The organism is Terrabacter terrae, from assembly GCF_039529575.1.
Lineage (GTDB): Bacteria > Actinomycetota > Actinomycetes > Actinomycetales > Dermatophilaceae > Terrabacter > Terrabacter terrae.
On sequence record NZ_BAAANB010000021.1, the window covers coordinates 1,238,128 to 1,293,460 of the forward strand.

56 protein-coding genes and 4 pseudogenes (1 of these 60 cut by a window edge) are annotated in these 55,333 nt (G+C 70.4%); 27 read left to right on the forward strand and 33 right to left on the reverse strand.

The window, feature by feature from the left end:
* Positions 1–312: 312 nt before the first annotated feature.
* The gene (locus ABD194_RS15950) at positions 313–1,335 is read left to right on the forward strand and encodes an IS110 family RNA-guided transposase (protein ID WP_425580019.1); all 1,023 of its coding nucleotides are present in this window, start codon (positions 313–315) and stop codon (positions 1,333–1,335) included.
* Between the two features lie 57 nt (positions 1,336–1,392).
* Here ABD194_RS15950 and ABD194_RS15955 read toward each other — a convergent pair whose 3' ends face one another.
* Entirely contained in the window at positions 1,393–2,316 is a 924-nt protein-coding gene (locus ABD194_RS15955; RefSeq protein WP_343994183.1) for a threonine/serine dehydratase, read from the reverse strand.
* 157 nt (positions 2,317–2,473) lie between these two features.
* Here ABD194_RS15955 and ABD194_RS15960 point away from each other — a divergent pair, with 157 nt between their 5' ends.
* The 3 genes from ABD194_RS15960 to ABD194_RS15970 all read left to right on the forward strand — a co-directional run bounded on the left by ABD194_RS15960 (position 2,474) and on the right by ABD194_RS15970 (position 5,370).
* The gene (locus ABD194_RS15960; protein ID WP_343993116.1) at positions 2,474–2,713 is read left to right on the forward strand and encodes a hypothetical protein; all 240 of its coding nucleotides are present in this window, start codon (positions 2,474–2,476) and stop codon (positions 2,711–2,713) included.
* A 282-nt stretch (positions 2,714–2,995) separates the two neighbouring features.
* Entirely contained in the window at positions 2,996–3,790 is a 795-nt protein-coding gene (locus ABD194_RS15965; RefSeq protein WP_343993118.1) for a DinB family protein, read from the forward strand.
* 434 nt (positions 3,791–4,224) lie between these two features.
* Positions 4,225–5,370, forward strand: coding sequence for an IS110 family RNA-guided transposase (locus ABD194_RS15970; protein WP_486388610.1), 1,146 nt, complete (start codon positions 4,225–4,227; stop codon positions 5,368–5,370).
* 41 nt (positions 5,371–5,411) lie between these two features.
* On the opposite strand, the gene ABD194_RS15975 is transcribed toward ABD194_RS15970, so the two are convergent.
* The 3 genes from ABD194_RS15975 to ABD194_RS15985 all read right to left on the reverse strand — a co-directional run bounded on the left by ABD194_RS15975 (position 5,412) and on the right by ABD194_RS15985 (position 7,335).
* Positions 5,412–5,990, reverse strand: a complete 579-nt coding sequence (locus ABD194_RS15975; RefSeq protein WP_343993122.1) for a GNAT family N-acetyltransferase — start codon at positions 5,988–5,990, stop codon at positions 5,412–5,414.
* A gap of 116 nt (positions 5,991–6,106) precedes the next feature.
* Positions 6,107–6,814, reverse strand: coding sequence for a tyrosine-type recombinase/integrase (locus ABD194_RS15980; protein ID WP_343993124.1), 708 nt, complete (start codon positions 6,812–6,814; stop codon positions 6,107–6,109).
* 314 nt (positions 6,815–7,128) lie between these two features.
* Positions 7,129–7,335, reverse strand: a complete 207-nt coding sequence (locus ABD194_RS15985; RefSeq protein WP_343993126.1) for a hypothetical protein — start codon at positions 7,333–7,335, stop codon at positions 7,129–7,131.
* Between the two features lie 319 nt (positions 7,336–7,654).
* Here ABD194_RS15985 and ABD194_RS15990 point away from each other — a divergent pair, with 319 nt between their 5' ends.
* Entirely contained in the window at positions 7,655–8,545 is an 891-nt protein-coding gene (locus ABD194_RS15990) for an SDR family oxidoreductase (RefSeq protein WP_343993128.1), read from the forward strand.
* Positions 8,546–9,037: 492 nt separating this feature from the next.
* On the opposite strand, the gene ABD194_RS15995 is transcribed toward ABD194_RS15990, so the two are convergent.
* Positions 9,038–9,241 (reverse strand): hypothetical protein, encoded by a 204-nt coding sequence (locus ABD194_RS15995; RefSeq protein ID WP_425580020.1) that lies wholly within the window; start codon positions 9,239–9,241, stop codon positions 9,038–9,040.
* A 795-nt stretch (positions 9,242–10,036) separates the two neighbouring features.
* Here ABD194_RS15995 and ABD194_RS16000 point away from each other — a divergent pair.
* The 3 genes and pseudogenes from ABD194_RS16000 to ABD194_RS16010 all read left to right on the forward strand — a co-directional run.
* Positions 10,037–10,396 (forward strand): flavodoxin, encoded by a 360-nt coding sequence (locus ABD194_RS16000; protein ID WP_343993130.1) that lies wholly within the window; start codon positions 10,037–10,039, stop codon positions 10,394–10,396.
* A 47-nt stretch (positions 10,397–10,443) separates the two neighbouring features.
* A pseudogene (locus tag ABD194_RS16005) lies at positions 10,444–10,611 on the forward strand (aldo/keto reductase); the annotation flags it as partial.
* A gap of 179 nt (positions 10,612–10,790) precedes the next feature.
* Positions 10,791–10,925 (forward strand): annotated as a pseudogene (locus ABD194_RS16010) (IS5-like element ISMt1 family transposase); the annotation flags it as partial.
* 113 nt (positions 10,926–11,038) lie between these two features.
* Here the strand turns inward: ABD194_RS16010 and ABD194_RS16015 are convergent.
* The 4 genes from ABD194_RS16015 to ABD194_RS16030 form a co-directional block, all read right to left on the reverse strand.
* Positions 11,039–11,758, reverse strand: coding sequence for an endonuclease/exonuclease/phosphatase family protein (locus ABD194_RS16015; protein WP_343993132.1), 720 nt, complete (start codon positions 11,756–11,758; stop codon positions 11,039–11,041).
* Between the two features lie 382 nt (positions 11,759–12,140).
* Positions 12,141–12,380, reverse strand: a complete 240-nt coding sequence (locus tag ABD194_RS16020) for an anti-sigma factor (protein ID WP_343993134.1) — start codon at positions 12,378–12,380, stop codon at positions 12,141–12,143.
* The gene (locus ABD194_RS16025) at positions 12,377–13,129 is read right to left on the reverse strand and encodes an RNA polymerase sigma factor (RefSeq protein WP_343993136.1); all 753 of its coding nucleotides are present in this window, start codon (positions 13,127–13,129) and stop codon (positions 12,377–12,379) included. The genes ABD194_RS16020 and ABD194_RS16025 overlap by 4 nt, the downstream gene beginning before the upstream one ends.
* On the reverse strand, positions 13,129–13,392 hold the full coding sequence (locus ABD194_RS16030; RefSeq protein WP_343993138.1) for a hypothetical protein: 264 nt from the start codon (positions 13,390–13,392) through the stop codon (positions 13,129–13,131). Before ABD194_RS16030 ends, ABD194_RS16025 begins: the two co-directional genes overlap by 1 nt.
* A 181-nt stretch (positions 13,393–13,573) precedes the next feature.
* Here ABD194_RS16030 and ABD194_RS16035 point away from each other — a divergent pair, with 181 nt between their 5' ends.
* The 3 genes from ABD194_RS16035 to folE are packed head-to-tail and all read left to right on the forward strand — an operon-like array spanning position 13,574 to position 15,617.
* Positions 13,574–14,038 carry a hypothetical protein gene (locus ABD194_RS16035; RefSeq protein WP_343993140.1) on the forward strand — a complete coding sequence of 155 codons (465 nt, stop codon included), beginning with the start codon at positions 13,574–13,576 and terminating at the stop codon, positions 14,036–14,038.
* Entirely contained in the window at positions 14,038–14,979 is a 942-nt protein-coding gene (locus ABD194_RS16040; protein WP_343993142.1) for a patatin-like phospholipase family protein, read from the forward strand. The genes ABD194_RS16035 and ABD194_RS16040 overlap by 1 nt, the downstream gene beginning before the upstream one ends.
* The gene (folE, locus tag ABD194_RS16045; protein WP_425579995.1) at positions 14,976–15,617 is read left to right on the forward strand and encodes a GTP cyclohydrolase I; all 642 of its coding nucleotides are present in this window, start codon (positions 14,976–14,978) and stop codon (positions 15,615–15,617) included. Before ABD194_RS16040 ends, folE begins: the two co-directional genes overlap by 4 nt.
* 137 nt (positions 15,618–15,754) lie before the next feature.
* Here the strand turns inward: folE and ABD194_RS16050 are convergent, their stop codons facing one another.
* The 3 genes from ABD194_RS16050 to ABD194_RS16060 form a co-directional block, all read right to left on the reverse strand.
* Positions 15,755–17,425 carry an alkaline phosphatase family protein gene (locus ABD194_RS16050; protein WP_343993144.1) on the reverse strand — a complete coding sequence of 557 codons (1,671 nt, stop codon included), beginning with the start codon at positions 17,423–17,425 and terminating at the stop codon, positions 15,755–15,757.
* Positions 17,422–18,066, reverse strand: a complete 645-nt coding sequence (locus tag ABD194_RS16055; protein WP_343993146.1) for a CDP-alcohol phosphatidyltransferase family protein — start codon at positions 18,064–18,066, stop codon at positions 17,422–17,424. Before ABD194_RS16055 ends, ABD194_RS16050 begins: the two co-directional genes overlap by 4 nt.
* 386 nt (positions 18,067–18,452) lie before the next feature.
* Positions 18,453–19,079: a TMEM175 family protein gene (locus tag ABD194_RS16060; RefSeq protein WP_343993148.1), complete on the reverse strand. Its 627-nt coding sequence runs from the start codon at positions 19,077–19,079 to the stop codon at positions 18,453–18,455.
* Positions 19,080–19,286: 207 nt separating this feature from the next.
* On the opposite strand from ABD194_RS16060, the gene ABD194_RS16065 reads away from it, so the two are divergent.
* Positions 19,287–20,945: an FAD-dependent oxidoreductase gene (locus ABD194_RS16065; protein ID WP_343993150.1), complete on the forward strand. Its 1,659-nt coding sequence runs from the start codon at positions 19,287–19,289 to the stop codon at positions 20,943–20,945.
* A 24-nt stretch (positions 20,946–20,969) separates the two neighbouring features.
* Positions 20,970–22,370, forward strand: coding sequence for a sensor histidine kinase (locus ABD194_RS16070; protein WP_343993152.1), 1,401 nt, complete (start codon positions 20,970–20,972; stop codon positions 22,368–22,370).
* A gap of 101 nt (positions 22,371–22,471) precedes the next feature.
* Here ABD194_RS16070 and ABD194_RS16075 read toward each other — a convergent pair whose 3' ends face one another.
* The 5 genes and pseudogenes from ABD194_RS16075 to ABD194_RS16095 form a co-directional block, all read right to left on the reverse strand.
* Complete coding sequence (locus ABD194_RS16075) at positions 22,472–22,636, reverse strand: hypothetical protein (RefSeq protein WP_343993154.1); 165 nt, start codon at positions 22,634–22,636, stop codon at positions 22,472–22,474.
* A 154-nt stretch (positions 22,637–22,790) separates the two neighbouring features.
* Entirely contained in the window at positions 22,791–23,450 is a 660-nt protein-coding gene (locus ABD194_RS16080; RefSeq protein WP_343993156.1) for a hypothetical protein, read from the reverse strand.
* 486 nt (positions 23,451–23,936) lie between these two features.
* Positions 23,937–25,082 carry a PP2C family protein-serine/threonine phosphatase gene (locus ABD194_RS16085; RefSeq protein ID WP_343993158.1) on the reverse strand — a complete coding sequence of 382 codons (1,146 nt, stop codon included), beginning with the start codon at positions 25,080–25,082 and terminating at the stop codon, positions 23,937–23,939.
* 220 nt (positions 25,083–25,302) lie between these two features.
* Entirely contained in the window at positions 25,303–25,704 is a 402-nt protein-coding gene (locus ABD194_RS16090) for a hypothetical protein (RefSeq protein ID WP_343993160.1), read from the reverse strand.
* 306 nt (positions 25,705–26,010) lie between these two features.
* A pseudogene (locus ABD194_RS16095) lies at positions 26,011–27,483 on the reverse strand (carboxylesterase/lipase family protein).
* 306 nt (positions 27,484–27,789) lie between these two features.
* On the opposite strand from ABD194_RS16095, the gene ABD194_RS16100 reads away from it, so the two are divergent.
* From ABD194_RS16100 to ABD194_RS16115, 4 genes and pseudogenes are all read left to right on the forward strand, one after another.
* Positions 27,790–29,169, forward strand: coding sequence for an MBL fold metallo-hydrolase (locus ABD194_RS16100; protein WP_343993162.1), 1,380 nt, complete (start codon positions 27,790–27,792; stop codon positions 29,167–29,169).
* Positions 29,170–29,526: 357 nt separating this feature from the next.
* The gene (locus tag ABD194_RS16105; protein ID WP_343993164.1) at positions 29,527–29,694 is read left to right on the forward strand and encodes a hypothetical protein; all 168 of its coding nucleotides are present in this window, start codon (positions 29,527–29,529) and stop codon (positions 29,692–29,694) included.
* 34 nt (positions 29,695–29,728) lie between these two features.
* A complete protein-coding gene (locus ABD194_RS16110) occupies positions 29,729–30,541 on the forward strand; it encodes a sulfite exporter TauE/SafE family protein (protein ID WP_343993166.1) in 813 nt (270 codons plus the stop codon).
* A pseudogene (locus ABD194_RS16115) lies at positions 30,541–31,142 on the forward strand (MFS transporter); the annotation flags it as partial. The gene ABD194_RS16110 and the pseudogene ABD194_RS16115, both read left to right, overlap by 1 nt.
* A 120-nt stretch (positions 31,143–31,262) precedes the next feature.
* On the opposite strand, the gene ABD194_RS16120 reads toward ABD194_RS16115, so the two are convergent.
* The 4 genes from ABD194_RS16120 to ABD194_RS16135 are packed head-to-tail and all read right to left on the reverse strand — an operon-like array spanning position 31,263 to position 33,515.
* Positions 31,263–31,670 (reverse strand): hypothetical protein, encoded by a 408-nt coding sequence (locus tag ABD194_RS16120; RefSeq protein WP_343993168.1) that lies wholly within the window; start codon positions 31,668–31,670, stop codon positions 31,263–31,265.
* Positions 31,655–32,590 (reverse strand): 5-oxoprolinase subunit C family protein, encoded by a 936-nt coding sequence (locus tag ABD194_RS16125; protein WP_343993171.1) that lies wholly within the window; start codon positions 32,588–32,590, stop codon positions 31,655–31,657. Before ABD194_RS16125 ends, ABD194_RS16120 begins: the two co-directional genes overlap by 16 nt.
* Complete coding sequence (locus ABD194_RS16130) at positions 32,587–33,201, reverse strand: 5-oxoprolinase subunit B family protein (protein WP_343993173.1); 615 nt, start codon at positions 33,199–33,201, stop codon at positions 32,587–32,589. The genes ABD194_RS16125 and ABD194_RS16130 overlap by 4 nt, the downstream gene beginning before the upstream one ends.
* Positions 33,201–33,515, reverse strand: a complete 315-nt coding sequence (locus tag ABD194_RS16135; RefSeq protein ID WP_343993175.1) for a LamB/YcsF family protein — start codon at positions 33,513–33,515, stop codon at positions 33,201–33,203. Before ABD194_RS16135 ends, ABD194_RS16130 begins: the two co-directional genes overlap by 1 nt.
* A 200-nt stretch (positions 33,516–33,715) precedes the next feature.
* Here ABD194_RS16135 and ABD194_RS16140 point away from each other — a divergent pair, with 200 nt between their 5' ends.
* Positions 33,716–34,090, forward strand: coding sequence for a hypothetical protein (locus ABD194_RS16140; RefSeq protein WP_343993177.1), 375 nt, complete (start codon positions 33,716–33,718; stop codon positions 34,088–34,090).
* A gap of 83 nt (positions 34,091–34,173) precedes the next feature.
* Positions 34,174–35,355, forward strand: a complete 1,182-nt coding sequence (locus tag ABD194_RS16145; RefSeq protein WP_343993179.1) for a phytanoyl-CoA dioxygenase family protein — start codon at positions 34,174–34,176, stop codon at positions 35,353–35,355.
* A 66-nt stretch (positions 35,356–35,421) separates the two neighbouring features.
* On the opposite strand, the gene ABD194_RS16150 is transcribed toward ABD194_RS16145, so the two are convergent.
* The gene (locus ABD194_RS16150) at positions 35,422–36,234 is read right to left on the reverse strand and encodes a TIM barrel protein (RefSeq protein ID WP_343993180.1); all 813 of its coding nucleotides are present in this window, start codon (positions 36,232–36,234) and stop codon (positions 35,422–35,424) included.
* Complete coding sequence (locus tag ABD194_RS16155) at positions 36,231–37,274, reverse strand: Gfo/Idh/MocA family oxidoreductase (protein WP_343993182.1); 1,044 nt, start codon at positions 37,272–37,274, stop codon at positions 36,231–36,233. The genes ABD194_RS16150 and ABD194_RS16155 overlap by 4 nt, the downstream gene beginning before the upstream one ends.
* 116 nt (positions 37,275–37,390) lie before the next feature.
* Between ABD194_RS16155 and ABD194_RS16160 the strand changes: the two genes are divergently transcribed.
* Positions 37,391–38,398: a LacI family DNA-binding transcriptional regulator gene (locus tag ABD194_RS16160; RefSeq protein ID WP_343993184.1), complete on the forward strand. Its 1,008-nt coding sequence runs from the start codon at positions 37,391–37,393 to the stop codon at positions 38,396–38,398.
* Between the two features lie 24 nt (positions 38,399–38,422).
* The gene (locus ABD194_RS16165) at positions 38,423–38,560 is read left to right on the forward strand and encodes a hypothetical protein (RefSeq protein ID WP_343993186.1); all 138 of its coding nucleotides are present in this window, start codon (positions 38,423–38,425) and stop codon (positions 38,558–38,560) included.
* Positions 38,561–38,679: 119 nt separating this feature from the next.
* Here the strand turns inward: ABD194_RS16165 and ABD194_RS16170 are convergent, their stop codons facing one another.
* The 10 genes from ABD194_RS16170 to ABD194_RS16215 all read right to left on the reverse strand — a co-directional run bounded on the left by ABD194_RS16170 (position 38,680) and on the right by ABD194_RS16215 (position 50,022).
* On the reverse strand, positions 38,680–39,684 hold the full coding sequence (locus ABD194_RS16170) for a Gfo/Idh/MocA family protein (protein ID WP_343993188.1): 1,005 nt from the start codon (positions 39,682–39,684) through the stop codon (positions 38,680–38,682).
* Between the two features lie 28 nt (positions 39,685–39,712).
* Positions 39,713–40,645 (reverse strand): TIM barrel protein, encoded by a 933-nt coding sequence (locus tag ABD194_RS16175; protein ID WP_343993190.1) that lies wholly within the window; start codon positions 40,643–40,645, stop codon positions 39,713–39,715.
* A gap of 45 nt (positions 40,646–40,690) precedes the next feature.
* Positions 40,691–41,659 (reverse strand): Gfo/Idh/MocA family protein, encoded by a 969-nt coding sequence (locus ABD194_RS16180; RefSeq protein WP_343993192.1) that lies wholly within the window; start codon positions 41,657–41,659, stop codon positions 40,691–40,693.
* A 66-nt stretch (positions 41,660–41,725) separates the two neighbouring features.
* Positions 41,726–43,225 (reverse strand): CoA-acylating methylmalonate-semialdehyde dehydrogenase, encoded by a 1,500-nt coding sequence (locus tag ABD194_RS16185; RefSeq protein ID WP_343993194.1) that lies wholly within the window; start codon positions 43,223–43,225, stop codon positions 41,726–41,728.
* Between the two features lie 46 nt (positions 43,226–43,271).
* Positions 43,272–44,153, reverse strand: a complete 882-nt coding sequence (locus ABD194_RS16190) for a sugar phosphate isomerase/epimerase family protein (RefSeq protein ID WP_343993196.1) — start codon at positions 44,151–44,153, stop codon at positions 43,272–43,274.
* Complete coding sequence (gene iolD, locus ABD194_RS16195; RefSeq protein ID WP_343993198.1) at positions 44,150–46,132, reverse strand: 3D-(3,5/4)-trihydroxycyclohexane-1,2-dione acylhydrolase (decyclizing); 1,983 nt, start codon at positions 46,130–46,132, stop codon at positions 44,150–44,152. The genes ABD194_RS16190 and iolD overlap by 4 nt, the downstream gene beginning before the upstream one ends.
* The gene (gene iolB, locus ABD194_RS16200) at positions 46,129–47,034 is read right to left on the reverse strand and encodes a 5-deoxy-glucuronate isomerase (protein WP_343993200.1); all 906 of its coding nucleotides are present in this window, start codon (positions 47,032–47,034) and stop codon (positions 46,129–46,131) included. Before iolB ends, iolD begins: the two co-directional genes overlap by 4 nt.
* Positions 47,031–47,945: a Cgl0159 family (beta/alpha)8-fold protein gene (locus ABD194_RS16205; RefSeq protein ID WP_343993202.1), complete on the reverse strand. Its 915-nt coding sequence runs from the start codon at positions 47,943–47,945 to the stop codon at positions 47,031–47,033. Before ABD194_RS16205 ends, iolB begins: the two co-directional genes overlap by 4 nt.
* Positions 47,942–49,003 carry a 5-dehydro-2-deoxygluconokinase gene (iolC, locus tag ABD194_RS16210; RefSeq protein ID WP_343993204.1) on the reverse strand — a complete coding sequence of 354 codons (1,062 nt, stop codon included), beginning with the start codon at positions 49,001–49,003 and terminating at the stop codon, positions 47,942–47,944. The genes ABD194_RS16205 and iolC overlap by 4 nt, the downstream gene beginning before the upstream one ends.
* Before the next feature lie 14 nt (positions 49,004–49,017).
* On the reverse strand, positions 49,018–50,022 hold the full coding sequence (locus tag ABD194_RS16215; RefSeq protein ID WP_343993206.1) for a Gfo/Idh/MocA family protein: 1,005 nt from the start codon (positions 50,020–50,022) through the stop codon (positions 49,018–49,020).
* A 483-nt stretch (positions 50,023–50,505) separates the two neighbouring features.
* On the opposite strand from ABD194_RS16215, the gene ABD194_RS16220 reads away from it, so the two are divergent.
* The 6 genes from ABD194_RS16220 to ABD194_RS16245 all read left to right on the forward strand — a co-directional run.
* Positions 50,506–51,504, forward strand: a complete 999-nt coding sequence (locus ABD194_RS16220) for a substrate-binding domain-containing protein (RefSeq protein WP_343993208.1) — start codon at positions 50,506–50,508, stop codon at positions 51,502–51,504.
* A 62-nt stretch (positions 51,505–51,566) separates the two neighbouring features.
* On the forward strand, positions 51,567–52,637 hold the full coding sequence (locus tag ABD194_RS16225; protein ID WP_343993210.1) for an ABC transporter permease: 1,071 nt from the start codon (positions 51,567–51,569) through the stop codon (positions 52,635–52,637).
* A gap of 1 nt (position 52,638) precedes the next feature.
* Positions 52,639–53,454 (forward strand): ATP-binding cassette domain-containing protein, encoded by an 816-nt coding sequence (locus ABD194_RS16230; RefSeq protein ID WP_343993212.1) that lies wholly within the window; start codon positions 52,639–52,641, stop codon positions 53,452–53,454.
* A gap of 13 nt (positions 53,455–53,467) precedes the next feature.
* Positions 53,468–53,881, forward strand: coding sequence for a universal stress protein (locus ABD194_RS16235; protein WP_343993216.1), 414 nt, complete (start codon positions 53,468–53,470; stop codon positions 53,879–53,881).
* A 67-nt stretch (positions 53,882–53,948) separates the two neighbouring features.
* Positions 53,949–54,689: a GntR family transcriptional regulator gene (locus ABD194_RS16240; RefSeq protein WP_343993218.1), complete on the forward strand. Its 741-nt coding sequence runs from the start codon at positions 53,949–53,951 to the stop codon at positions 54,687–54,689.
* A 345-nt stretch (positions 54,690–55,034) separates the two neighbouring features.
* Positions 55,035–55,333, forward strand: partial view of an FAD-dependent oxidoreductase gene (locus ABD194_RS16245; RefSeq protein ID WP_343993220.1) — the start only. Its footprint extends 1,081 nt past the window's final position; 299 of the gene's 1,380 nt are visible here — the first part of the coding sequence; the start codon lies at positions 55,035–55,037; the stop codon falls past the right edge of the window.

Consider the following 55,333-nt stretch of genomic DNA (forward strand, 5'->3'; position numbering starts at 1 on the left):
CGTGAAGGCGCCGATCCCCGTAGCTGATGGGAGCAAACGCAACCGGGCCAACTTTCCCTAAGCGGCTACTTAGAGACTGGTTGCAGGATCGGTGTCCGGCCAGACTCGGTCCAGGTGCTCGGCGAAACGCTCTCGTATGCGGCTGCCCACCGGCGTCATTGGTGTGGCTCTCTGATGGCATGCGCGCTCGTCGGGCACCGCGCGAGGAGAGGCTCTAAAGGGGTTTGTTCTGCTCGAAGTAGCGATGCCCTCCCCGCTTCCACATCACCGAGGGAACGAGGAGGTGCAAGGGCGATGGGCGTGATCATCGGGATGGACCCGCACAAGCGCTCGGCCACGATCGAGGTCATCGACCAGACCGGGCGAGTACTGCAGGTCGGGCGGTTCGACACCACCGAGGCCGGCTACGCGGCGATGCTCAACGCGGGTCGAGGGCACGGATCGGCAGGGGAGCGGGTGTGGGCGGTCGAGGGCTGCAACGGCATCGGCCGACACCTCGCGCACCGGCTCGTCCACGACGGGGAGCAGGTGGTGGACGTGCCGACGAAGCTGTCGGCGCAGGTGCGGGTCTTCGCCACCGGTAACGCCCGCAAGGTCGACCCGGTCGATGCGCACTCGGTGGCGCTGGCCGCGCTGTACGCGCCGGCCGAGCCCGGGCTGCGCCGGGTGCTGGTGGAGGATGACCTGGTCGTGTTGGGGATGATGGTCGATCGCCGTGACGAGCTGGGTCGGGCTCGGACGCAGACGGTGAATCGGCTGCATCGGCTTCTGCTGGAGCTGATTCCGGGCGGGGCGAAGACGTTCCTGTCCGCGCCGCAGGCCCGCGCGCTGGTCGCGAAGGTCAAGCCGCGCGACCTCGTCGGCAAGACTCGGCGCCGGCTGGTCGTTGAGCTGATCGGTGAGCTCGAGGTGATCGACCGCAAGGTCAAGATGGCCGAGAAGGAGCTGACCGCGCTGGTGCACGAGCGCGGCTCGACGCTGTTGGAGCTGACCGGGATCGGCCCGACCGGCGCCGCAAGGTTGCTGGCTGACGTCGGGGACATCCACCGGTTCCGGGACAAGGACCGGTTCGCGTCCTGGAACGGCACCGCGCCGCTGGACGCGTCCTCCGGGGCGCAGCAACGGCATCGGCTGTCCCGTGCTGGGAACCGCCGGATCAACCGGACGCTGCACATCATGGCCGTCGTGCAGCTGCGTAACCCGACCCCGGGGCGGGAGTTCTACNNNNCTGACTCCAGCGTGACCGGCTCACAACCCCACACCGGCTCTTCGGAGCAGCCTCTTCCCGGACCCGTCACCACCCAGCGTAGAACCCCGGTCCTCGCCACGTCTTGACCTAAAGGGGTGCCATGAGCGGTAAAGGCCTCACGCTGATGAGCGAGCAGCGGTGTCCTAGACCAGCGTGGACGGGTCCGTGTTGGCGCCGCAGACGATGACCGCAACGCGCTCATCATCGTCCGGCACGTAGCGGCCCGAAAGCAGCGCGGCGTAAGCCGCGGCCGCCCCGGTTTCTGACGGCACCCGGTACTCGCTCCACAGCATCAACCGAGCCTGCAGGATCTGTTCATCCGTGACGAGAACCGAGGCTGGCGGCTCCTTTTCCTGGGCGGCGAAGGCGAGGTCACCCAGACGCCGGGCACCCAGGGAGTCGGATGCCACGCCTGAGACGGCGACATCAACGGGGCGACCTGCCTCCATGGCGCTTCTGAGGGTGGGGCAGCGTTCCGGCTCGACCGCCACGACGCGGGCACGGCCGAGGGTCGAGGCTGCAACTCCTGCGTACAGACCGCCCCCACCGACGGCGACGATGATGGTGTCGATCGACGGCTCGTCCTCCAGGACCTCCTCCGCAACGGTGCCCGCCCCTGCTGCGACCTCGAACTGGTCGTAGGCGTGAGCGAAGGCTGCACCGCTCTGCTCACCGAACACGACGGCGGCTTGGTACGCCTCGGCGTACTCGCTGCCGACGCGCCGCACGTGCGCGCCATAGGCCCGGATGCGTTCGACCTTGACCTCCGGAGCCGTCTGCGGCACGAACACGGTTGCTCGAATGCCCAGCTCCCGGGCGGAGAACGCCTGCGCCAGGCCGGCGTTGCCGCCCGAGGCCACGACGACGCCGGCGTCACCGATCTCGCCCGTCTCCATTCCGGCGAGCTGGCGATTGAACGCACCTCGGGTCTTGAACACGCCGCAGTGCTGAAGGAACTCGCACTTGAGCCACACTGCGTCGCGAGCGGAAGGGCGCATCAAGGGGGTTCGGCGAACACGCCCGGCGATTCGCTCCGCTGCTGCCTGCACGTCACTTCGACCAACCATCACTCCCCGAGTATCGCGGACGGATCGGACCGCTCATCGGCAGAGTTGCCCAGCACACGATCCGCGGCAAATCCGGTAAACGCCTCCCGCTGATGAGCGCGCACTCGAGACACCTGTTCATGCAGACTTCGTACCGTGATCGCCACATGAGGCCGGCGTGCTGAAGCTTCCCCCGTCCATACCTCCGTCCGCCCCATGGTCTCGGACGAAGGTGATCGCGCTGCTCTCCGGCATCCTCGCCGGCCTTGCTGCTGCAGCAGTGGTCATCGTCGCGGCCGGGTTCGCTGAGGGCCGTTGGGAGTCCTACATTGTGGGCACTTCCGGTGTAGCGGGTCTGTGGTCGGGCTACTACACGTACAAGGCGATCACGAGCAGGACGCACGCGCCTGACAAGTGACATGTCTCCGCGGCGGAGGAGCACACAAGCGACCGGAAAGTGTCCGCGCCCAAGATGGCGATCCGCGGCAGAAGCGTGCGTTCGTAGACGTCCGTCGGGACGGTGCCGATGGTCCTCCCCGGGCTGTTGCGTGAACCTCAGCCGAGGACGGTTATTGAGGTGTCGCATGCCGCGCGTGCAACCTCACCGGATTCCGCCTACTCCGGAGTGCAACCTCCGATCCGGAAGCGATCCGTCCGCAATCCCCACTAGTGTCGAACCACGCCCACGAGAGGACTGAGCATGGCGACATTCGGCGATGAAGACCTCAGCGGCTCAACATTCGACTGGACCAACTTGAGTGGGTCGACCTTCCGCGCGGCGTCGCTGAGCAACGTGACCATCCGGGGCACCGACCTGCATCACGTGAAGATGACCGGCGTCGAGTTGATCGACGTCGAAATCAGCGGCGAAATAGAGGGCCTGCGGATAAACGGCGTCGACGTCACGCAGTTCGTCGCCGACGAGATGGACCGACGCAACCCCGACCGGATAAAGATGCGCCCCAACGACCCGGCCGGATTCCGCCAGGCGTGGGATCTGCTGGAGGAGGTGTGGGGCGGCACCGTAGAGCACGCGCGGCGCCTCGACCCCGCGCTGCTGCACCAGCGGGTGGACGGCGAGTGGTCTTTCATCGAGACGCTGCGTCATCTCAACTTCGCGACCGCGGCATGGATCGGGCGGGCGATCGACGGAGATTCTGCGCCTTGGCACCCACTCGACCGTCCCTGGGACGAGGCGCCGACCGACCGGGGCTTCCCCCGCGACCTCGACGCGCGGCCCACGTTGGATGACGTGCTAGAGATACGCCGCGAGCGACAGGCCGCTGTGCGCCGCGTGATCAAGGGCCTCACCGACGAAGCGCTCGCCGCCCCTTTCCGCCCGCCCGCCGACCACGGCTGGCCCACGCCGGCGTACGGGCTGACGGTCAAGGACTGCCTGCGCATCGTGCTCAACGAGGAGTGGGAGCACCGGCAGTACGCCGAGCGCGACCTCGCGCAGTTGCAGCAGCAAGCGTCCGGAGGGGACCTGGGATGAGCCTGGCCAGGTCATACACGGTGGTCCCCGCTTAGCTCAGGTCCCTTGATCGGGCGGTGAAGCCGCACGCCAGCGATGCGGAAGCGCGGACATCCGGACGCCACAGATCGCGCGCTCCCGCGCACACTAAGCGGCAGGGTCGGCGGTCGTCCCCTCCTCTGCGCGGCAGTAGCGGCTACTTGTTTCATTGACGTAGGACCGGTGCCTGCGCAGGCTCGGTTCAGGTGCCCGGGATCGTCGCTCGAAATAGCGGCTGCCCACGCCTTGTCGTGTGGCTCTCACATGGGTTGCGCCGCCCGGGCACCGCCGGGCAGGAGAGGCTCAAGAAGGGATTGCTCTGCTCTAAGTAGCGGTGCCCTCCACGCCCAACCAGTGACAGGTTCGAGGCAACGGAGGACGCGGTGAATCAAGACGTCTCGCGGGTCGTGATCGGGATGGACCCGCACAAGCGCAGCGTGACGATCGAGGTCATGACGGCCGACGAAACCGTCGTCGGAGGCGGCCGGTTCGACACGACCGTCGAGGGCTACCAGTTGATGCTCGAACACGTCGCGGCGTGGCCGGAGCGGGTCTGGGCCATCGAGGGCTGCGAGGGCATCGGACGGCACATCGCGCACCGGCTCCTCGCCGACGGCCAGGACGTGGTCGACGTGCCGGCGAAGCTGTCCGCCCGGGCCCGGGTGTTCGCCACCGGCCAGGGCCGCAAGACCGACGCGACCGACGCGCACTCCGTCGCCCTCGTCGGTACGAGGATGGCAGGGCTGCACCCGGTCGTGTCCGATGCGCAGCTCGAGGTGCTGCAGCTGCTGGTCGACCGTCGCCGCTGGATCGGCGACGAGCACACCCGCAAGATCAGCCAGCTGCACCGAATCCTGTTGGAACTGCTGCCTGGTGGGGCGAAGAAGTACCTCTCCGCCGCCCAGGCCAAGGCCCTCCTGTCCACCGTCAGGCCGCGGGACGCGGTCGGCAAGACCCGCAAACGCGTCGCCGCGGAGCTGGTGGCCGACCTGGAGCGGATCTACGCCCGGAAGAAGGCCGCCGACAAGGAGCTCAAGGAGCTCGTCGCCGCAACCGGCACCTCCCTGCTCGGGTTGCACGGCATCGGCCCGTCGGGTGCGGCGCGGCTGCTCGTCGAGGTCGGGGACCTGTCCCGGTTCCCGGACCGCAACCACTTCGCCTCCTGGACCGGGACGGCCCCGATCGACGCGTCCTCCGGCGACCACGTGCGCCACCGCCTCTCTCGTGGCGGGAACCGTCAGATCAACCGGGTGCTGCTCATCATGGCCACCGTCCAGCTGCGCACCCCGACCGAGGGACGGGCCTACTTCGACCGGAAGAAGGCCGCCGGTAAGAGCTCGATGGAAGCGATGCGCTGCCTCAAACGGCGGCTGTCCGACCTCGTCTTCCGCACCATGCTCAGCGACTACGTCGCCGGCAAAGTGACGGGCCCGGGAGGGCACCGGGGCAACGTCTCTGACTCCAGCGCGACCGGCTCACAACCCCACACCAGTTCTTCGGAGAAGCCACTTCCCGGACCCGTCACGACCCAGCGTAGAACGAGGCTCCCGGCGGCGTCTTGACACAGAAGGGAGCCATGAGCGTGCGCCTGCTGAGCCAGGACTCAGCGAGTGTGAACCGGCTCGGAGGTCGGCTGCCACTCCCGCCTGAGCAACCCGAAGACCCAGGAATCAGAGACCTCGCCATCCACGACGCAGTCTTCACGCAACGTCCCTTCGCGCACGAACCCGAGCTTCTCAAGCACACGGGCGGATGCGATATTGCGCGTATCTGCCGCAGCCTGGACACGATTCAGATCCAGCGTGTCGAACGCCCATCGAAGCAGAGCACCCGCGGCCTCCGTCGCGTAGCCGTGGCCCCACGACGCCTCGGTGAGGCAATAGCCCAGTGAGGCGCTCCGGTAGTCCGGATCCCACTTGCTCAGGTGGCACCACCCGATGAAGGCTCCGTCAGAGTCGCGGTCCACGGCTACCCGCGCCCCAGTACCCTCTTCGGCCATCTGCCGGCAAGCCTTGATGAAACGCTCGCAGCGCCCGCGATCGCTCCAGGGCGGCGAGTCCCAGTAGCGCAGCACAAACGCATTGCTCTGCAACTCGAAGAGGTCGTTGGCATCCGTGTCGTCGAAGGGACGCAGTCGAAGGCGACGAGTCAGCAGCGTGGGGGTCGGCAACATTTGCGTCATTTCCCTCTCCGGTCGTTGGCCAGTCAACCCAACATCTCGTGATGCCCGTTCGCAACGCATTTCCTCGGCCCAGGAGCAAAACAACGAGAGCGGTCATCGGACATGACGGACTTGGTTCAGGTGCCGGAGGCCATGTAGGCGGCGAGGATGTAGTTGGGGTGGCGGTCGAGGTTTTTGCGGGCCCGGTCGTAGCGCATGGTGGTGCGTGGGTCGGCGTGGCGGGCCGCGATCTGGACGTCGCGGAGGTCGATGCCGGCGTCGAGCATGGTGGTGACGAACGGGTGTCGCAGCATGTGCGGGTGCATCCTGGCGCTGTGGACGCCACCGGCTTCGGCGAGGTGGTGCAGGCGGCGGGTGGCGCAGTGCCGGTCCATCCGCGTGCCGCGGCTGCTGCGCAGGACGGGTCCGCTACCGCGGCCGTCAACGGCGCGGTCGATGGCCCGGGCGACGGTGGGCGGCAGCGGGGTCAGGACGACCTTGCCGCCCTTGCCGAACACGCGCAGGACGCGGTGGCCGTGCTCCTCGCCGAGGTCCTCGATGCTGGCACCACAGGCTTCGAAGATCCGCAGCCCGAGCAGGCCGAGCATCACCACCAAGGCGAAGTCGTTGCTGTTGGTGGAGGTGCGGGCGGTGGCGAGCATCGCCTCGAACTGCAGGTGAGTCAGCCCGAGCGTGGGGGACTCGACGGGCACGTTCGGGCGTCGGACGTGCTCGGCTGGCGAGTGTGTGAGGACGGCGTCGATGACGCAGGTGCGGTAGAACCCGGCGACGATGGCGATGCGTCGGCTGACGGTCGAGGGCTTGTAGCGGCGGCTCTCTTGCATCCACCGGATGTAGAGCTGACGTGGGGCCGCTGGGCGGTCAATGGGTCCAAGCCTTGGCCGCTGCACCAGATGAGGAAGGCGCGCAGGTCGGACTCGGTGTGCACCCGGGACTGGCCCCTGAAGCGGGCGAGGTAGGCCGCGACCGCCCGTCGGAGCGTGTCGGATTGCGGCGGTAGAGGGATCGGGACCAAGACGTTCTCATACGTAGTCATCCTCGCAGGGTGACCCCAGCTGGCAGACGGCGACAACGCCGCACCCTTCCCGTGGCACCCGCCACGCGGAGCTCGTGCGGCGGGCCGCTCGCGCGCGCTCGATCAGCGTCGCCGAGGTGCTCCGCGCTCCCACCACTGGTTCGGTGCCCGCTCGCGGATGTCGGCCGCCACCCACTCGACGTCCGCGCCATTGCAGAACTTCCAGAGCTCCTTCGCCGCGCGGGAGTACTGGAACAGGGCTTGGTCTGCCTCGAACGCATCGACCTCACCGGCGCGGAACCGCTCGATCTCGACCCCGACTCGCTCCAACAGAAGACCCAGTTGAGCTTCGTGATAGGCACCGACGGTCTCCCACGCCGCCCGCCGCTCAGAACTTGGGGCCATGCACGTCAGGTTAGTCGGGCGCCGGCTGATGGGTGTCGGCCTAGGCCGACACCTCAACCAGACGCGGTCGACCGTTTACCCGAGAGCGGCATGAACGCGCAGTTGGGGCCTGCCTGCGCCAGGAGCTCGACGCTTGCGCCTGGTGCTCGGCGCTTCGGCCAGACTGAGCGAGTCGTAGTCCCGGTTCGGACGATAGTCTGTTCGGGTTCGAGTTGGATTCCGCGCGGGCCGAGGAGTGGTCCAGGTGTTCCTTGTCGTGGGTGCTACGGGAGAGCTGGGTGGACGGATCGTCCGCCTGCTGCGCGCCGACGGACACGACGTTCGGTGCCTTGTCCGGGCGAGCAGCGACGACGGCGGGCTGCGTGAGGTCGGAGCAACGGTGGTCCGCGGCGACCTCACCGATCCGCCCAGCCTGCGTGTCGCCTGCGAAGGAGTAGATACGGTCATCGCGACGGCGGCCGCCATCGCCCGCATCCTGGCGGGGGCGCGGACTCCGACCATCCGGGAGATCGATGAGATCGGCATGCTCGCGCTGGTCGACTCGGCCGAGTCGGCGGGGGTCCAGCGGTTCGTCTACATCTCGGGCCCCGACCTAGACGCGAGCCTAGGGCCGATGGATCGTGCCAAGCTGGCGGTCGAGAAGCGTCTGGGAACGTCACGAATGCGGACCGTGATCATACGGTCAGACGCCTTCCAGGAAATCCACCTGGCACCCGTTGGTCGCTTTGACATGGCGGCTGGCAAGGTGTCGGTGATCGGCCACGGAGACAACCCGCGACGCTGGATCGCCACCGACGACGTCGCGGCGCTGATGGCGGCGGTCGCGGTCGAACCCGACCCCCCGGCGATGCTCACCATCGGGGGTCCCGAGGCGATGACCAAGAAGGAAGCCATCGCACTCGCCGAGCAACTCACCCAACGGAAGATGAAGGTTCAGCGCATGCCCCGACCGGTCGCCCGCCTTGCGATCCGGGTCCTGGCCAGACGTTACGACGCACTCGCCACCGCCTTCGGAGCTGGCCTCCACCAGGACACAGTGGAAGCTACCTGGGACGACGGGCCACTGCGCGAACGAGGAATCACCCCCCGACCGGCCAGCGATTTCATCCGCGAGCAAGCCCGCGACTTGGTGTGAGCAACGCCCGACGCCGGGCGATGATGGTTTCGGCCAGACCTCCAGTGGCGTGGCCAACCCTCGGGTGGCGTGGGTAACGCCCGCTTATCGGCATGTCCGGACGTCTGGACACCATCAAGGAAGATCGCCACCCCGACCACGGCCCGATCCCTTTTAAGGGGTCGCGGTCGCGGTCGCCGTCGTCGGGAGTCCCCTGGGTCAAGGGCGTGACGTCGCGTGCGAGGCCGACCCGATCCGGGTCTGCGCAGCACCCCACGGCGCTGGCCCCAGGCGATTCCGGTTCCTCAGCCTGCCTCTAGGCGTCTCGCAGCTGGGCCTTCATGGTCGGCAGTCGAAGCGCCTACGCGGCTTGCCCCGGCTCAGATTCCGCAAGGTCGAACTGCACATCGCACAGTCGACACCGCCACCAACCCGGCTCCGCCCGTCCCGAGGACGAGAGGAGCCGTCCAGCGCTGGTCATGGGGGTTCCCTACGGTTCGGCTGGGCCACGGCTCAATACACCGACGCCCGACTGACGCCGACCACCCGAGCGATGGAGGCGATGTCATGCTCACGGCCGGCATACATGGTGCGAGCAACCCTGAGCTTCTCTGGCGTCCAGACGGACGACCGGCCACCGCGACGCCCACGAGCGCGGGCCGCCGCAAGGCCGGCCACGGTCCGTTCGCGGATCAGGTCACGCTCTGACTCAGCCAGGGCGCCGAAGACGTGGAGGCTGAGCTTCCCGCCAGTAGCGTCGCCGCTGCGACCACATCACAACACCGCCGCGCCAGGCCCGCCACGCCACCAAAGGTGCCGCCATCAGCATTCGCTCACCTCGTGGGCGAAGGCACCTTCACTTGTCCGATCTGTGAGGAACCAGACAAGACATCGCATTTCGGAGACGCGGCTCTCCGGGGTCCGACAGCATGGCGCGGGTGCACCCGGCAGGACCCCCATCGGCCGGGCATCCACGATGCCCAGACCCCCAACTGGGTATGGCGCTGCCGTCGCCCTCCCACTCCGCGACGGCAGCGCCCTTCGCCTACACGGCCATGGCACCCGGGCCTCACTTTCGGGACGCGAGCTGTCGGCGGTGACGCCGTTCTCCCGAGGGGAATGTGTGTAGCGCGGCGACGCCCGATGTGTGTCGCGTCCGGCGGGTAGGCGATGGTCAGTGCCACCGCTCGGAGAACCCTCCCATCACCTCCCATCCGAGCGGTGGCGCCCTGCTGCCCGGCGGGCCGACACGCGAGCCATGAACGACCGAAAGACCGAGCGACCGAGCGACCGAGCGACCGAACGACCGACCGAACGACCGGCATGCTCCAGCTCGACCAGCGGCTCGACTGCGGGGTCATCGCGGCCGACGAGCACCGCGGGGACGGTGCCCGGTAGCCAGAGCGCCGTCGGGTCATCCGCACCCGCGAGCCGCCCCACACGCCGGGTGCTCGTCACGTACTTCTCCCGGCGGGCGAGAACTACTACTACGGCGGCCGCCGGGACCTCCCGGTGGGAAACACCGAGGTCCTCGCCCGGATGATCGCCCAACGCCTGAGCTGCGACATCCACCGCATCGAGGCGCTCGACCCGTACCCCCGCGGCTACGACCAGACGGTCGCCCGCAACGTCCGCGAGCAGGACGCTGACGCCCGGCCCGGCATCGCCAACCGGCTGGCGTCCGTCTGGGACTACGACGACGTCCTGCTCGGCAGCCCGATCTGGAACGCGCGGCCCCCGATGAGGTCGGCGACGCAGACCAGGCCGTCACCGCGTGGCTCACCCGCATCGAGTTTCAGACAGGAACCCCGTCATGACCGACACCCGCGAGACTGCCCACCAGCGCCACCGCCGACTCGACGAGGGGGGTAACACCAGCCCCCTCCCAGCGGGACAGCTGCGCGCCTACGGTCGAGGACATGACGACATTGCAGATGAACAACCAGGTCGAGATGCCCGCCATCGGACTCGGAGTCTTCCAGACCCCACCGGAGGAGACCCGCGCCGCCGTCGAGGCGGCCCTGGCGACCGGCTACCGCCACATCGACACGGCCGCGGCATACGGCAACGAGCGCGAGGTCGGTGAGGCCCGCCCGCTACCCCGAGGCCATGCAGAAGATGATCGACCGCTAACCCGCCCGGCGCGGGAGACTGCTGAAGCGGCGCGCGGAGCTATCAGAGCTCCGCCAGCGGCAGCAGTCTCCGCGTGTGCCGGGAAATGGACCGGGCGCTGCCGGGTGTGTACGAAGGAAGGACGCGCTCAATGCCACCGAGGTTCGACGTGGAGGCGTACATGGGCCGCAACGTCAACGAGCGCTCCTTGCACGTCCTCAAGCAGTGGCGCGGGCCGGCGACCAGGTACGACAAGCTCGCCCTGACCTACCGCGGCGGCGTCGTCCTCGGCCGATCATCACCCGGCTCCGCGAACTGGGAGACACGCCCTAGTGCGCACAAAGTTCGAGAACCGCGGCTCGCGCCCGGCTGGCCCTTTTTCGGTCAGGATCTCGGCTGCCCTCAGCGATGGGGAAGGACAAGGTCGACCAGCAGGCCGGGGTGATCCGTGGTTCCCTGCATGTCCATGGCCAAGTGGGAGCCCACCCGGACACCAGGACTCACCATGACATCCTGAAGAGCGGCGTCGTCGAGCCGCTGGTAGCCGCTCGGCAGGCATGACTGTGAGCTGGGCGAACCGCGAGCTGCCAGGTTCAGATCTGCGCTGACGATGATCGGGTCGGACGCGTGGGCACGACTGATCCTCGACGTCACCGAGCCCAGCAGGTAACGGCACTGCTCGAGCGCCACTGTCCTGTTGGTGCTGGACGTGTGAGTCGTGCAAGCGGAGAAACGTCTGGCCACATCGATGCAGACCCAGACGCGCTCCTCCGTGTCGCCGGCATCTTGAACAGGGTAGACGCCGCTGTAACTGCGGGAGCCAACCGCGGGGGAGGGAACCACAACCAGCAGGCCGTCGCCGAACTCCTGGCCGTCCTTACACCGGACTGGTGTCTGGCTCTGGCGATCTCTCGCGGGCGCGAACGCGGAGGCAACCGTGCCGGCGGGGAAGGTGGGCGACATGGCCCCCTCGAGGACGCCCAGGTCATCGCGGCATACCTCGTTGACGCTGATCATCTGCGGCCGATGCTGCCGGACCAGTGCCACCGCCATGCTCACGGCACGGCCGGTGTAGCACGCAGCGCGACCGCTGTTGCAGAGGTTCATCTGCAGCACGCGCATCGTGGCCTCGACCGGACCGGTCGATGGCTGGCTCCTGCTCGTTGTGTCGCTCGCCGCGTGACCAGCCGCGCAGCTCCCGAGAGAGCCGACCAAGAGCGCCATCAAACACGCGACGGCGGCAGCTCCGAGATGGCCGCGGTCGAGCCCAAGCCGCATACCCACCATCGAACCTGCCTTCTGTGGGGTGTGCAACGAACGCCGCCCAACGGTCACTGGCATGGGAGCCAGCGACGACAGCACCGCCGACGTGACCGCGACTTTCCACGGATTCGCCTCAGGTGCGGGGCCGGTGCCCGCGCAGACCTGACGCAGGTGCCGGCTCGATGGTCGCGCGGCAGTTGGTGTAGCTGTCGAATCGACTGCGCCGCCGGTCGCCTGACGACTACAAGCCCCTGAGCAGGTCGACGAGGGACTGCGCTTCCTCGTGGCATGCGGCGCACGCCCGCAGGTGCGTGGCCATCGCCTCGTCCTGCTGCGGGGAACGGTGGACCGCAGCCTCGACGTATGCGTCCATGCGCTCGAAGCACTCCTCGCAGGAAAGCCAGGGCGTGGTGTCCTGCAGCAGGGCGTCCACCGAGGACCCGTCCAGCGCGGCTGGGCCTGGCAGGGGTGGCTGGTTCATCGGGTGCCTCCCGTGGGAGTGCGGGACCCGCCGGGGGACTGCGCGGTGGGGCGCGGCGCTGGTTTTCCATGCGCCCCAAGCAGATACCCCTGGGCTGTGAGCTCGTGGCGCAGCCGTACGCGAACGTCGTGGAGGGTCTTGTAGAGGGCGCCGCGACTCGTCCCCAGCCGGTCAGCGAGCACGTCGATCGGAACGGCATCGACGAGGAGTGCCACGGCGATGCGCCGTTGGTAGGCAGTGAGCACGTGGTGCATCGCGTCCGCGAGGGCGAGGGCGAGATCGCGGGCCTCGGCGCACAGCTCGGGGCTGTCGTGTCCGGCGGCCGGCGGCAGCTCGAGGTCGCGCAGGCAGACCTCGCGATGCTGCCACTGCAGCCGTCGGACCTCGGTGGCGGCCTGCAGGATCGCGAACTTGAACGCCCACGTGGTGAAGCGGCTGCGCCCCTGGAACGTGTGCAGCTTGCCCAGAAGTGCAGCCATGGCCTCATCGGCCGCCTGGTTGACGATCAGGTCGACGGCACCGGGGGAGGCGTCCGGTAGGGCCGCGCGCATCCGCCACACCTGGTGCCCGGCTGCCCGGACCATCAGAGTGTGAAGGCTGCGCAGCGCCGCTGTCTGCTCCGGGCCGTCGCCGCGGAGCGCCGCCACCCAGTCGGTCGGGCTCTCCAGGGCGAAGGAGCCCGCGGGGCGGGCGTCTGCAGGTGACGTGGCGGTGTCAGCGCTGACGCCGTCTCTTCTGACTGCGGTCATCATCCCGCCCTCGGAGGCTCGGTGACCACGATGTCGTCCAGCGGCGAGAGGATACGAGCGGCGAGCTCCGGCGGACATCCGGTGTCGACGAGCTCCAGCAGGCCATGCAGGTCGACGCCCTGGCGGGCCAGCGACTCGGCCAGGCCAGGAGGAAAGCCGGCCTCACGCAGCCGGCACAGGCGCCACTCCACGACGTCCAGCGGGGGCCCGGGTGACCGGCACGGCGTGGGTCGAGCGTGGGTCCGGGACTGGTGCGTGATCATGCCTGTTTGCTGCTCCGGTCGAGCCAGGTCTTACCGGCGGAGCACCGGTTCGTGCGAGCGCCGAGAAGCTCGGTAAGACCCGCGACTGCTGACCGCGCTAACACTCCATCAGCGTCCCACCTGAACGCCTGCCTGTCCGGCGGCGGAGGGTCGGACTCTCGGTCACGTCCAAGGAGCACACATGGTCACCATCGGCAATCACCGCTCGCTCGTGGAGGGGCAGCGCTCGGCACGAGCGCAGAGGAGCGACGCGGCATACCAGGCATTCGCCATACTGCGCACCGCCTTCACCGTCGCGCCGATCATCTTCGGCCTCGACAAGTTCACCAACGTCCTCGTGCAGTGGGACCACTACCTCGCGCCGGTGCTGTCCCGTCCCCTGCCGGTCACGCCACACCAGGCGATGTACGCCGTCGGCGTGATCGAGGTGGTCGCCGGCCTCATCGTCGCCCTCCACCCACGCCTCGGGGCCCTCGTGGTGGCCGTCTGGCTCGGCGGCATCATCGTGAACCTGCTGCTCATCCCCGGCTTCTACGACGTCGCGCTGCGGGACTTCGGGCTGCTGCTCGCGGCGGCGGCCCTGCAGCGGCTGGCGAGCCGCTACGACCCCCGGCCTACGTTCTGGCCGCTGCGGCGTCGGGACTGATGGTGACCACGGCGTTCGTGCTCACCGGCGGTGGAAGCCTCGGAGCCGTCCAGGTCGGCATGCTGACCGCCCTGCACGACGCCGGGGTCGAGCCCGACCTGCTGGTGGGCACCTCCGTGGGGGCAGTCAACGCCGCATACCTCGCCGGGCCGGCCAGGGGGAGCGGCGTCAGCACGACGGACCGGCTTGAGTCCTTGACGGCGCTGTGGCACGGCCTGCGGCGCCACGACGTCTTCGCGCTCGAGCCGAAGCGATGGTGGGGAGCGGCCCGAGGCGGCCAGCCATCCATGTTCTCCGGTGGCGGCCTGCAGCGGCTGCTCGAGCGACATCTGGGCTACGACTTCCTCCAGGACGCTCGCATCCCCGTCGAGGTGACCGTCACCGACCTGGTCACCGGTGTCGGGCAGGTGCTCGACACCGGGCCCGTGGTCAGCGCCGTCCGGGCCAGCGCGGCCGTTCCCGGCGTGCTGCCACCGGTGGTCCGCGAGGGCGCCACGCTGGTCGACGGCGCCATCGGCGAGCTCGACGTGCTCGGCCACACCGCAGGACGCGGGGTGGCGGACATCTACCTGCTGCCCGCCGGCTACCCCTGTGCCGGGCCGCCGCCGGCGACGGCTCTCGGTATAGCACTGAGCTCACTCAGCCTCCTGCTGCACCGCCAGCTGATGGCACAGATCCGGGGCTACGCCGGGGCAGCACAGCTCCGGGTGATCCCGCCGCTGTGTCCTCTCTCGGTCTCACCGGCCGACTTCGGCCAGACGTCGGCACTGGTGCGCCGGGCGCACCGCAGCACGCGCGACTGGCTGGAGGCGGGCGGTCGCCCCCAGGACCCCAGCGTGCTCGCGCTGCACACACACCATCCGCGACCCGAACGCCGCCGCGAGGCGGCGTACGCACCCGACACCGCAACACCTCAACCGCAGGAAGGACTGACCCGGTGAACAGGTCGACCGCACAGGCAGAAGCTCAGCCCCATCCTCATCACCGGGACCGCCCGGCGTGGACAGGGACGGGCGCCGTCACCAGCCCGGACCTGGGCCGCGCAACCGCAGGAGCGCGGATCCTGCTGGAGGCGCTCGGCGTCGACCTGGACAACGAATCCCTGGCGCGCACCCCGGAGCGCATGGCCGCGTCCCTGGCCGAGCTGATGAGCCCACGGCCGTTCCAGATGACGACGTTTGCCAACGACGGCGGCTACGACGAGCTGATCCTCGCGCGCAGCATCCCGTTGCGATCGTTGTGCGAGCACCACATGCTGCCGTTCGTGGGAGTCGCCCACATCGGCTACCTCCCTGGCGCGCGCATCCTGGGGCTGTCGAAGCTGGCCCGGGTGCTTGAGCACTTCGCCTCCAGACCACAGGTCCAGGAGCGGTTGACCACGCAGGTGGCCGGCTGGCTGAGCGCGCAGCTCTCGCCGGTCGGGGTCGGAGTGGTCGTCGAGGCCGAGCACCTGTGCATGACCCTTCGAGGCGTCCAGGTGCCTGGGACGACCACGATCACCTCCAGCCTGCTCGGCACCCTGCGCGACGACCCCCGCTCCCGGTCGGAGTTCCTCGCGTTGACCCGCCCTGTCGCCTGACGGGCCCTGTCGGCTGAAGTGTGACAGCTGCAGACCCAAGCACTCGGCTGCCGAGCGGCCCCCTCGCTTCCATCCCGAGGGACTGCGCGCACGTCGCCTCATGGTGGCCCTCCTCGTGCCGGGTCGCGTCGCGTGGTTCAGCCACCGTTGTCCGGGCTGTACGCGCTCAGGAAGCGGTCGCGGAAGCGGTCCATCGGCCAGACGGGGGCAGCGGGACCTGGCCGGAGCCCGGCCTGCCAATCCCAGCCGGCGATGTGTTCGAGCACGGCCGGGTCTCGTGCGATCACGCTGACCGGCACGTCGTGGTCGGCGTGGTCGCCCGAGACGATGCTGACCGGCTGGTGGTCTCCGAGCATGACGACGACGAGGTTGCGGTCGTGGGTGGAGCGCAGGAACGACACGATGCTGTCGAGGGAGTACGCGACGCTCTGGCCGTATGCCGTTCGCACCCCCCGCGGACTGGCCCACACCGTGTCCGGGGTCGTCGCCTTCGCCGCCTGGGCGGCGTAGATGGAGCCGTCGCCGACGGCGGGCCAGTCGACGACGTGCGGCAGGGGTGCCCACGGGACGTGGCTCGTGACGAGGTCCATCTCTGCCATGACGGGCTGGCGTGCGCGCCCTGGTCGGCGTTCGAGCTCGAGGCGGTCGAACGCCGAGAGCGTGTACTGGTCGGGCATCGGCGCGTAGCCGAAGTCGGGCCCCGCATAACCGAGATTCCGCGCGTCGTAGACCTGCTCGTAGCCGTAGAACGCCTTGCCCTCGGGCCAGTCTCGGTGGTTCGCGGGGATGACATCGACGGTGCGCCAGCCAGCCCCGGAAAAGGCGCGGGCCAGCGTCAGGCGCGGACGGTCCGAGGAACCGGTCGCGAGCAGCTGGTCGTAGCGCTGCGGGCTGCTCACCCAGAGGCCCGACTCCAGCGTCGAGTGCGCCAGCCAGCTGATCCCGCCGAAGGTGGGCGACGTGAGCCAGGCACTGCGACTGGTGTAGCCGGCGGAGCGCAATCCGCTCGCACCGGCCGTGAGCGCCCCGGCGACCTCAGGGCTCTCCTCGACGGCCACCCTGCCGTAGCTCTCGACGAAGACGACGAGGACGTCCTTGCCACGCAACGCGCCCAACAGGTCACCGGGTGGGACGTGCCCGTACGAGTCGACGGGGATCTGCGCCGCGAAGGCCTCCATGTCACGCAGGCCCTCCCGAACTGACGTGACCTCGCGTGCAGCAAGGCCAGCGGTGCTCGATGACGCCACGGCCAGGTCAGAAGACGTGTGGAGGCCCGAGGACGCGCAGAGCACCCACGCCACGGAGGCGACCACCACGGCGCGCAGGGCTGGTCTTCGGTGCCGATCGACGACCCGAGCGACACGTCCGACCGCCAACGGCGTCAGGACGAGCAGCCCCGTCAGCGACAGGCCTGCCACCACGACTGCCAGCACCGCGGTCAGGGCCCCGCTCGACTCGCCGAGGGACTCGGCGGCGGAACCCACGTATCGCCAGTCCGTCAGGGGGTTGAACGGGCGGTAGAACGCCGCGAGCAACGCCACATCGAGGAGCCGTACGGTGAGCAGAACCCCCAGGGGGAGTCCGACGGCCACCGGGAACCAGCGGGGGACCCCGCGGCGCAGGGCGAGCAGCACCGCGACGAACACGATCCCCTCTGCCGGGAGCCGAAGCAGTTGGAGCGGCGCCGGAGACCACCCGCGGACGGGGGCGGGCGCCACGAGCGCCACCCAGGCGAGCAGGACCGCCAGGGCCGTGACCGCGTGGCTGGCGGCTCGGCGTCTCGACGTCCGGGGCCGGTACCTGCTCACGGCAACGCGCCCGCCTCGAGGCCGGCGGGCGGCAGGTCCCGGCACGCTGGAGCGGCGTCCCTGTCCGGGTCGGCAGGAGCCGAGAGGGCACGCAGCGTCCGCACCTCGGTCCCGAACGAGACGGCGAGCAGGGCCAGCCCCAGAGCAACGAGGACGCCGCCGATGTAGGTGGGCAGGATGTGGGCTGCCGCCATCGTGAGAGCGACGCCTTGGTATGCCGCGACGACCTTGCGCCAGCGACGGGCTGGGACCTGCCCGCGAAGCCAGGGTGCCCAGCGGCCGGCGAGCACGACCAGTAGAAGGAGGTAGCGGGCGCCCCCGACGCCGAGGACCCACCAGCCGAGGTCAGGAGCGACGTCCACTGCGAGCACGAGGATGAGGAAGGCATCGGTCTCCATGTCGAAGCGTGCGCCCAGCGGATGCACCGTTCCGGTCCGGCGCGCGACTCGACCGTCCACCGCGTCGAGGAGGAGCGCGACGGATGCCAGTGCGACGAGAGGGCTCGATCCTTCCCGCCCGCTGGAGGCGCCGAGGAGCTGACCGCCGACAAGGGCCGCCACGCCACAGGTCGCTACGGCCCGCGTCAGTGTGACGCGGTCCGCAGGTAGCAGGCGACGTCGCGACGCCCGTGCGAGGCCCATGCTGAGCAGTGCAGTCACCCCGGCTCCGGACCCGAGACCGACAGCCCACCCGGCGGCACCGGGATCGAGGGCGGTGATCAGGGCCAGCACACCAGCGAACCCGACGAGCGGGCCGGGAGGGAAACCGTGTCGCACTGCGCCTCCGCCTGCAGGAAGGGGGTTTACCGCAGAAGACGCCGTGATCGCGGCGAGAGTTCATCGTGGGCTCCAGTCTGCTCGCGCGCCCATCGATGCAGCGCCGTTCCGGGTCGTCGAGCCGCGACTGCCCCTCGGCTTGGCTGATCTGGGGCAGCACCCGCCCAGCGTGCATCCCTCTCCCAGGTCCGTGGCGTCTGCCGAAGGGAATCGGTTGCTGTGTGTTGCCGGGCTCACACGCCGGCCCAGCGTCAGACGGCCTGGTCACCTCGGGGCGGCCCCTCGCCCAGGATGGGGGTCTGCTCGAAGACGTAGTACGCGGTGAGCGCGGCATAGAGCAGCAGCATCGCCGGTGCGCTGACGAGCCCTACGAGAGTCACCAGTGGATAGAGCAGGGTGCCGACACCGAAGCGCACGACAGCCCGGTTGGCCTGCTGTCGCGTGACCGGCCTCGTCGTGAGCCCGGCCCGAGTCATGTGCCACAGCATGAGCGTGAACGACACCGCCATGCCCTCGGTGCTGACGCCGTAGAGCAGCGCGGCGAGGCTCGTGCTCGAACCGTGGGAGGGGTAGAGGTACTCGGCGAGGGTGGAGGTGGTGAACGGGATGGTCGTGACGAAGAAGAGCAGCAACAGGTTGTAGAACAGCAGCCGGCGGTCGACGCGCGCGACGAGGTTCACCACCGCGTGGTGGTTGATCCACACGACCCCGATGACGAAGAAGCTCACGGCATACGCCGCGAAGGAGGGCCACCCCTGTTCGAGCTGGGTCGCCAAGGGCTCCGGCTCGGCGGCGGAGGCGTGCAGGTCGAGGACCAGGATGGTGATCGCGACGGCGAGCACCCCGTCGCTGAACGCCTCCATGCGTCCACGCTCCACGTCCTCATGATGGACCAAGTCCGACGAAGCTTCGCGCCTTGGGCGCAATGGCGCTGATCGCATCACGGGCTCGCTCTCGGGCGCGGTGGCCACTGAGATGCTTTGTGCGGTGATGCCCGAAACGGTGCACCGGGCAACAGCCGACAGCCACCTGAACAGTCGCCCGACATGGGTACGCGCTCAGCCGGTCCCTCGTACGCTGAGGCCGTGGCCAGACCGGCGATCATCACGGTGGACGACGACGCACCGGTGTCCGCTGCGATCGCGAGGGACCTTCGAGCCAGGTATGGCGAGGAGTACCGCATCCTGCGCGCCTCCTCGGGCGCCCAGGCGCTCGACCTGCTGTCCCGGCTCGTCCTGCGTTCCCAACCCGTTGCCCTCGTCGCGTCCGACCAGCGCATGCCGGGAATGAGCGGGATAGAGCTCCTGTCCCGAGTGCGCGGCGAGGTGCCCGACGCGAAGCTCCTGCTGCTGACGGCCTATGCCGACACCGACGTCGCGATCTCGGCGATCAACGACATCGGTCTCGACCACTACCTGCTCAAGCCGTGGGACCCACCCGAGGAGCGGCTCTACCCGGTCGTGGACGACCTGCTGTCCGACTGGCACAACGCTCACCCGGAGCAGACGAACGACGTGCGCGTCATCGGTCACCGCTGGTCCCAGGCCACTGATCTCGTCAAGACGTTCCTCGCGAACAACCATGTGCCATACGTATGGCTCGACGTCGAGCGTGACGAGGAGGCCGCCCGCCTGCTGGACCTGGCCGGCGCCCGACCGGATGACCTGCCGCTCGTGCTCGTCCCGGACGGGGAGGCCCTGCGGGCGCCAACGCCACTGGCCGTCGCGACAGCCTTGGGTCTGCGGACCAGCGCCGAGCGTGACCTCTACGACTTGTGCATCGTCGGAGGAGGGCCGGCCGGCCTCGCCGCGGCCGTCTACGCAGCGTCGGAGGGCCTGAGCACGGTCGTTGTCGAACAGGACTCCCCGGGGGGACAGGCGGGTCACAGCGCAGCCATCGAGAACTACCTCGGGTTCCCTCGGGGACTGTCCGGGGCTGACCTCGCACACCGGGCCCTCGCGCAGGCTCGACGCTTCGGCGCCGAGCTCGTCCTGGCCAGGGACGTCGTTGCCCTGGAGTCCCGTGGCCCCGTCCGCGCGGTGCGCCTCGACGGCGTCGACGACATCGAAGCCCGCAGCGTGGTGGTCGCCACCGGGGTGTCGTACCGCCGGCTCGAGGCGCCTGGGATCGACGAGCTGGCCGGTCGCGGCGTCCACTACGGCTCGAACGCAAGCCAGGCGGCCGCCTGCGAAGGTGACGAGGTGTACGTCATCGGCGCCGCCAACTCCGCCGGACAGGCCGCCCTCAACCTCGCTCGCTACGCGGCGCGGGTGACCCTTCTCGTGCGTGGCGACTCTCTGTCGGCGAGCATGTCGCAGTACCTCGTCGAGAGAGTGCGCCTCGAGGAGCGGGTCCGGGTCCTGTGCCGTACCGAGGTCGTGGGCGCCTCGGGTGACGGGCATCTCGAGCGGCTGACGCTCGCCGACCGGCACACGGGCGCCACGACCGAGGTGAAGGCCGCGTGGCTCTTCGTCTACATCGGCGCGTCGCCCCGGACCGACTGGCTCGGCGCGGACGTGGTGCGCGACAGTCACGGCTTCGTGGTCACCGGCCATGACCTCGTCACCGGCCCGGCGGCGCGCGCCTGGCATCTCTCACGGCCGCCGTTCGCCCTGGAGACCAGCCTGCCGGGGGTCTTCGCGGCGGGCGACGTTCGCTCGGACTCGATGAAGCGAGTTGCCTCGGCCGTCGGCGAGGGCTCCATGTCGGTCTACTTCGTCCACCGCTACCTCGCCACGATCTGAGCGAGCCGACAGACGGGACCTGCGATGCTCGAGCTCTCCGACCTCCGAGCGGTGCCGCTCTTCGACGGGCTGCGGGACGACCAGCTGCAGGAGCTGCTGACGGGAGGCGACGAGGTGCCGATCCTCCCTGGGGAGGTGCTCTGGCTCGAGGGGGAGCGCGCGGACTACTGGTGGGTCGTCGTCGACGGATCGCTCGACCTCTCGCGCCGCATCGGCAGGGAGGACGTGGTCGTGGGCCGGATGGACATGCCGGGCCGCTGGGCCGGTGGCTTTCGCGCCTGGGACGAGCACGGCGTCTATCTCGCGTCAGCTCGGGGAGTGGCACCGGGCCGGCTCCTGCGGGTGCCTGCCTCCCGACTGCACGAGCTCGCCGAGGTCTGGTTCCCCTTCGCCGCCCACCTCGTCGCGGGCCTCTACGGCACCGCCCGCTCGATCGAGGCGACTGCCCGCCAGCGCAGCGCGCTCGTGACGCTCGGGACGCTCGCGGCCGGCCTGGCGCACGAGATCAACAACCCGGCAGCCGCGGCCGTCCGCTCGGCGGTGGAGCTCGAGCGGGCCTGCGACGGTCTGCTGGACGCGCTCCGGCAGATGGCCACGAGCGGAGTGACCGCGCCGCAGTTCGCCAGACTCGACTCGCTGAGGCGCGGGCTGAAACCAGCTGCAGCGCCGGCGGACGCGCTCGAGACCGCCGACCGCGAGGAGGAGCTGTACGGGTGGCTCGAGGGTGCAGGCGTCGAGCGTTCGTGGGAGCTCGCCTCGTCGCTCGTCTCCGCGGGCGCGGACGTCGAGTGGCTCCAGCGGGCGGCGGCGACATCGGGTGACCGGCTCGAGCCCTCGCTCGTCTGGGTGGCGCGGACAGTCGATGTCGCCTCGCTCCTCGCGGAGGTGCGTGAGTCGACGAGGCGGGTCTCCGAGCTGGTCGCCGGGATCAAGTCGTACTCCCAGATGGACCGTGCCTCGCACCAGCGGGTGAATGTCCGTGAGGGGCTCGAGAGCACCCTGCTCGTGATGGGCCCGCGGCTGCGCCCGGGCATCACCGTCGTGCGCGACTGGGGCGGCGACGTACCGCTCGTCGACGGAATGCCCGGCGAGCTCAACCAGGTGTGGACCAACCTCATCGACAATGCTGTCGACGCGATGGCGGGCGCTGGCACCCTCACCGTCACCACCCGGCGCACTGGGGACGCTGTCGTCGTGGAAGTAGGAGACACGGGGGCCGGCATGACGCCAGAGGTGCAGCAACGCGCGTTCGAGGCGTTCTACACGACCAAGGACGTCGGACGCGGAACCGGCTTGGGCCTCGACATCGCTCAGCGCATCGTCGTCGACCGCCACGGCGGCTCCATCGAGGTGCAGTCCCGACCCGGGGACACTCGCCTCCGGGTCCGCCTACCGATCCACGCCGGGAGCGCCCCCGCCCGCTGAGTGGGAGTGAGGCATCGGGCAGAGGCGATCCCGTCGCAACAGCCGGCTGGCGACATGGGCCGGGTCGTTGCCGCCCGCTGGGCCCCGCGCCGCTGGGTCGATCAGATCTGCTGTCGCCAGATGTGGGAGACCTCGGACGTGGCAAGGTTTCCGTCGCCGGCACCCGGTTCAGCGCTGACCGTCTGGCAGGCGGCGACGGTCGCGAGCGACAGGACCAGCACGAGCGCCGCTCTTCTTCGTGAGCAACTGAACGCGTCCGCAGTCATGCGGATGAGGCAATGGACCCAGAGACCAGAGCTCCCGCCGCTCGAGCTGAGAGCGGTCGACGGCGAGTACGGCTGGACACCGCGGGGGTCCCATTCCCCCAACGGTTGAGCCGGTGTTGTGGGGGATGGGAAAGGACACTCCCTCGCTGCGGTGTCAGACGCGTATGAACCGCAGCGAGTCGAGAGTGTGCTGCTGGTCCGCGATGACACGAGAGCTCGTGTCCGGGAACCACGACCGCTCGACGACAACCCGCTCGCCGTGCACGACGACGATCCACAGTTCGACGAACTGGTGCTGGGCCGCCATCGGCCGGTAGGTCATCAACCCGTTGTTGTCGCACAACGACGCACTCGGATCATGGAGCTGGGCCACCAGGTGAACGCCGGACCCACCAAACCGCGTGACCGGGACAACAGGCTCGATGATGGTGAACGGGTACCTCGTGAGAATCGAGTGGGCGAGGTCGGCGGGCGTCGGTCCGGGGGCTGCCGGCAGCCGTGCCTGGGCCTGGCAGGGCCCGTACGGGATGACGTCCAGCTCCATGGCGCGGATGCCGGCGTCCTCCCGCAGGTAGGACGGTTGCTGCGTCACCACTCCCTGCTCGAAAAGCCACCAACGGTCGCCGTCCGGTGTGAGCTCCACGGCCAAGTGGGATCGCGGCGCATCGGGATAGAGGTTTCCGGGCATGCGCAGGCGGTAGGTCGCTCCCGGGCGCAGGGCGTCCAGGCTGCGGAAGGCGTACCCATCCCGGTCCACGAGGGACGGCGACTCAGGGATCCGGTAGCTGCGGGGCACGGCCTGTGGCGCAGTCACCTCGACGCTGGTTGCCGCGGTCACCGCTCCGCGGGGCGCCGGCCCGGGCGCCGTTGATGTTCCGCCCCGCGGTCCATCGCAGGCAGCGAGCCCCGCGACGAGCGCCGCGACGAGGGCCACCCTGATGACGCGCGACCGCCCAGTGCCCGAGTGCATGGGCACCGGGCACCCACTGTGTGCGCGACTCGCCGTGGTGGCCACGGCGCCTCCTGCGAAGTCGTACGGACCGATGAACGTGAGGTCCGCTTCCACCCAGTGTCCTCGGGAGCCGTCGGCAGGGACAGTCGTCCGCCGAGCCGGCGCACGATCGGTGCCCGGCGCCGCCAGTCGTTCCCACGAAAGAGGCATCCTGCACCTAGAGCGGTTCCGTCGATTGGCCGTGGGTCGTCACACGACCGCTCCCTGACCGCCACCCACCCAGCGCCTCGCCATCGCGACCGACGCGTCCGGCCGCCGACCAGCCGCGCCACGGCCTGTCACGGCCTGTCACGGCCGGGCATCGGACGTGGCGGGAGGGCTGATCCCGGCGGCGCTCGCGGCGTTGGTCAGCAGGACGAGCGCCAGGTCGTCGGTGAACCGTCCGGCGTGAACCTGCACGCGGTGCAGGAGCTCGTCGAGGCAGGCGTCCGGACTTCCCTCACGCAAAGCGGCCTCGATGCGGGCAGTTGGTAGAAACTCGCCGGCTGTGTTCCGGGCCTCGGTGAGCCCGTCGGTGTAGAGCAGCAGGCGGTCGGATGGGTTCCAGCGGTGCATCGTGACATGGTCCGCCGGGCCGATGCCCAGGGGCAGGCAATGGTGCACCGCGAGCTCGTGCACGCCGTCGGCGGACGCCCGCAGCGGGGCGGGGTGTCCGGCCGCGACGACGGCCACCCTGTCGGGGCCGTTGATCTCGACGAAGACGGCAGTGGCGTAGCGCTCTACGTCCCAGAAAGGGGTGACGTACTCGTGGACGCGGCGGGCCACGGACACCAGATCCTCCTCGCTCGCGCCGTACTGCCGGAAGGCGCGGATGACGCGGGCAGCTTCGGTGACGGCGCCGACGCCCTTGCCACTGACATCACCGAGCAGGAAGCGCAGCCGGTTCCCCTCGGCGACGAAGTCGAAGAAGTCGCCCCCGACCTGCGCGGTGCCGGTCGCCGAGTGGTAGCGAGTCCCGATCCGGACGGGGCCCAGCGACTCGGGTAGCACGGGAAGCAACGCTTCCTGCGCCGCGCCGGCGATGCGGCGCGAGTCGCGCAGATCCGCCTCGCGGCCGGCCCTGATCACACTGACGATCACCGACAACGCACTGACCAAGGCGACGTTCAGGAGGATGACACCGTACTGGACACCGACGTCGTTCCACAGTCCCGAAACGGCCGCCAAAATCACCGCGGCGCCGGCAAACGCTGCAGTCGAGCGTGGCGTCAGCGCGGACGCGGCAAGCAGTGGTCCCAGCCCGAGGAGGCCAGTCAGTACCGCCACCCGAGGGCTGATCACCACGTCGGCCAGCGTCGTCAGCGCCAAGAGGGCGGCACTGGCCCAGCCGATCGTCCAGGACGACTGCCGGACGGTAGGTAGCACGCCCTCGGGCGCGGCGAAGACGGAACGGAGATGCAACCCTCGGCCTTGACCCTCCACGCTCGGGCTCAAGCCCACCATGCTGACAGCGCATTGTTGCGCCCCGCCGTCACCACCGCTGGCGTTTGGCGGAAACCAGTGAGAAGGCTGAGCTGGGCGAACGTCTCCAGCGGGGCATGGTCGGACGTCGTGCGACGAGCGGCATGGTCGGTCGAGCGCAGCCGGCTCACCGTGGCATACGAGCGACCCCAGGCAGAGGCAGGACGCAGCGTGGACAGGGCGCCTACAGGAGTTACCGAGTGGCGGCTCGAATGCCTGCAACAATCGCGGCGACGAGGAGGCCGAGGAGCAGTAACAGCAACACCACCGGGGCAAGCACCAGGACAAGCAGCAGGACCAGCACCGCGACCAACCTGAGCGGGACGCTGGCCCCCCACCACGCGCCCTTCATCGCCGCCCACACCGGGTTCTTTCCCAGCAGGTGAGCCTTCAGGCCCTCGAGGGCAGCTCTCCCGGTCGCGCCCTCGGAGGCCGCGTACTCGTCGACCTTGCGAATCCACTCGTCAACCTTGCGAGACAGTTTGGCAGCCGCGGCCTGCAGTGCTGCTTCCGCCAGGCGTCGCAGAGCGGGGACCACATCAGAGGAGACAGAGGCGCGCTGGACCTTGTCGCCTGCGAACTCTGATGACGTCATGCCGCCGCCCCTCAGCCCAGAGGATCTTGGTGTGATCCGCTGTCCTGGTTCAGGGTATGCCAAGCAGACGTGAAGACGAGGTGAAGGTGAAGCTCCTATCTGCACGGGGGAGCGTTCACGTCGGCACGGGCGCTCGGCGGCAGATGGACGCGTTGCCGTCTCAGGGCTGCGCGGGTTGGGAAAGGAGGCCCAGCGGCGGTGTCACCATCCGCTGGGCGGAGGTGGTGGCCTGATCCGAGGCGCGTATGGCCCGGCGCCGTCAGCCCCGCGGGCCGGGCCCGCGACGCGCTGACGCCGGCGGAGCACTCACGCGAGGTCGAGCACGCTGGGGTCGTCCGTCCAGATCGCCCGGGACACGGCCTCCGGGTATGCCGTCACCGCCGGCTCCACGTCGAAGAGGCGCGTCGTCAGACTGTCGGGGCGAGGGTCGAAGCGAGGCCACCCCGGGTCGCCGCTCGCAGCGAACCCGGTCCACGCCTCGCGCATCTGTTGCGAGACGGTCGTGGCCTCCGGCCCCGGCTCGCCGACGAGCAGCGCCGTCCGGCCGACGGTGAGGTTCCCGAAGACGAGCGGCACGTCGAGGCCATGGCAGGCACCGAGGACGCCACCCATCCCGGGTGCCTCCCAGGTCAGCTCGTAGAGGTGGGCCACCCCACCGGCGGCGTGCTGCGCCTCGGCGAGCCGCAGCGACGGCATACGGAAGAGCCAGTCGGACCGCACGACGTCGTAGAGCTCCTCCGGGTCCACGAAGGCCTCGCGGTAGCGCTGCGGGTCCGGACCGAAGCGGGCCGCGGCCTCGTCGGCCTGGGCCGGCGTGACGTGACCGAGCACCCCGGTCAGGGCGGAGAGCAGCCGCTGCTCGTGCCTCGTGTGCCCGACCAGGAGTGGAACCCTGCCGGTCAGGCCGCGCCACGGTGTCGTCGGGAGGACCTCGCCGTCGACCACTGGTGCGAGAGGGGTTCTCGCGTACGCGGCCAGACCCCACCGGTCGGCATACTGCCCGATCCTGGCCTGCACGGCGTCGACTGCGGCCGGCAGCAGGTGGGGTGGGACGGCGTCCAGCGCGACGGGCTCGACGCCGAGCTCGGCAGCGCAGACGCGGGTGACGTCGGCGGCGAGGGAGGGCGTGAGGTAGGTGCCCGGGACGCTCTGCGCGATGGCGCGCTGGAAGAGCCCCTGCGCCCGCGGCATGGCGAGCAGCGCGGCGACGGACCCGGCGCCCGCGGACTCGCCGAAGACCGTGACCAGCGCGGGGTCGCCGCCGAAGGCCGCGATGTTCTCGCGGACCCACTCGAGGAGGGCCACCTGGTCGAGCAGTCCCCGGTTGGCGGGTCGCCCTTCGACGAGGCCGAAGCCCTCGAAGCCGACCCGGTAGTTGAAGGTCACGAGCACGACACCGTGCGCGGCGAGGACCCTTCCGTCGTACTCCGGCAGGCCCGACGTCCCGAAGAGATAGGCACCGCCCTGGATCCACACCATGACCGGCAGACGCCCCTCGACGTCGGGCGACCAGACGTTGACGGTGAGCCACTCGTCGGGCGCTGCGGCCACGACAGAACCGCCCGCGCCTCATGCAGCGGACTGCGGCGGGGGAGGGCCGAATGCCAAGGCCTCGCGGGCTCCGCTCCACGTCCGCGCGGCCTCTGGCGGGCCGAAGCGCACCGGCAGCGAGGCGAACGGGATCCCGCGGAAGACCGCCGTGCCCGGGGCCCCTGCGGAGTCCCCGTCGTCGACCGTGCCTCGCACGGTCCCGGTGCTCAGGTCCACGTCGACGTGCATCTCTGGAGGGTCCCAAGCCGGCCGACCCGTGCGCCAGCGCTTTCTGTCCAGTCGACAGGCGCCGACACGGCTGCTGCACGCATGAGCGTCTGGCGATGACGCGCCACCGGACGCACCGCGCTGTTTGAGCACATTCGGTGGCGCGCCGCGACACCCCTTACCCAGCGCGCGACAGCACCGCGCCCCTGCCGCGTCCCTGCGTGGAAGACCTCGGACCGCGACCGGGCGAAGGCGGGGCGTAGGGAGTTCCCGTACCCCGGGGGGTATCTGTTAGGGTGTTCCGGACCCGCTCGACCGGAGGACACCGTGATCTTCACCCAGTACTACCTCGACTGCCTCTCCCAGGCGTCCTACCTGATCGCCGACGAAAGCACCGGCCAGGCCGTGGTCGTCGACCCTCGTCGCGATGTCGCGGAGTACCTGGCGGACGCCGAGGCGCGCCGCCTGACGATCGTCGGCATCGTCAACACCCACTTCCACGCCGACTTCGTGTCCGGCCACCTCGAGCTGGCCCGGGCCACCGGTGCGTGGATCGGCTACGGCGAGGGCGCCGTCACCGACTTCCCGGCGCGCTCGCTCGCCGACGGCGAGCGGATCTCGCTCGGCGACGTGACGCTCGAGATCATGACGACGCCCGGGCACACCCCCGAGTCCATCTCGGTCCTCGTCCACGAGCACGCCGACGACGACGTGGCCTACGGCGTCCTCACCGGGGACGCCCTCTTCATCGGGGACGTCGGTCGTCCCGACCTGCTCGCCTCCGTCGGCGTCACCGCCACCGAGCTCGGCCGGATGCTGTACGACTCCGTGCAGCACAAGCTCATGGGCCTGCCGGATGGCGTACGCGTGTTCCCGGCTCACGGCGCCGGCTCGGCCTGCGGCAAGAACCTCTCGACCGAGCGCCAGTCGACCATCGGCGAGCAGCGCCGCTTCAACTACGCCTGTCGACCGATGACCGAGGAGCAGTTCCTGGAGGTCGTCGCCGCCGGTCAGCCCACGGCGCCCGCGTACTTCGCCTACAACGCCACGCTGAACAAGCAGTCGCGTGGGCTGCGGGACCTCGACGCGACCGTGCCGGCACTCAGCGGCGTCGAGGTCGAGGCCGCCTTGGCCTGCGGCGCTCGCATCCACGACGCACGGGAGGTGCAGGAGTTTGCCTCGGCCCATCTACGCGGCTCGGTCAACGTGCCGGTCGACGGCCGGATGGCCGAGACGGTCGGCATGGTCTTCTCGCCCGAGAGCGAGATCGTCGTCATCGCCCCAGAAGGCCAGGAGCAGGAGGTGGCCACCCGCTTGGCCCGCATCGGCTACGACCACGTCGTCGGCTACGTGGCGGACGTCGAGGAGTACCTCCTGACGCACCAGGACCAGGTGACCCGGGCCAGCCGCCTGTCGGTCGCCGAGGTGGACGAGACTGCGGCTCAGGCCGACGTGCAGGTCGTCGACCTCCGCAACGCCGGCGAGCTGGAGGCCGGGATGCTCCCCGGTGCCCGACACATCCCGCTGGCCGAGCTGGGTCGCCGGGCCCACGAGCTCGACGCCGAGGGCCCCGTGGTCGTCTACTGCGCGGGCGGATGGCGCAGCTCGGTCGGCGCGAGCCTGCTGCGTGCCGGCGGCTTCACGGACGTCTCCGACATCCTCGGCGGCTACGGCGCCTGGGAGCTCGCCCACGCCGACGCCTCATGACCCCACTGGCCGCAACCCTCTCCTCGGGAGGGCCTACGCGTCCAGACCCCCTACTCGGGGCGGCTCGCCCAGAGTCGACCGGATGGGCCACGGTCCCGTAGTGAAGGAGCCGTGCATGACCGTGACCGCCACCATCGACGAGCTCGCCTCGGCTTCGATGCCCGCTCCGTCGACGGCGGTACCACGGCCTGGCAGACCTCGGGCCGGCCCGTCGTCACGGGCGCCCACGCGGGCGTCGCCTGACCGGCGTAGCTCGCCGGACGGCATACGCAAGCTTCCCGACACCCCAGCCCGACAGCCGCGCTCGTCCGCGCGGAACCTTCCCGGCACCCGCCGGCCACACCAAGGAGAACCATCATGTGTCGACCCGCCACCTGCCGGACCTGCGGCAAGACGACCTGGGCCGGTTGCGGCCAGCACGTCGACCAGGTCATGCGCAATGTCCCCGCCGCGCAGCGCTGCCCCGGCCACGACAGGAGCGAGTCCGCCTCCGGCGGGTTCCTGTCGCGGCTGTTCAACCGCTGACGCGACCACACACAGGACGAGAGGAGCGGCTCCGATGCTGATCGCCATCCCCCTGGGGATCGCCATCGGGCTGTCCCTCGGGGCGCTGGGCGGCGGCGGCTCGATCCTGACCGTGCCCGCCCTCGTCTACGTCCTCGCGCAGGACGCGCGGACGGCCACGACCAGCTCGCTCGTCATCGTGGGCCTCACCTCGTCGCTGGCCCTGGTGCCGCACGCGCGGGCGGGGCGGGTCCGCTTCACCCAGGGGCTCCTCTTCGGACTGCTCGGCACAGCCGGCTCCCTGGCCGGGTCCGCGTTGTCGGGCTCAGTGCGCCCCAGCAACCTGCTGACCGCCTTCGCGGCGCTCATGCTCCTCGTGGCCGCCCTGATAATCCGACGCGCCCACAGCGCGCGTCGCGACCTGGGACTCGCCATCGACCCCACGGTCGAGCCGATGCTCACCCTCCGGCCCTTCACGTGCGCCTGCCCACGGGTGGCCAAGGTTGTCGTGACGGCGACGGCGATCGGGCTCCTCACCGGCTTCTTCGGGGTCGGCGGTGGGTTCGCGCTCGTCCCGGCGCTCGTCCTCGCCCTCGGCTTCCCGATGCCGGTGGCCGTCGGCACCTCGCTGCTCGTCATCGCCGTCAACAGCGCCACCGCGCTCGCGGCACGCCTCGGCTCCGGCGGTGGCCACCTCGACTGGGCGCTCATCGGGGTCTTCACGGTCGCCGCCGTGGCCGGCAGCCTCGTCGGCGGGAAGGTCGTCGGCCGGGCCAACCCGCGCCACCTCACCCTCACCTTTGCCGGGCTGCTGGTCCTCGTCGCGCTCTACATCGGAGCCCGCTCGCTGGGGGTGGTGATCGGCTGATGGCGGCGCCAGTCCGCGTGGCCGGCCGCACACCGGAGCTCGTGCTCGGGCTGCGTCAGAACCTGCCCCAGTTCGTGCTGCTCGTGGCGGTCAACACCTTGGTCGGGGGAACGCTCGGCCAGGAGCGCGCACCGTCGTGCTGCTGCTGGGCAAGGCCGTCTTCGGACTGCCCGGCCACACCGCCGGTACCGCCCTCATCCTCGTCTTCGGCCTGGCCAAGGCGGCCACCATCTACCTCGCCGGCACCTGGATGGACCGGTTCGGTCGCAAGCCGGTGCTGGTGGCCGGCTGGATCATCGCGGTGCCGGTGCCCCTCCTGCTGGTCTGGGCGCCCTCCTTGGGCTGGGTCGTCGCGGCCAACGTGCGCCTCGGGGTCAGCCAGGGGATGACGTGGTCCACCGCGGTGGTGATGAAGATCGACCTCGTCGGCCCGCACCGCCGGGGGCTGGCGATGGGCTTCAACGAGGTCGCCGGCTACGTCGCGGTCGCCGTCACCGCCCTGGCCACCGGCTACATCGCCCAGGCCCACGGCCTGCGGCCCGAGCCGTTCTTCCTCGGAACCGCCTACGCGGCGCTCGGCCTAGGCCTGTCCTGCGCTGCGTCGTCACCGGGGCTGACAGTCGAGGCGGGCGCACCGGCAGGACCGCTCGCCAGCACATGAGTGGCTTCCTCGGGGCACATGCAGTCGGCATCGGCTCTGCACTCACCGCCAGGTGACCAGCTACGGGTGATCGGCGAGCAGGTCGCGCAACGCGGCTACGGGGACGACCTTCGCCGCCACGGCGGCGAAGATCTCGTCAATGGTGATCAGGGCGTCGGCCTGCAGACGCGCGACCGCCAGGTACTCGGCATCTCGCAGTGAGTCCCAGTCGTGGGCAACGGCGATGTCCCATGCGGTGCGTCGAGACACGCGGTCACCGAGCAGCCGAATCTTCAGTTCCGTGATCCGCTGATGAGTGTGCAGGGCCTCCTTCTCCGTCCGCCTGCCTGCCCTGACGTCCCGGAGCAGCTGTTCGAGGGCCTCGGAACGAATCGAGTTCGGGGCCACCAGCTGGTGGCTGGCGACGACGGGGAGGTCCTCGTCCGCGATGTGCAGCAGCGTCGGTGCGTCGATCACATAGCGGGCCATGCCACGAGGGTAGGTGCAGGCGTTCGGGCCGACCGGTCCACGTGCGGGGCGAGACCGGGCTGGAGCAGGTCCGGCTCGAGCGTGAAGCGCACCTGCTGCCCGGGCCGGGCCTGGGCGACGAGCGGCAGGTCGTGCGGGTGCACGACGGCGATGACCGGATAGCCGCCGGTCACCGGGTGATCCGCGAGGAAGATGACGGGCTGGCCGTCGGGGGGCACCTGCACGGCCCCCTCGACGAGGCCCTCCGACGGCAGCTCCTCGGTGCGGCTGCGTCGCAGCACGGGACCAGAGAGCCTGACACCCACCCGGTCCGAGTATCCCGTGACCTCGAATCGGCTGGTGCGCAGGGTGTCGAGGGCGTCGGCAGTGAACCAGTCGGCCCGGGGTCCGGGGGACACCCTGAGCACCGGCGTCACCGGCAGCGCGGCCACGGGGGCGACGTCGACGCCCGGGATCTGGCCGACCGCAGAGCCGAAGGTCAGGCGGTCGCCCTCGCGCAACCGTTGGGGGCCGAGATGGGCGAGCAGGTCGGTGGACCGCGCCCCGAGGATCGGTGTGACGGCCAGGCCGCCGCGAACGGCGAGGTACGTGCGCACGCCGCGCGACGGCATACCGACCTCGAGGGTCTGCCCGGCGGCGACGGCCACGGGCGCGTGCATGTCGCGGCAGCGGCCGTCCACCTCCACCGCGCAGGGGGCCCCGGCGAGGGCCACCGTGGTGGCTCGCTCGAAGCGCACGGCGAGCCCGCCGAAGGTGATCTCCAGCGCAGCGTCGCCCTCGGCATTGCCCACGAGCCGGTTGGCCAGACGGAGGCTCGGCCGGTCCGCGGCCCCGGAGCGGCCCACGCCGAGGTGTGCCAGGCCGGGGCGGCCGAGGTCCTGCACCGTCGTGAGCAGGCCACTGCGCAGCACCTCGATCATCGCCGCGCCTCGGTGAAGCGGACGCGCGTGCCGGGCGTCAGCAGGGCGGGCGGCTCACGGTCGAGGTCCCACAGCCGCGCCACCGTGCGGCCGATGAGCTGCCATCCGCCGGGCCCCTCACGGGGGTAGAGGCCGGTGAATCCCCCTGCCAGCGCGACGGATCCGGCGGGGACGCGCGTGCGTGGGGTGGAGCGCCGCGGCACGGAGAGCCGGGGGTCGCCACCGGCGATGTAGGGGAATCCGGGGGAGAAGCCGGTGAAGGCGACCGTGTGCGGGGCAGCCTGGTGCCGCCGAACCACCTCGGACGCGGGTATGCCGGTCAGCTCGGCGACCTCGGCAAGGTCCTCGCCGTCGTAGGTGACCTCGATGGTGACCTCAGAGCTCCGTGCCCCGTCGACGACACTCTCCAGATCGGTGCCTTTCACCGTCGCGGCCAGCCGGGCGTGCGACGTGGAGCCGTCGAAGGTCAGCAGCACCGTCCGGGCTGCCGGCACGAGGTCCACGACGCCCGCAGGTCGGTCCTGAACCAGCGCCCGGTGCAGCTGCATCACCTCTGCCAGGTCGTCGCACTCGACCAGCAGCCCGTGGTGCCCGGCGGGGAGGAAGCGCATCAGGCCGGTCCTCCGGTGAAGGGCCGCAGCTCGCCCCCCGCACACTCGAGGGCACGCCGGACGGCCTGGGCGATGCCCACCGCTCCGTCGGTGTCGCCGTGCACGCAGATCGAGCGCGCCTCGACCGTGGTGGTCGTGCCGTCGACGGTCTCGACCGTCGACTCCGTCGCGATCTGGACGCACCGGGCCGCGATGATCTCGGGGTCGTGGAGGACCTCACCGGGCTCACGTCGCGACACCAGCAGGCCGTCGACGAGGTCGCTGTTGGGGTCGACGGTTCTCCGCGTTCCCGGGACGGCGACCGCTTCGTCCACGAAAGGCCCGTCCACGCCAGGTACGTCCACTGCGGTCACGCCTCCTGTCTGGCCGCGGTGCGGCCACCGTCCTCGGGCTCGGGCTCGGGCTCGGGCGCGACGTGCACGTCAGCCATACACGTGGCCAGCGCCAGTCGACAGCAGCGGTCATCACAGAGACACTCGCTCACGCGCCGCTATCGTCTCAGTTCCCGTCGCTCGTGGGGAGTGGCGCGCGTTCCGGCCGGCGTAGCAGCCCGGACACCCGCCGGATCTCGGACTCCCGAGGGGCGGCGCTCGTCACCGGGCTCGGTTCGGGCTTCGCCACGATGACGGGCAACGCGGCGGGCCCTGTGATGACGCTCTACCTCGTCGGGCAGGGCATCGAGAAGCGCCGGTTCCTCGGCACGGGTGCGCTCTTCTTCGGGGTGAACCTGCGCAAGGTGCCCTTCAGCGCAGGCCTCGGCCTCTTCACCGCAGCGACGGTGTGGCGCACCGTCGTCCGGCCGCCGTTCGTCCTGCCGGGTGCCTGGGTCGGCCGGGACGTGGCGCGCTTCGCTAGCCGTGGCCGGCCGTGGTCACTGAGGGCTTTCTGAGGTCTTCTGCGTGGCGCACGAGCGTCCGACTGCGCCCATGCTGGGTGAGACCGAGCACCACCGCACTCGTCGAGGAGGACGTCGTGACCCTCACTGCTCGCCCCACTCCCGCCTGGCTCCTGCCGCAGGACTGCCGGCTCGCCGACCTGCTCGAGGTCCTGGCCGACCGGACCCGCATCGAGGAGCATCCCCACGCCTCGCGTCTCGAGGGGCAGGTGCCCGTCTACGCGGCCGCCCGCCTGGTGGCCGCAGCCACGGCCGGTGCGGAGAGCCGGCGCGACGTCCTCGGGGAGATCGCACGCGGACTCGCGGACGGGCCCGGCATCATCGTTGTCGAGGGAGCCTTCGAGGCGGAGGTCGTCGACCGCGTCACCGCCGCGTTCGAGGCGACGATCGACGAGCAGCGTTCGGCCGGAACGGCGTCGGGCGACCACTTCGCCAAGCCCGGTGCCAACGACCGCGTCTGGAACGCCCTCGAGAAGCTGGCGGTGGCGGACCCTGAGGCCTTCGTCGACTACTACGCCAACGACGTCCTCGCCATCGCCGCCACGGCCTGGCTCGGCCCCGGCTACCAGGTCACCTCGCAGGTCAACGTCGTCAACCCGGGCGGTGCGGGCCAGACCGTGCACCGCGACTACCACCTCGGCTTCCAGAGCGACGAGACGTGCGCTCGCTACCCGGCGCACGTGCACGCGCTCTCGCAGGCGCTGACGCTGCAGGGCGCGGTGGCGCACTGCGACATGCCCGTCGAGTCCGGGCCGACGCTCTACCTGCCGCACAGCCAGAAGTATGCGTACGGCTACGTCGCCTACCAGCGGCCCGAGTTCCAGGAGTACTTCGTCGCCCACCACGTCCAGCTGCCGCTGGCCAAGGGGGACGCCGTCTTCTTCAACCCCGCGCTGTTCCACGCGGCCGGGACGAACCGCTCCGCCGGCATACGGCGCATGGCGAACCTGCTGCAGGTCTCGTCGGCGTTCGGCCGGACGATGGAGACGGTGGACCGGCAGCGGGTCGTCGAGGCCGTCTACCCGACGCTCCTGGCGCGCAGGGCCGCCGGGATGGGGGAGCGGGCCCTGGCGAACGCCGTGGCCGCCGGCGCCGAGGCGTACGCGTTCCCGACGAACCTCGACCGCGACCAGCCGGTCGGCGGCATGGCACCACCGAGCCAGGCCGACGTCGTGGCCCACGCACTCGCCGAGGGCAGCGACCCCGCGGAGCTGCACCGACGCCTCGACGCGCAGGCCGACGCCCGCCGCTCGCACTGACTCGACATCCGGGTCGATGTATTCCGGGATCACCGGTGACCGCGGAATACATCGAATGCCCCGCCGTCAGAGGGTGAAGGCGTCGCGGAAGCGCTTCAGGGCGAGCTCGGGGTCGACCGACGCCCAGGCCTCGAGGCCCACGGTGCCGCGGTAGCCCATCTCCGCAAGGGCCCGCGCCACCGCGGGGTAGGCGATCTCGCCGGTGCCGGGCTCACGGCGTCCGGGCACGTCGGCGACCTGGACCTCGCCGATCCACGGCAGGGCACGGCGGCACAGCTCGATGAGGTTCCCCTCGCCGATCTGCGCGTGGTACAGGTCGAGCATGAGCCGCAGGTGCGGGCTGTCGACCGACTCGACGAGCGCCAGGCAGTCGGCTGCGCGCGCGAAGGGGACGCCTGGGTGGTCGACCTCGGTGTTGAGGTTCTCGAGGACGAACTCGACGCCCTCGCGCTCGCCGAGGTCTGCGACGCGGCTGAGGGTCTCGCGGGCCTGCAGCCACATCGCGCCGGACACCTCAGGCGCCGGCCGTGCCGGGAGCCCCTTGTCATCGAGGCCGGTGCCGTGCAGGTTGAGCCGCGGGATGCCGAGCCGCTTCGCGACCGGCACCGACTCCGCGGCCGTCTCGAGCAGCTCGTCGGCGCCCTCGCGGTCGGACAGGCGTCCACGGACGTAGCCGGTCATGGAGGAGTAGGCGACGCCCTCCTCGCGCAGCGTCTCCAGCGCGTCGACGTCGTGGCGTGTCCAGTCCCAGATCTCCACGGCGAAGCCCAGCTCGTGGATCCTGCGGACCCGGTCGACCACCGGCAGGTCGAGGAACACCATCTCGGAGCAGACAGCGAGGGTGAAGGGGCCGGCGGTGGCGCCGGGCGCGGCGGTCATGCGACGGCCCCCCGGTGTGCCTCGCGGTCGGCGTCGCGGATCGCGACGGTCGACCCGGTCTGGACGGCCTCGATGCAGGCGAGAGCGATGCGCAGGGCGGCGCGGGCGTCCTGCCCATTCACCGGCGGAGGGCTGCCGGCACGCACGGCCGTGCAGAAGGCGGCCAGCTCGGCGGCATACGCGTCGGCGAAGAGGTCGGTGTCCCTGCGTGCCGTCGGCCCGCGCACGCCGTCCGTGGTCCAGAGGCTCGTCGTGAGGTGGGCCGGGCTGCCCGCCTGCACCATGCCGGCCGGTCCGAACACCTCGCCGCGGACGTCGTAGCCGTAGGCCGCCGAGAAGCTCGCCTCGGCGACGCCGATGGCTCCGTTGTCGTAGCGGATCGTGACCACCGCGGTGTCGAGCAGGCCGGCTGCCTTGAAGTCCGGTGCGACGAGGGCGTCGGCCATGACCGACACCTCGACAGCACGAGCCCCCGCGTTGAACCAGTTGAGCGTGTCGAAGTCGTGGATGAGCGTCTGGGTGAAGATGGTCCACGGCGGCACCGCGCCGGGGTCGGCGAGGCCCGGATCGCGGGTCACCGAGCGCAGCAGCTGCGGGGTGCCGATGCGTCCCGCGGCGACGGCGTCGTGCGCCCACGCGAAGTCGCGGGCGAACCGGCGGTTGAAGCCCACCTGCAGGGGTATGCCGGCTGCCTCCGCCGCGGCGACGGCGCGGTCCGCGTCGGTGAGGGTCATCGCCATCGGCTTCTCGACGAAGGCCGCCTTGCCGGCGTGAGCGGCGGCGACGACGAGGTCGGCGTGGGCAGTGCTGGCGCAGGTGATGGCGACGGCCTCGATGCCGGGGTTGTCGATGAGGGACTGCGGGTCGGTGAGCCAGTCGACGCCGAGGTCCTCGCCGAGGCGTCGTGCCGAGGCCTCGACAGGGTCGGCGACCGCGACGAGCTCGGCCTGGTGCAGGTGGCGGGCGAGGGTGGTGGCGTGGTGGGTGCCGATGCGGCCGGCGCCGATGAGACCGATGCGCAAGGGCTCTTTGGCAGTCACGGTGGAACTCCTTCACTGGGGCACTAGAGCGCTCTAGTCACGATGGTGAGGCTTATCGGCAGGGATGGTCAAGAGGTTGTCGCAGGATCGTTCTGGAGCGCTCTAGACTCCTGTCCATGGCGACCGGACGCGTGACCATGGAAGACGTGGCCGCGAGGGCCGGCGTGTCGAGGGCTCTCGTGTCGATCGTCTTCCGAGGCGCTGCCGGCGCCTCCGAGGAGACCCGCGCCCGCGTGCTGGCCGCGGCAGGCGAGCTCGACTACCGGCCGGACACCCGGGCCAGCAGGCTCGGGCGTAGTCGCACGCGGATGCTCGGTGTCACCTTCGCCGTCGGCCATGCCTTCCACGGTGAGGTGCTCCGCAGCCTCTACGCCGAGGCCGACGCCGCCGGCTACGAGATCGTCCTGAGCGGTGTCACCCCCGAGCGGTCGGACGCGCACGCGGTCGACACGTTGCTCGCCGAGCGGTGCGAGGGCCTGCTCCTGGTCGGCAGTGGCCTCGCATCCGGCGCGATGGCGCGTCTGGCCCAGCAGGTGCCCGCCGTGAGTGTGCTGCGGAAGGTCCGCGCAGCGGGGGTGGGGGTGGTGCGGACCGATGACGCACTCGGCCTGCGGCTGGCGGTCGAGCACCTGCGTCAGCTGGGACACGAGCGGATCGCCCTGCTCGACGGGGGTCGCGCGCCGGGCGCTGCCGAACGTCGGCAGGGCTTTGGGCGCGGTACCGCTGGCTGGGCCGGTTCGCGCGCGACTCTCCTGCCCGGAGGCCTGACGGAGCTGGACGGAGCGCGGGCGGCAGAGGCGTTCCTCGAGCTCCGGGCGGGGCGGCCCACTGCCGTCACCGCGTTCAACGACCGGTGCGCCCTGGGTTTCGTCGACGCCGTGCGACAGGCGGGGCTGCGGGTGCCCCGAGACGTCTCCGTCGTGGGTTTCGACGACATCGAGCAGGCCGGCTACCCGCACGTGGCCCTGACCACGGTCCGCCAGGAGGCCGCGCGGTTGGGGGCTGAAGCCGTTCACACCGTGACGTCGCGCCTCGAGGACGAAGCGGCGACCCACCCCGCCTCCAGCACAGTCCTCGAACCCACGCTGGTCGTCCGCGCCAGTACAGCGCCGCCACGCGGCTGAGCACCGTCGCGCGCTCTGTTCCCCGTGCCGCACGAGGGCGACTCGCTCGCGCTCCGCCGCGACGCGGACCCCGAGGTCGTCGAGCACCTCGGGACGCGCACCAGCTACACCTACCAGGTCGAGGCCTTCGCCGCTGCGTCCGCCACGGTGCCCCAGTCCTGACGGACGCCGAGTGGTCGGGTGGCAATGCGGAGATCGTCGATCCCGCCCACCGCGCAGCCGGGTTTCTCTCGCGGGACCCGCTTTCCCGTGCGGCGCCCCAAGGTGGACGGGGGTCCGACTCAGGAGTAGAAGGCCGGCTTCTCGATCATCTCGACCTCGACGACCCCGTCGTCCGTGAGCGCCGTGACGCCGGCGTCGCAGACGCACGCCGCGGCATACCCGTCCCACGACGTGGAGCCCGTGTGCTCTCCGCGGGCCACAGCGTTGATCCACTCCTGGACCTCGGTCACGAAGGCGCCCCAGAAGCGGTCGTTGTGGTCCCGGGTGATCGAGTTGCGGTGGCCGGCGGCATCGCGCACCTCGACGGCGTTCTGGTCGGCCAGCGACACGGTGCCCTTCTCGGCGACGGCCTCGCAGCGGATGTCGTAGCCGAACTGGCAGTTGACGAAGATCTCGTCGTCGACGCGCACGCCGGACTGGGTCTCGAGGATCAGCACGAGCGGGTCCTGCAGGTGCTCGAAGCGCAGCGAGGTCTTCTTCGGCTTGTCGACGCGCGCCGAGACGAACTCCTCGCCGAGCAGCCAGCGCATCGTGTCGACCTCGTGGATGGCGGTGTCGTTGATCGCCATGTCCCACGTGTAGTGCTGCGGCACAGTCGGATTGCGGTGGGCGCAGTGGACCATGAGCGTCTCGCCGAGCTCACCGGAGTCCAGCAGCGCCTTCATCTGCCGGTAGCTGCGGTCGAAGCGGCGCATGAAGCCCACGGTCACGAGGCGCCGGCCAGCGGCCTGCTCGGCCTCCATGATCCGCAGCGCGGCCCCGGCGGTCGGCGTCAGTGGTTTCTCGCAGAAGACCGGTTTGCCCGCCGCGATCGCCGCCAGCACGTCGACCTCATGCGCGGGGCCGTAGCTGCAGATCATCACGGCGTCCACCTCGTCGGCGCCGATGAGCTCGGCCGAGGAGGCGTATGCCGTCCCGCCGATCCGCTCGGCGACCTCCTTGGCGCGCACCTCGTCGACGTCACTGACCGCGACGACGCGGCCGCCGCCGATGACGGTGTGGATCCGGTCGATGTGGGCCTGGCCCATGCCACCGGGGCCGATCATGCCGATGCGAACAGTCATGTCGTGGGGCTCCTTGGTCACGTGGGGCTCAGCGGAGGCCGAGGCCGATGGAGGCGAGGTACTCGCGGGTCTGGATGGCGTTGGGGAGGGGGTAGGACGGGTCGCAGGGGTACATGTCCTGCTCGCACACGACGTAGAGCTCCTTGTCGAGGTCGGCGAGGGCCTCGACGAGCGACGGCATGTCCGGCGCGCCCGCGGGCGGGGCGACCGAGCATCCCTTGGCGACCGCGAGACCGAAGGGCCAGTCCTCGTCGTGTGCCTGCTTGACCAGTTGCTCGTCCATCGCCTTGATGTGGACGTAGGAGATGCGCTCGGGATACCTGCGGCACAGCTCCACCGGGTCGCCGCCGCCGTAGACGACGTGGCCGGTGTCGAGGCAGAAGCCGACGTAGTCGGGATCGGTCGCCTGGAAGATGCGGTCGATGTCCTCAGGTGTCTCGATGTGGCTGTCGCCGTGCGGGTGCAGCACCATCTGCAGGCCGTAGTCCTCCTTGATGATGCGACCGAGGCGGTCGGCGTTGCCGATGTAGGTGTTCCAGGCCTCCGTCGACAGGACGCGGTCGTCCGTGAACTCCCATGTCTTGTCGTCGCGGAAGAGTGGCGGCAGGTGCACGATGTACTGCGCCCCGACGGCGGCGTGCGTCTCGGCGATCTCGCGGAACGTCTTCTCCGTGTCGGCCCAGGCCTCGGGCTTGTGCAGGACGCCCCAGCCGGTGCCCGCCACCACTGTGAAGCCGCGCTTGTCCATCTCCTCCTGCAACCGCTTCGGGTCCTTGGGGAAGTAGCCGAACGGCCCCGTCTCCATCATCGAGAAGCCGGCCTCGGCCATCTCGTCCAGTGCGGTCTCCCAACGGATCTGCTTGTCGTCCTCGGGAAACCAGACACCCCACTGGTCGGGACACACGCCGATCGTCAGCTTGCTGTAGCGCTCGTCGGTGTTGCGGGCCTTGGACTCGGCCATGGTGCTTCCTCTCGCTTCCTCGGGCTGCGGCTGCGTCGCCGCGGGTCACCCGGTGGTCTGGTGGCGGGCGGCACTGCGCCCGGCTGCGACGGCGCGTGCTGCCGCCGCCGCCTCGAAGTGGAGGCCGACGTGGCCGATGCGCGCCTCGTCGTACCGCAGCTCGCGGCCGTCGTGCGCGCGCAGCGTGAAGCCTCCCGGCTGGTAGAAGGGCCCGTCGATGTGCAACGTCGCGGCCGAGCCGACGACCGTCGCCGTCCTCGGGGTGTCGCCGAGGATCGTCGCGAACAGCGACGCCACGCCGCCCGACGACGACCGCGCCGAGACGGCGATCTGTCCCTCGACCCCGTCGGGGCTGAGCTCCGTCGGAGCCGGCGTCACGACCTCGTGGACCTCGTTGAAGTCGCCGAGCACCCATCGGGCGAACCACAGCGGGTACGTCAGCAGGTCGTACCGCGGACCGCCGAGCAGGTCGGCGCGCATGATTCGGTGCCCGGGCCCGAAGCGCTCACCGAGGTCGGCCTGCACCGAGTGCACGGTACCGAGGGCGCCGGCGTCGAGCAGCTGCCGGATGACGTCGAACTTCGGCAGGTAGGCCGACCACAGCGCCTCCATGAGGAAGAGCGCTCGCGTCGAGGCCAGAGCCTCGAGCTCGGCCACCTGCGCCGCCGAGATGCCCATCGGCTTCTCGACGACCGTCGCCTTGCCCGCCTCCAGCGCGAGGCGCCCGTGCGGCAGGTGCAGGTGGTGCGGCGTCGCGGCGTAGACGACGTCGACGTCCGGGTCGGCGACGAGCGCCTCGTAGGAGCCATATGCCGCCGGGCGCTCCATCGGCCACCCTGTCTCGACCCCGGTGTTGCGCTCGACGAAGGCGTCGGCGAACGTGTCGGCGCCCTGACGAGTCCGCGACCCGACGGCGAACACGCGCTGACGGGTGTGCCGCACCATGGCGTCGCAGAAGCGCTGCGCGATCCAGCCCGTCCCGAGGACGCCCCAGCGCAGCGGCGGGGCCTCCATGGGGTCCGGGACACGTGACGCGGGCAGCGCCCTGGGGAACGACATCGGTCCGGAAGTCCCTGCGGCTCAGTCGTTCTGCGGGAAGCCGAGGTTGAGGCCGCCGTGGCTCGGGTCGAGCCAGCGCGACGTCACGACCTTGCCACGGGTGAAGAAGTGGACGCCTTCGATGCCGTGCGCGTGCGTGTCACCGAAGAGGGAGTTCTTCCAGCCGCCGAACGAGTAGTACGACACGGGCACGGGGATCGGCACGTTGACGCCGACCATGCCGACCTCGACGTTGCGCTGGAACGTGCGCGCCGCGCCGCCGTCGTTGGTGAAGATCGCGGTGCCGTTGCCGTAGGGGTTGGCGTTGATGAGCTCGAGCCCCTCGTCGTAGGAGTGGACCCGCACCACCGACAGCACGGGGCCGAAGATCTCGTCGTCGTACACCGACATCCCGGGCTTGACGTTGTCGAAGAGCGTCGGCGCCAGGAAGTAGCCCTCGCCGTCGGAGTCGAAGTCGCTCTCGCGGCCGTCGACGACGAGGGTCGCGCCGTCGGCCACGCCGGAGTCGAGGTAGCCGGCCACCTTGTCGCGGTGCTGCTTCGTGACGAGGGGGCCCATGTCGCAGCCGCGCCTGCCGTCGCCGGTGACGAGCTTGCCCATCCGGTCCTTGATCTTGCCGATCAGCTCGTCGGCGATCGGCTCGACGGCGACGAGCGCCGAGATGGCCATGCACCGCTCACCGGCCGAGCCGAAACCGGCGTTGACGGCGGCGTCGGCGGCGAGGTCGAGGTCGGCGTCGGGCAGCACGAGCATGTGGTTCTTCGCGCCTCCGAGGGCCTGGACCCGCTTGCCGTGGGCGGTGCCGGTCTCGTAGACGTACTTCGCGATCGGTGTGGACCCGACGAACGACACCGACTTGACGTCGGGGTGCGTCAGCAGGGCGTCGACGGCCTCCTTGTCGCCGTTCACGACCTGCATGACGCCGTCGGGCAGGCCCGCCTCCTTCCACAGCGCCGCGATGGCGAGGGCCGCCGACGGGTCCTTCTCCGAGGGCTTCAGCACGACGGCGTTGCCGCAGGCGATGGCGATCGGGATGAACCACAGCGGCACCATGGCCGGGAAGTTGAACGGGGAGATGACGGCCACGACCCCGACCGGCTGGCGGATCGAGTAGACGTCGACGTTGGTCGAGGCGTTCTCGGTGAAGCCGCCCTTGAGCAGGTGCGGGATGCCGCAGGCGAACTCCGCGACCTCCAGGCCGCGGGTGACCTCGCCGACCGCGTCGGAGAGGACCTTGCCGTGCTCGGCTGTGATGAGGGCGCCGATCTCGTCCTTGCGGGCGTTGAGCAGCTCGCGGAAGGCGAAGAGCACCTGGGCGCGCCTGGCGAGCGAGGCGTCGGCCCACGCCTCCCAGGCCGCGGCGGCCGTCTTCACGGCCTCGTCGACCAGCGACGCGGAGGCGAGGTCGAGGATGCCGGTCTGCTCGCCGGTCGCGGGGTTGAAGACGGGGGAGGTGCGCTCGGAGGTGCCGTTCCAGGGCCGGCCCTCGAGGAGGTGGGTGATGCGGGTGGGGGTGCTCATGCTGGGTCCTTCAGGTGAGACAGAGGGGTGTGCCGGGTGGCGGGGTTCAGGGGGAGACGAGCGTGGGAGCGGTAGCCCACTTGTCGAGGTAGGAGCGGATCGTGTCGCGCATGTAGGTGCTGGACTCGCGGGCGCGGTCCTCCCAGGCGAAGACGCAGGAGGTGACGATGCCGTCGAAGCCGATGCGCTCGAGGCCGGAGAAGAACTGGCCGAAGTCGACCTCGCCCTGTCCGATGTCGAGGTGCTGGTGCACGGTGACCTGCGAGCCGGGCGGGTTGACGATGTAGCGCAGCCCCGAGGAGGCGGTGTGGTCGTAGGCGTCGGCGACGTGGACCATGGTCAGCAGGTCGCCGGCCCTGTCCATGATCCCGTCGCAGTCGTTGCCCTGGTGGAAGGTGTGCGGCGCGCAGTAGAGGAAGCTGACGGCGGGGGAGTTGATCCCGCGGACGATGTCGACGGCGCGCTTGCCGTCCTCCTCCCAGTCGTCGGGGTGCGGCTCGAGCACGAGCCGGATGCCCTCCTTCTCGAAGACGGGCAGCAGCTCGTCCATCGAGCGCCAGAACATCCGCTCGCAGACGGCGGCCTGGCGGGGGTTGCCGTTGAGCTCGGAGTTCATGGTGTCGACGCCGAGGTCGGAGGCGATCTGGATGGCCCGCTTCCAGTAGCGGACGGCTGCCTGGCGGTCCTCCTCGTCGGGGCCGGACCACCGGAAGAGCGGCAGCACCGAGGAGACGCCGACGCCCGCCTCGGCGAGGGTCTTGCGGAAGGACGCCACCCCGGCGTCGTCGACACGCGGGTGGTTGAAGAAGGGGATGAAGTCGTCGCGGGGTGACAGCTCGATCCACTGGTAGCCGAGCCCGGCCACGAGGCCGGGCAGCTCGAGCAGCGGCGTCGTCCGAAACATGTAGGGGTCGAGGGCGAGCTTCATGACGAGGACTCCGGGGCTGAGGGGATACCGGTGGGCATGACGAGCGGACGCTGGCCGGCCTTGTGGTCGAGGTACTCGCGGTAAGCCGTCTGCGTCGTCTCGATGTCGCTGACCTGCGAGACCGGCACGTCCCACCACGACGCGCTGTCGGGGGCGTAGACCCTCGGGTCGGTCTCGACGTGGATGACGACCGGTCCGCCGTCGGACGGCCACGCCTTGGCCTCCTTGATCGCCTGGTGCAGCTCGCCGACCGAGTGCACCTCGATGACGTGGGCGCCGAGCGAGCGGGCGTTGGCGGCGAGGTCGACCGGCAGCACGTCGCCGTCGAGGCGCCCGGAGCCCTCGCTGCGGAACCGGTAGCTCGTGCCGAAGCGCTGCGAGCCGAGCGACTCCGAGAGTGACCCGATCGAGTGGAAGCCGTGGTTCTGGACGAGCACGACGATGACCTTGACCCGCTCCTGCACGGCGGTCACCAGCTCGGTCGGCATCATGAGGTAGCCGCCGTCGCCGACCATGGCGAAGACGTCGCGCGACTCGTCGGCGAGGCGCACGCCGATCGATGCCGGCACCTCGTAGCCCATGCAGGAGTAGCCGTACTCGACGTGGTAGGCCTTGCGGTCGCGCACCCGCCAGAGCTTGTGGATGTCACCGGGCATCGAGCCGGCAGCGCAGAGCACGACGTCACGCGGGTCCATGAGCTCGTTGACGGCGCCGAGCACCTGGCCCTGTGTCATCAGCCCGCCGGCCAGCTTGTCCGTCACCTCGGTCGGTGGGTGGAAGGCGCCCTCGACGGCCGCGTCCCACTCGGCCCACAAGGCACCCTGGCGCTCCCGGTAGGTGTCGTCGACGGCATACCCGTCGAGGGCCTCGGTCAGGGCGGTGAGCGCCTCACGGGCGTCGGCGACGACCGACAGGCCGGCGTGCTTGCCGGCGTCGAAGCGGGCGACGTTGACGTTGACGAAGCGAACGGCACCGTGTCGGAAGGCAGTCCGCGACGCGGTCGTGAAGTCGCTCCACCGCGTGCCGATGCCGACGACGACGTCGGCCTCGGCGGCGAGGGCGTTGGCCGCGGTCGTGCCGGTCGACCCGATCGCCCCCATCTGCTGGGGATGGCCGTGGGGGAGCGAACCCTTGCCGGCCTGCGACTCCCCGACGGGGATGCCGGTGGCGTCGCAGAACGCCCGGAGCGCGTCCTCGGCGCCGGAGTAGTGCACGCCGCCGCCGGCGACGACGAGCGGACGCTTCGCCGACCGGATGACCTCTGCGGCGTCGGCGATGTCCACGGCCTCGGGCACCGGACGTGCCACGCGCCACACGCGCGGCGCGAAGAGCTCGACCGGCCAGTCGAAGGCCTCGGCCTGCACGTCCTGCGGCAGTGCGAGCGTCACGGCGCCGGTCTCGACCGGGTCGGTGAGGACCCGCATCGCCCCGAGCAGCGCGGACGGCAGCTGCTCGGGCCGGGTGACGCGGTCGAAGAACCTCGACAGCGGCCGGAAGGCGTCGTTGACGGTGACGTCGCCGGCATACGGCTGCTCCAGCTCCTGCAGCACCGGGGCGCTCACGCGCGTTGCGAACGTGCCGGACGGCAGCAGCAGCACCGGGATCCGGTTGATCGTCGCGAGAGCCGCACCCGTCAGCATGTTCGTCGAGCCGGGCCCGATCGACGCCGTGCAGGCCCATGTCTGGAGCCGGTCCTTCTGGCGGGCGTAGGCCACGGAGGTGTGCACCATGGCCTGCTCGTTCCGGGCCAGGACATAGGGCAGGCGTTCGACGGAGTCATGACTGCCCGCGAGCTCGTTCTGCAGCAGCGCCTGGCCGATGCCGGCGACGTTGCCGTGGCCGAAGATGCCGAAGCAGCCGGCGAAGAGCTTCTGCCTCTGCCCGTCGCGCTCGCTCCACTGGTTCGCGAGGAACCGCACGACGGCCTGGGCGACGGTGAGCCGCACCGTCGAGGCGGTCTGCTGGTCGTTCCGCGTCATCGGGTGCCTCCAAGCGGTAGCCGGGGGTCGACCTGCTGGGCCGGCCACGTGTCGCGGACCCAGCCGTGCGCCGGGTCGTCGCAGATCAGCCAGGCGCGTTCCTCACCGGGGCCGGCCATGACGTTGAGGTAGTAGAGGTCGTAGCCGGGCGCGGCCATCGCCGGGCCGTGCCAGCCGTGCGGGACGAGGACCACGTCGCCGGAGCGGACCTCGGCCAGCACCTCGATCGGCCGGTGCTCCGTGCCGTAGACCCGCTGGTAGCCGACGGGATCCGTGGTCGCGGCCTCGGGCGAGCCCGCCTCGGGCGCCACCTGGAAGTAGTAGATCTCCTCGAGCTGCGTCTCCTCGTCCGGCCGCTCCTCGTCGTGCTTGTGCGGCGGCCATGAGCTCCAGTTGCCGGCGGGCGTGACGACCTCGCAGGCGATGATCGAGTCGGCGTCGAGCACGCCCGGGGTGCCGAAGTTGCGCACCTCCCGCGAGGCGATCCCGGCACCGCGCAGCTCGACGGGAACCTCGCCGGCCGAGACGTGCCGGAACGGGAACCGTGCCTGCGCCGACGCGGTCAGGGCGAAGACGACCGCCACCCGTGCGTCGCCCACGGCGGTCACCGAGAGCGTGGACCCCGCCGGCACGTAGGCCACGTCGGTCGGGCCGGCGAAGACCGACGCCCGACCGTCGAGCTTCGCCTCGTCGCGGCCCTCGGCGCGCTCGGCCACCACGGCGACCGACCCGGACAACGGCACGACGACGTGCTCGCGGTGCCCCGCCTCGAAGGTGCGCGTCTCGCCGTCGGCCAGCCGGCCGGCATACAACCCGGTGTGCTCCCAGCCGGACGCGTCCGGCTCGACGACGACGTCCCAGCCGTCGCGCGACGTGCTCCCGTGCGGACGGTGCCAGCTCATGGCGCACCTCCGTCGGCGCCGTGCACGAGGCCGGCCGCGATGTCGACCGCCGCGGCCACGTCCTCGTCGGGCGGGAAGAGCAGGGCGCGGCCCACGACGAGGCCGCGGACCGCGGGCAGCGCCAGCGCGTGGCCCCACGAGGCGTACGTCTCCTCGGGATCGCCCTGCGGGTCGCCGCCGAGCAGGAGGGTGGGCAGCGTGGTCGCGTCCATGACCCGGTCGAGCTCGTCGACGACGGGCAGCTTGAGCCACGTGTAGGCACTCGACGCGCCGAGGCCGGCGGCGATGTGGACCGACTTGATCGTCGAGTCGGGGTCGAGCTGGTTGACGACCCGACCCTCCTGACGGACGGAGAGGAACGGCTCGACCATGGCCAGAAGCCGCTGCTCGGCGAGCTCCGTGACGGCCTGCGCGCTCGCTGCCAGCGTCGCGACCGTGCCGGGGTCGTCGAGGCAGATGCGGGTCAGCATCTTGCCGCCGTCGAGGCCGCGCGCGGCGATCTCGGCCGCGGTGTAGGCCGTGAAGCGGTCGTCGAGCTCGAAGCTGGCCCCCTGAAGGCCACCGCGGTTCATCGAGCCGATCGCGACCTTGCCCTCGAGTGCACCGAGAAGGAGCAGGTCGTCGAGGACGTCGGGGGTGCCGAGCACGCCGTCGACACCGGGTCGCCCGAGCGCGGTGACGAGGCGCTCGAGCAGGTTGCTGCGGCTCGCCATGGCGGCACCCACGCCTCGCACCCCGAGGGCGCCCCGAGCGGGGTGGTCGGCCGCGAGGAGGAGCAGGCGGCCGTCCTCGCGCACGAGTGGGCGCCGCTCTCGGGCGGCCCAGGCGGCCGCGATGCGCTCGGGCTCGCGCACCCGGATCTCGGTGAGGTCGGCCACCCGGACACTCGGGCTCACGGGAGTGGTGGTCATCGTGCCTCCTCGGCGACGGTGGCGAACGGTGCGGCGTCCGGGGCCCCGCCGGCCAGGCGCTCGTCGACCTCGGCGGAGGTCGGCATGGCGGTGGAGCACTCGAGCCTGCCCGCCACGATCGCACCGGCGACGTTGGCGAACGTGAGGACGCGCTGCAGGTCCCAGCCCTCGAGCAGGCCGTGGCACAGCGCCCCGCCGAAGGCGTCGCCCGCGCCGAGGCCGTTGACGACGTCGACGGGGAAGGGCGCCACCTCGACTCGCTCCTCGCGGGTCGCGGCCAGCACCCCCTTGGGGCCCTGCTTGACGATGGCCAGCTCGACGCCGCGCTCGAGCAGGGCATCGGCCGCCCGCTGCGGGTCGGTCTCGCCGACGGCGACCTCGCACTCCTCGCGGTTGCCGACAGCCACGGTCACGTGCTCGAGGGCGCGGCCGACCTGCTCGCTCGCCTCGGCGGCGCTCGACCAGAACATCGGGCGGTAGTCGAGGTCGAGCACGGTGTGGGTGCGGTGCCCGCGCGCCTCCCAGCCGCGGAAGTGCGCCGAGCGGCTCGGCTCCTGGGAGAGGCCGGTCACGGTCGACCAGTAGATGCCGGCCTCCCGGATGGCCTCCAGGGGCATCTCGTCGGGCTCGACCATGAGGTCGGGTGCGATGGGGTAGCGGTAGAACCACAGCGGAAAGTCGTCGGGCGGGAAGACCTCGCAGAAGGTGACCGGCGTGGGCGGGCCGGTGACGGCCGAGACGAAGGTGTCGTCGACGCCGAAGCCGCGCAGCGCCGCGTGGACGTAGCGGCCGAACGCGTCGTGCCCCGTGCGGGTGATGAGCGCGACGCGGTGCCCGTGCCTGGCCGCCGCGACGCTGACGTTGGTGGCGCTGCCGCCGAGGAACTTCTGGAAGGTGTCCACCTCCTCGAGGCCGACGCCGTGCTGCAGCGGGTAGATGTCGACGCCGGTGCGGCCGATCGCGACGACGTCGTACGCGGTGTCGTATGCCGTGTCGCCGGGTGCCGCGGCGGACGCGCCGGCGGGTGCCGTGGTCGGTGGGGTGCTGGGAGTGCTCATCGTGGTGACCTCGGTCAGGGGCCCGGGATCTCGTCGAGCGAGACGGGGCGGTTCTCGTGGCGGGAGAGCTCGCAGGCCTCGGCGACGCGGAAGGCCTGGAGGGCGTCCTCCACCGTGCAGGGGGAGGACAGGGTCCCGCGGGCGACAGCGGCGAAGGCCGTCAGCTCGGCGCGGTAGGCGGGCAGGAAGCGCTCCATGAAGGACCAGTGGCGAGGGCCGGACGGATAGGTCGCGCCCGGCTCGGCCGAGGTGACGGCCAGGGAGTCGTCGTAGCCGACCCCGACCGTGCCCTGGCTGCCGAGGACCTCCATGCGGACGTCGTGACCGCCGCCGTTGTAGCGGGTGGCCGAGAGCGAGACGAGCGTGTCGTCGTCGAGCGTCAGCAGGGCGGCGGCCGTGTCGACGTCGCCGGCCGCGGAGAAGAAGTCGGCACCCTTGTTGGCGCCGGTCGCGTAGACCGAGGCCACCTCCCGCCCGGTGACGAACCGGATGATGTCGAAGTCGTGGATCGAGCAGTCGCGGAAGAGCCCGCCGCTCGTGGGGATGTAGGCCGCGTGGGGTGGCGACTGGTCGTGCGTCTGTGCCCGGATGCTGTGCACGAACCCGAGCTCACCCGAGGCCACGGCCTGCCGCGCCCGCCGGTAACCGCGGTCGAAGCGGCGCTGGAAACCGACATGGACCGGGGTGGTCGTCGTGGAGACGAGCCGGGTGAGGTCGAGCGTCTCCTCCAGGGTGGCGGCGACCGGCTTCTCGCAGAACGTCGGCACGCCGGCCTCGAGCCCCATCCGGAGCAGGGGAGCGTGTCCGGGCGTCGCGGTGGCGATGACGAAGCCGTCGAGCCCCGAGGCGAGCAGCTCGGCGGGAGAAGCGGCACAGCCCACCTCGAGCTTCTCGGCGACAGCGCGAGCCGCGTCGGTGTCCAGGTCCGCGACGACGACCTCGTCGACGTCCGGCAGGTCGCGCAGGGTCTCGGCGTGGAACGCCCCGATGCGGCCGACTCCGGCCAGTCCGATGCGCATGTGTCACTCCCTCGGGATGGTCTCGGTGGTGGGTCGATCGTCCAGCCCAGCCACATGCCGTGTCAAGCAAATGTCAGAACATTCTGATGTTTGCTCAATTGCTTGACAGGGCCTCGAAACCAGAGGCATCCTCCAATCGCTGGCACTGACGCCGGACCGGACGCATCGACCGCGATGTTTTGCCACGGCGCACTCACCAGTGTGAACAGCGGCGAGCCACCACGTCTCCGGTTCGCCACAACCGCGCACTCCTCGGGCGACGACCTCGCCCCACACCGTCCGATCGGACGTGACGCAGCCAGACCCCTCCAACTGCAGACGTACCGGACGGAGCTCGGGCTGACCCGACACCCCTTCGGCCCCGCGCCGACCGCGCCAGGTGGCACACGGCATACGGGACCCACCCAGACCGACGGAACGCCGGTCACAGCACGTCGCGCTACTCGGCGACCGGCCACCGCGACGCAAGGAAAGGAATCAACGATGACTCCGACTCGCAAGAGCCTCGCGGCGTCAGCCGGCGTCGCCATGGCCGCGGCCTTCGCCCTGAGCGCCTGCAGCGGTGGTGGTGCACCAGCCGCCACGTCGACGGGTGGTGGGGGCGGAGGTGGTGGCGGCAACAGCGGCTACACCTTCGCCATGATCACCCACGAGACACCGGGCGACACCTTCTGGGACCGCATCAAGGCGGGCGCGCAGCAGGCTGCCAAGGACACCGGTGCCACCCTGAAGTACTCGTCCGACCCGGACGCCAGCAAGCAGGCGGTCCTGATCCAGAACGCCATCGACTCCAAGGTCGACGGGATCGCCACGACCCTGGTCACCCCGGACGCGCTGATCCCCACCATCAAGAAGGCCGTCGCCGCCGGCATCCCGGTGGACACGTTCAACTCGGGGATCGACTTCTTCCAGCAGGCTGGGTCACTGACCCACTTCGCCTCCAACGAGAAGCTGGGCGGCCAGGAGGCCGGCAAGCGCGCTGCCGCAGCGGGCGCCACCAAGATCCTCTGCACGATCCAGCAGACCGGTTCGGTGGCCCTCGAGGACCGCTGCGCCGGCGTCAAGGCCACCTTCCCGAACACCGAGAACCTGCAGGTCAACGGCGCCGACGACGCCGCCGTCACGACCGCCATCCAGGCCAAGCTCACGGAGGACAAGACGATCAACTGGGTCGTCACCCTCGGTGCGCCGCAGGCCCTCGACACCATCAAGGCCGCCCAGGGCGCCGGGCGCCCAGAGGTCAAGATCGGCACCTTCGACACCAACCCGGACGCGGCCCAGGCGGTCCAGGACGGCAAGATCCAGTGGTTCATCGACCAGCAGCCCTACCTGCAGGGCTACATGGCCATCACGCAGCTCTACCTCTTCAAGAAGAACGGCAACGTCCTCGGTGGCGGCCAGGCCGTGCTGACCGGCCCCTCGTTCGTCGACAAGACGAACATCGCCCAGGTCCTCCCGTTCATCAAGCAGAACACCCGCTAACCGCCTCCAGGGGGCCGGGTCCGTGAAGGGCTCGGCCCCCGCCGAACAGCACTGGAGCTGTCATGAGTAGCACCCCCGTCAAGACGGACCCGTCGCCCTCGGCCCCCGCCGACGCCTCCAACCGGGTCACCCTGGGCTGGTCGAACCGGCTGCTGGCACGACCCGAGATCGGCGCCCTCGTCGCGGCGATCGTCATCTTCATCTTCTTCCTCATCGTCGCGCCGGCCTTCCGCACCCCGGCATCGTTCTTCACCGTCCTCTACCAGTCCTCGACCATCGGAATCGTGGCCGTCGCAGTCGGCATGCTGATGATCGGCGGCGAGTTCGACCTCTCCGCCGGCGTCCTGGTCACCACCGCAGGGCTCTTCAACGCGATGTTCTGCTACCAGCTGGGGATCAACCTCTGGGTCGGCGCCATCCTCTCGCTCGTGCTCTGCCTGGCGATCGGCTTCCTCAACGGCTACCTCGTCATGAGGACCGGGATTCCGAGCTTCCTCATCACCCTCGGCACGTTCTTCGTCCTGCAGGGCGCCAACCTCGGCGTGACCAAGCTCGTCACCGGGTCGGTGTCGAGCCCCAACATCAACCAGATGGCGGGCTACGACTCCCTCAACTGGATCTTCGCCAACGAGTGGCAGATCGGCTCGGTGACGCTCTCGATCACCGTCATCTGGTGGTTCCTCTTCGTGGCGCTCTCTGCCTACGTGCTCCAGCGCACCAGGATCGGCAACTGGATCTTCGCCGTCGGCGGCAACGCCGCCTCGGCCCGCGCGGTTGGTGTGCCCGTCACCCGGGTCAAGGTCGGGCTCTTCATGACCGTGAGCTTCCTCGGCTGGTTCGCCGGGATGCACTACCTGTACAACTACAACACGCTGCAGGCGGGCAACGGCGTCGGCAACGAGTTCCTCTACATCATCGCCGCGGTCGTGGGCGGCACGATGCTCACCGGCGGCTACGGCAACGCCATCGGCGTGGCCATCGGCGCCTTCATCTTCGGCATGACCAGCCTCTGCATCGTGTACGCCGGGTGGGACCCGAACTGGTTCAAGGCCTTCCTCGGCGTCATGCTCCTGCTCGCCGTCATGGTCAACCTCTACGTCAAGCGACTCTCGACCGCCCGGAAGGCGAGCTGACATGACCGACACCCTGCACGACCACGCCGATCCCGAGCTGTACAAGGGTGAGCCGCTCGTCGAGATGATCGACATCGGCAAGACCTACGGCGCGATCCGCGCGCTCAAGGGCATCAACCTGACCGTCAACGCTGGCGAGGTCACCTGCGTCCTCGGCGACAACGGCGCCGGCAAGTCGACCCTGATCAAGATCATCTCCGGGCTGCACCCGCACAACGAGGGGACGATGAAGGTCGACGGCAAGGAGGTCTCGTTCTCCTCACCGCGCGACTCCCTCGGGCACGGCATCGCGACCGTCTACCAGGACCTCGCGGTCGTGAGCCTCATGGAGGTCTGGCGCAACTTCTTCCTCGGCTCCGAGATGGTCGCCGGCGGGGCGCCCCTGGCGCCGCTGAAGATCAACGACATGAAGCGCATCGCCGACGAGGAGCTGCGCAAGATGGGGATCGTCGTCAAGGACATCAACCAGCCCATCGGCAACCTCTCCGGCGGCCAGCGCCAGTGCGTGGCCATCGCCCGCGCCGTCTACTTCGGCGCCCGCGTGCTCATCCTGGACGAGCCGACCGCGGCCCTGGGCGTCAAGCAGTCCGGCGTCGTGCTGAAGTACACGGCGGCGGCCCGGGACGCGGGTCTCGGCGTCGTCTTCATCACCCACAACCCGCACCACGCCTACCTCGTCGGCAACCACTTCGTCATCCTCAAGCTCGGCCAGGCCGTGCTCGACAAGAAACGCTCCGAGGTGGCCCTCGACGAGCTCACCCGCCAGATGGCCGGCGGCGACGAGCTGACCGAGCTCTCCCACGAGCTGCAGAAGTGAGCGAGGTGGCGTCATGAGCGTCGCCGTCGCCCACCACACCCGTAGCTCGAGTGATCTCGCGCTCGAGGAAGGAGCCCGCCAGGCGGCATACCGAGGGACGCAGCTCGTCGTCATCCACGTGGTGGAGTCGCTCGACAACGACATCGCCGAGGCCAACCGGGCGGGCATCTCCGATGCGGTGGAGAAGGTCCTGCGCGACGCGTCGCTGCCCGAGGTTCGCTGGGACGTCCACGTGGTGGCCGGCGGACGGGACACCGGCGATGTGTCCGCAGCCCTGCTGCGGGCTGTCGGCGAGCTGCGACCCGAGCTGCTCGTCATCGGGGCACGGCGTCGTTCCCCCGTGGGCAAGGCGTTCCTCGGGAGCATCACACAGAACCTCATCCTCGATGCCGAGGTGCCGGTGCTCGTCGTCAAGAGCCCGAGATGAGGGACGAGCCGGTGTACTGACATGAGCACATTCGCGCATGGGGTTGGCACGTCGATACCCTGCGGCCATGTCCAAGCCCGTTGACGTCCGCATCGACCGCGAGACGCCGATCCCGCTCTACCACCAACTGGCCGAGCAGCTGAACGCGGCGATCGCCAGGGGCGAGCTGCAGCCGGGGGACCCGTTCGAGAACGAGGTCGCCATGGCCGACCGGCTCGGACTCTCCCGGCCGACGGTGAGGCGGGCCATCCAGGAGCTGGTTGCGCAGGGTCTGCTGCTTCGTCGGCGAGGCCGAGGCACGACCGTCGCGGGGCGTCAGATTCACCGGCGCGCCGAGCTGACCAGCCTCTACGACGACCTGCGCCGCGATGGGTCTGGGGACCCCCGCACCGTGGTGCTGACGCACGAGGTGACGACGGACGAGGTCGCCGCAGCGGCCATGGGCCTGGCCGCTGACACCCCACTGCTTCACCTGGTCCGTCTCCGGCTCGACGGGGACCGGCCCCTGGCGATCCTGCGCAACTGGCTCCCGCCGGCCTACTCCGACCTCGGCCGTGAGGATCTGGAGCGGGACGGGCTCTACGCCCTGCTGCGCTCCCGTGGAGGCAAGCCGGTTGTCGCGCACCAGCGCATCGGGGCCCGACAGCCCTCGGCCCCGGAACGCAGGCACCTCGACCTCACGCCGTCCCAGCCGGTGCTGACCATGTCACGCACGGCGTTCGACGGTGTGGGCGCCCCGGTGGAGTACGGCGACCACTGCTACCGCGCCCAGGACTACTCCATCGAGGTCATGCTCGACGAACGCTGACCGGTCCATCGTGCGCGGGCAGCACGGACTGGAGAACCGTGGTGTCGACGGCGTAGCCGCGGCGGGCCACGTCGAAGGGGAACTGGCCAGCAAGGGCGCGGATGCTCGGCGAGCCGGCGCCCTGCCACTGCGGCCAGACGAGTCGGAGGTGGCTGCCGACCCGTACTAAGCCGTGTCCCCCGGTCGGTCCTGCCTCACCCGAACACGCTGTCGACGACTTCGACACGTCGGACCGAGAGCGACACGCTCCCTCGCGCGCGAGCTGGGCGGCTTCGCCTGCGAGTATGCCGGTCGGCGGCCCTCCAGCAGCTCTAGCCTTGTCCTGTCGCTCGGGGAGGTGGTGTGGTGGCTGCGCAGCAACGGGAACCGGTGGTGGTCGTCGGCGCGAGCATGGCGGGCCTGCTTGCGGCGCGCGCGCTCGTCGAGCAGGGCACCCCGGTGACCGTGATCGACCGCGACGACCTGCCCCTGGCCGCGACGCCGCGGGCGCGCGTGCCGCAGGGGCGCCAGCTGCACATCCTGCTGTCGGCCGGCCTCGAGCAGCTGCGGGCCTGGTTCCCAGGCATCGAGGAGGAGCTGCAACACCTTGGCGCGGCCCGCGTCGACGGCTTCGGCGCGTGGATCCACCAGGGCGGCGCCTACCG

What these genes read in the sequence shown, in the direction of transcription:
- ABD194_RS15955 (WP_343994183.1), bottom strand. Translation starts at nt 2,316, where the DNA reads ATGGTTGGTCGAAGTGACGTGCAGGCAGCAGCGGAGCGAATCGCCGGG.
- ABD194_RS15965 (WP_343993118.1), top strand. Translation starts at nt 2,996, where the DNA reads ATGGCGACATTCGGCGATGAAGACCTCAGCGGCTCAACATTCGACTGG.
- ABD194_RS15970 (WP_486388610.1), top strand. Translation starts at nt 4,225, where the DNA reads ATGGACCCGCACAAGCGCAGCGTGACGATCGAGGTCATGACGGCCGAC.
- ABD194_RS15975 (WP_343993122.1), bottom strand. Translation starts at nt 5,990, where the DNA reads ATGACGCAAATGTTGCCGACCCCCACGCTGCTGACTCGTCGCCTTCGA.
- ABD194_RS15980 (WP_343993124.1), bottom strand. Translation starts at nt 6,814, where the DNA reads ATGCAAGAGAGCCGCCGCTACAAGCCCTCGACCGTCAGCCGACGCATC.
- ABD194_RS16015 (WP_343993132.1), bottom strand. Translation starts at nt 11,758, where the DNA reads ATGCGCGTGCTGCAGATGAACCTCTGCAACAGCGGTCGCGCTGCGTGC.
- ABD194_RS16020 (WP_343993134.1), bottom strand. Translation starts at nt 12,380, where the DNA reads ATGAACCAGCCACCCCTGCCAGGCCCAGCCGCGCTGGACGGGTCCTCG.
- ABD194_RS16025 (WP_343993136.1), bottom strand. Translation starts at nt 13,129, where the DNA reads ATGACCGCAGTCAGAAGAGACGGCGTCAGCGCTGACACCGCCACGTCA.
- ABD194_RS16030 (WP_343993138.1), bottom strand. Translation starts at nt 13,392, where the DNA reads ATGATCACGCACCAGTCCCGGACCCACGCTCGACCCACGCCGTGCCGG.
- ABD194_RS16035 (WP_343993140.1), top strand. Translation starts at nt 13,574, where the DNA reads ATGGTCACCATCGGCAATCACCGCTCGCTCGTGGAGGGGCAGCGCTCG.
- ABD194_RS16040 (WP_343993142.1), top strand. Translation starts at nt 14,038, where the DNA reads ATGGTGACCACGGCGTTCGTGCTCACCGGCGGTGGAAGCCTCGGAGCC.
- ABD194_RS16055 (WP_343993146.1), bottom strand. Translation starts at nt 18,066, where the DNA reads ATGGGCCTCGCACGGGCGTCGCGACGTCGCCTGCTACCTGCGGACCGC.
- ABD194_RS16070 (WP_343993152.1), top strand. Translation starts at nt 20,970, where the DNA reads ATGCTCGAGCTCTCCGACCTCCGAGCGGTGCCGCTCTTCGACGGGCTG.
- ABD194_RS16075 (WP_343993154.1), bottom strand. Translation starts at nt 22,636, where the DNA reads ATGACTGCGGACGCGTTCAGTTGCTCACGAAGAAGAGCGGCGCTCGTG.
- ABD194_RS16090 (WP_343993160.1), bottom strand. Translation starts at nt 25,704, where the DNA reads ATGACGTCATCAGAGTTCGCAGGCGACAAGGTCCAGCGCGCCTCTGTC.
- ABD194_RS16105 (WP_343993164.1), top strand. Translation starts at nt 29,527, where the DNA reads ATGTGTCGACCCGCCACCTGCCGGACCTGCGGCAAGACGACCTGGGCC.
- ABD194_RS16110 (WP_343993166.1), top strand. Translation starts at nt 29,729, where the DNA reads ATGCTGATCGCCATCCCCCTGGGGATCGCCATCGGGCTGTCCCTCGGG.
- ABD194_RS16120 (WP_343993168.1), bottom strand. Translation starts at nt 31,670, where the DNA reads ATGGCCCGCTATGTGATCGACGCACCGACGCTGCTGCACATCGCGGAC.
- ABD194_RS16125 (WP_343993171.1), bottom strand. Translation starts at nt 32,590, where the DNA reads ATGATCGAGGTGCTGCGCAGTGGCCTGCTCACGACGGTGCAGGACCTC.
- ABD194_RS16130 (WP_343993173.1), bottom strand. Translation starts at nt 33,201, where the DNA reads ATGCGCTTCCTCCCCGCCGGGCACCACGGGCTGCTGGTCGAGTGCGAC.
- ABD194_RS16150 (WP_343993180.1), bottom strand. Translation starts at nt 36,234, where the DNA reads ATGACCGCCGCGCCCGGCGCCACCGCCGGCCCCTTCACCCTCGCTGTC.
- ABD194_RS16160 (WP_343993184.1), top strand. Translation starts at nt 37,391, where the DNA reads ATGGCGACCGGACGCGTGACCATGGAAGACGTGGCCGCGAGGGCCGGC.
- ABD194_RS16170 (WP_343993188.1), bottom strand. Translation starts at nt 39,684, where the DNA reads ATGACTGTTCGCATCGGCATGATCGGCCCCGGTGGCATGGGCCAGGCC.
- ABD194_RS16175 (WP_343993190.1), bottom strand. Translation starts at nt 40,645, where the DNA reads ATGGCCGAGTCCAAGGCCCGCAACACCGACGAGCGCTACAGCAAGCTG.
- ABD194_RS16180 (WP_343993192.1), bottom strand. Translation starts at nt 41,659, where the DNA reads ATGGAGGCCCCGCCGCTGCGCTGGGGCGTCCTCGGGACGGGCTGGATC.
- ABD194_RS16185 (WP_343993194.1), bottom strand. Translation starts at nt 43,225, where the DNA reads ATGAGCACCCCCACCCGCATCACCCACCTCCTCGAGGGCCGGCCCTGG.
- ABD194_RS16190 (WP_343993196.1), bottom strand. Translation starts at nt 44,153, where the DNA reads ATGAAGCTCGCCCTCGACCCCTACATGTTTCGGACGACGCCGCTGCTC.
- iolD (WP_343993198.1), bottom strand. Translation starts at nt 46,132, where the DNA reads ATGACGCGGAACGACCAGCAGACCGCCTCGACGGTGCGGCTCACCGTC.
- iolB (WP_343993200.1), bottom strand. Translation starts at nt 47,034, where the DNA reads ATGAGCTGGCACCGTCCGCACGGGAGCACGTCGCGCGACGGCTGGGAC.
- ABD194_RS16205 (WP_343993202.1), bottom strand. Translation starts at nt 47,945, where the DNA reads ATGACCACCACTCCCGTGAGCCCGAGTGTCCGGGTGGCCGACCTCACC.
- iolC (WP_343993204.1), bottom strand. Translation starts at nt 49,003, where the DNA reads ATGAGCACTCCCAGCACCCCACCGACCACGGCACCCGCCGGCGCGTCC.
- ABD194_RS16215 (WP_343993206.1), bottom strand. Translation starts at nt 50,022, where the DNA reads ATGCGCATCGGACTGGCCGGAGTCGGCCGCATCGGGGCGTTCCACGCC.
- ABD194_RS16220 (WP_343993208.1), top strand. Translation starts at nt 50,506, where the DNA reads ATGACTCCGACTCGCAAGAGCCTCGCGGCGTCAGCCGGCGTCGCCATG.
- ABD194_RS16225 (WP_343993210.1), top strand. Translation starts at nt 51,567, where the DNA reads ATGAGTAGCACCCCCGTCAAGACGGACCCGTCGCCCTCGGCCCCCGCC.
- ABD194_RS16230 (WP_343993212.1), top strand. Translation starts at nt 52,639, where the DNA reads ATGACCGACACCCTGCACGACCACGCCGATCCCGAGCTGTACAAGGGT.
- ABD194_RS16235 (WP_343993216.1), top strand. Translation starts at nt 53,468, where the DNA reads ATGAGCGTCGCCGTCGCCCACCACACCCGTAGCTCGAGTGATCTCGCG.
- ABD194_RS16240 (WP_343993218.1), top strand. Translation starts at nt 53,949, where the DNA reads ATGTCCAAGCCCGTTGACGTCCGCATCGACCGCGAGACGCCGATCCCG.